We start from the raw sequence: 55073 nt of genomic DNA on the forward strand, positions 1-55073 counted from the left end.
TGATCTGCCTGGGCCTGGTCACCGTCACCGGCCTCGAACCCGCCCTCGCGGTCGGCATGATGCTGCTCGCCGCCTCCCCCGGCGGCACCGTGGCCAACCTCTACAGCCACCTGGCCGGCGGCGACGTCGCGCTCAACATCACCCTGACCGCCGTGAACTCGGTGCTGTCCGCGTTCACGCTGCCGATCGTCGTCAACCTCTCGCTCACGCACTTCATGGGCGACGGCGAGGACATCGGCCTGCAGACCGGCAAGGTCGTCCAGGTCTTCGCGGTGGTCCTGGTCCCCGTCGCCATCGGCATGCTGCTGCGCCGCCTGCGCCCCGCCTTCGCCGAGAGCATGCGCAAGCCGGTGCGGGCCGCCTCGGCGATCATCGTGATCGGCGTCATCGTGGCCGCGATCGTCCAGGAGCGCCACCAGGTCCTCGACGCCCTCGCCGACGTCGGCCTGGTCGCCGCCGCCTTCAGCGTGATCAGCCTCCTGGCCGGCTACTGGATCCCCCGCCTCGCCCGCGTCGAGCGCCGCCAGGCCATCGCGTCGGCCATGGAGATCGGCATCCACAACAGCGCCCTGGCCATCACGATCGCGATCAGCCCCGCCCTCCTGGCCAACCCGCGCATGTCGATCGCGCCGGCCATCTACGCGCTCCTCTCCTTCTTCATCACCGCCGCCTTCGGCTACCTCCTCTCCCGCGCCGCCGCCCGCCCCGGGTCCCCCCTCCCCGCCCCCTGACCGGCCGCCCGTACGGCTCGCGCGGGCGCCTGCCGTACGGGACCAGAGATCGGGGCGTGCGGCGGGAGGCGGATCGGGGCGAGGGGCCGGGTTTTTCAAGAGTCACATAACTCACCCTTAACCGGACCTTAATCGCGTTCCACCGCCTCGCGAGCGGCGGCAGTGTGAGTTCAGCGCCCAGTGGATCTTGACCGTCCCCCCCGGCGCGCAAGACCGCTGGGCGCGACCGGACCGCGCTCGATCTCGAGGAGACGACCTATGAACGTACGCCGGATGGCGCTGGTGACCGCTCTCGTCGGCGGCTCGTCCGTCCTGATCACGGTCGCCACGGCCGGCGGCGCGTACGCCCACGGCTCGATGCAGAACCCGCCCAGCCGTTCCTGGCTCTGCTACCAGGACAGGCCGGAGAGCCCCTCGCTGGCCGCGTGCAAGGCGGCCGTCGCCACCGGTGGCAAGCAGGCGCTCTACGACTGGCACGAGGTCAACATCGCGAACGCCGCGGGACGGCACCGTTCGATCATCCCGGACGGCAGGCTGTGCAGCGCGGGGCGGGACAAGTACAAGGGCCTGGACCTGGCGCGCGCCGACTGGCCGGTGACCCGGCTGCCCGCCTCGGGCCGGCACACCTTCACCTTCCGCGCGACCGCCCCGCACAAGGGCTCGCTCGAGCTGTACGTCACGAAGGACGGCTACGACCCGGCCAAGCCGCTGAAGTGGTCGGACCTGGAGGCCGAGCCGTTCCACGTCGCCACGGAGCCGCGGCTCGCCAACGGCGCGTACGTCATGGAGGCGACGCTGCCGAAGGGCAAGCGCGGGCGGCACCTGATCTACACGATCTGGCAGCGCAGCGACAGCCCGGAGGCGTTCTACGCCTGCTCGGACGTGCGGTTCGGCGAGGGCGGCTCCACCGGCCCGACGGCCCCGCCCGCCCCGACCCCGACCCCGGCCCCCTCCCCCAGCGGCCCCGGCGGCGGCGGGAACGGCGGTGGCCACGACCACGGCGGCGGCCACGGTGACCACGGCGGTGGCCACGGTGGTGGCGGGCACGGTGGTGGCGGGAACGGCGGCGGCCCGGGCGGGGGCAACGGCGGCAGCGGCGGCTCGACCGACGCGGCGGCGGTGCTGAGGAACATCACCGCCGGCGTGGGCGTCCAGCCGGCGAAGGCGCGCCGCGAGGGCCTGGTCACGGTGACGGCCGTCTGCGGCGGCTCCAAGGTCACCAAGGTCGTCTCCCCGGCCTTCGCCAAGCAGACGAACGCCGCCCCGGTCCCGACCACGGCGTGGTTCCCGCCGCTGATGGTGGGCGCCAAGACCCGGGCCGGCAGGTATCCGGTGACCGTCCACTGCGCGAACGGAGGAGTGGCCCGCACCACACTCACCGTGACGGGCTGAGCCCGGCGCGGCGACGGGATCCGGTGACGAGAACGGCCCCGCGCCTCCTCCGGGGAGGGCGCGGGGCCGTTCCGCGTTCGTGGTCGTCCGTGGTCAGGGGTGGTGGGCGGCGCGCTTGACGAGGTGCACGGCGGGGACCGGGGCCGGGCCTGCCGGGGAGTCGTCCGACACCGTGCCGACGGCGATCGCCACCGCGACCAGCCCGGCCGCCATGATCCCGGCGATCGCCTTGAGGATCATCGCGCAGGTCCGCTTCCGCATGGTCTCGTGTGTGTTCCGTTCCGTCCGGGGCGGGCGGCGCACGTAAAGCCCCCACCCTCGCTTCGTACACTATAGACAATAAGTAGGTAAAGCCCCAAAACTAGATAAAACGCCATCACGAGCCCGGCGGCGCGCGACCCGGCGATCGAATATGGTCGGTTCCGATCACCGATCGGGAGGACGCGGACCATGAGCGACCACGACGCCGGCCGCCGCCCGGGATTCGCCGCCGAACGCCGCGAGCGCATCCTGCGCCTGCTGCGCGCGAACGGGTCGATGTCGCTGCGCGAGCTGGCGTCCGCCGTGCACGCGTCCGAGGTCACGGTGCGCCGCGACCTGCGCGCGCTGGCCGCCGACGGGCTCCTGGACCGCCGCCACGGCGGGGCGATGCTGCCGGGCGGGCTCACCCGGGAGGCCCCCTACCGGGAGAAGACCGGGGTCGCCACGGCCGAGAAGGCGGCCATCGCCGAGTACGCCGCCGGGCTGGTCGAGGACGGCGACGCGATCGTCCTCGGCGGCGGCACGACCACGCACGAGCTGGCCCGCCGCCTCACCGGCCGCCGGGACCTCACGGTCGTGACGAACTCGCTCCTGGTCGCCGAGGCCCTGGCGGACGCCCCCGGCGCCGAGGTGGTGATGACCGGCGGCGCGCTGCGCGGCCCCATCCGCGCCCTCGTGGGCGGCGCGGCCGAGCGGTCCCTCGCCGGGACGCACGTCCGGCGGGCCTTCGTGTCGGGGAACGGCGTGAGCGCGGCCCGCGGCCTGTCCACGCCGAACATGGCGGTCGCGGGGGTGGACCGCGCGATGGCCGAGGCGGCGGCCGAGGTGATCGCGCTGGCCGACCACACCAAGGTCGGGGCCGACACCATGTTCCAGACCGTGCCGCCGGATCGGGTGTCCCTGCTGGTCACCGACGCCGCCGCGCCCCCGGCGGAGCTCGCGGCCCTGCGCGCCGCCGGGGTGCGGGTCCACGTCGTGACCCCCTGACCCGGCCGTCCGCGCCCGGCGCCGCCTCGACCCGCCGCCGTCCCCGGCCGGTCAGGCGGAGCGCAACCGCTCGGCGGCCTCCTCGGGCAGGACGTCGTTGATGAACGCGCCCGCGCCCGACTCCACCGAGGCCAGGTACTTCAGCTTGTCCTCGCTCCGCCGGACGGTGAAGACCTGGGCGTACATGTGGGCCGGGTCCGCCGGCGGGCTCTGGTGCCAGCAGGCCATGTACGCCGGGGGCCGCGCGAACAGCCGCTCGAACCGCCCGACCACGTCCGCGTAGAGGCCCATCAGGGTCGCCCGCTCCTCCTCCCCGAGGTCGGGCAGTCCCGCCACGCACCGCCGGGGCGCGATGTGCGCCTCGTACGGCCAGCGGGCGGCCTCCGGGACGTACGCCACGAAGTCCCCCGCGGTCGCGATCACGCGCGGCCCCTCGGCCTCGCGCGCGACGATCGCGCACATCAGGCACTCGCCGTGCGCCTCCCGGTGCCGCCGCAGGTTGTCACGGACGGCGGCGGCGACGGGCGGCACGAACGGGAACGCGTAGATCTGCCCGTGCGGGTGCTGGAGCGTCGCGCCGATGTCGAGCCCGCGGTTCTCGAAGACGAAGACGTACTCCACGCCGGGCAGCGCGGACAGCTCGGCGGTCCGGTCGGCCCAGGCGCGGCCGATCGTGGCCAGCCGCTCGGGGGGCAGGCTCGCCAGGGAGGTGTCGTGGTCGGCGCTGAAGCAGACCACCTCGCACCGGCCGCCGGCGGGCCCGCCGAGCGAGGGGAACCGGTTCTCGAAGCTCACGACGTGGTAGTCGGGGGCCGGGATCTCGGTGGCGTGCCCGGGGCGCGTCGGGCAGAGGGGGCAGTCCCCTGACGACGGCTGGAACGTCCGGTTCTGCCGCCGCGCGGCGATCATGATCTCCTGGCCGAGCAGCGGGTCCCACCGGCGCAGCGTGCCCGCCTCGAACGCGGGCAGGTCGCGCCCGTCCACGCCGTCCCTGACGTGCCCGGGACCGTCGTCGAAGTAGATGATCTCGCGCCCGTCCGCGAGCTTGCCCGATGTCCTGTACGCGGCCCGCACGCCCGTCCGCCCTTCACCGTCCGACTGTCGCACCCATTAGATCAGAACCGATCGATTTCGGTCCACATCGATCAGGCCGCGCCCCGGGCCTTGCCAGGCCCGGCGAGGGCGGGGATGGTCGGCTGAGCGGCCGGGCTCCGGCCGCGCACCCGTCCCCCGGGAGGTCTGATGTCGAAGAAGACCAGCAAGCGGCGGCAGCGGAAGAAGCGCAAGGCCAACCACGGCAAGCGGCCCAACGGGTAGCGGCCCGGCGGGTGGCCGCGGCCCCGGCGGCGGCGTGGCCTCACACAGGCCGGCGCGGCCTCACAGGCCGGCGCGGGCCTTCAGCAGGAACTCGGCGTTCGAGCCGGTCTCCTTCATGCCCGCGAGCAGGCGCTCCATGGCCTGCTGGGGGTCGAGCGGGCTGAGCGCGCGGCGCAGGCCCCACACGATGGAGAGTTCCTCCTGGGTGAGCAGGAGCTCTTCGCGGCGGGTGCCGGAGGCGGTCACGTCCACGGCGGGGAAGACGCGCTTGTCGGCCAGGGCGCGGTTGAGCAGCAGCTCCATGTTGCCGGTGCCCTTCAGCTCCTCGAAGATCACCTCGTCCATCCGGGAGCCGGTCTCGACGAGGGCGGTCGCGAGGATGGTCAGCGAGCCCGCCTCCTCGGTGTTGCGCGCGGCCCCGAGCAGGGCCTTGGGCGGGTGCAGCGCGGTGGAGTCGAGGCCGCCGGACATGATGCGGCCGTTGCCCTTGGTGGAGTTGTTGTAGGCGCGGGCGAGCCGGGTGAGGGAGTCCAGGAGCACGACCACGTCGTGTCCCTGCTCGACCAGCCGCTTGGCCCGCTCGATCGCCAGCTCGGCGACCGCGGTGTGCTCCTCGGGTCGGTGGTCGAACGTGGAGTGGATCACCTCGCCGCGCACCGCCCGGCTGATCTCGGTGACCTCCTCGGGCCGCTCGTCCACGAGCAGCACCATCAGGTGGGCGTCCGGGTGGTTGGCGGCCACGGCGGCGGCGATGGCCTGCAGGACCATGGTCTTGCCGGCCTTGGGCGGAGCCACGATCAGCCCGCGCTGCCCCTTGCCGATCGGCGCGACCAGGTCGATGATCCGGCCGGCGAGGTCGCCGGGGCCGGTCTCCAGCCGCAGCGGCCGGTTCGGGTAGAGCGCCGTGAGCCGCGCGAACTCCGGCCGGGCGCGGGCGTCCTCGGGGGCGAGCCCGTTGACGGTGTCCACGCGGGCGAGCCGGTTCTTGCCGCGCTCCGCGCGCGCCGCCCCCGCGACCACGTCGCCGCGGCGCAGGCCGTACCGGTCGATGTCGCGCTGGCCGACGAGCACGTCGTCGGAGCCGGGCTTGTAGCCCGAGACGCGGAGGAACGCGCTGCCGCCGCGCACGTCCAGCAGCCCGGTCACGGGCGTGGCGGGCGCCTCGTCGGCGTTCTCGCGCTGGCGGGGTACGGCGTGCGCCCGGTTCGTCCGCGCGGTGGTCCGGGCGGATCCCCCGGTGGAGGCGGCGCGGGCGGAAGCGCGGGTCCTGGCGGGCCTGGTGGAGCCCGAGGAGGTGCTGGAACCGGTGGAACCGGAGATGGTGGAAGTGGATTCGGTGATCGTCATGTGATGGCCTTTCGCCGGGTGGATGCCGCGGTCCGCGGGGCCGGGCTCGGGAGCCGGGCGGGCGTCCGGGGCACGGCGGGCGCCGGACGGGCGGGACGCCGTACCGCTGCCCGTGACCTGGGCTGATCGCCGAGGCGGGGCGGGACGCCGGAGGCGGGACGGTCGCGGGGCCCGGAGGTCTCGTCCCCGATGAGAACCGCGTGGATCGCGGAGGGGCGGTGGCCGGGCGGGCGACGGTGTGCCGCGCTGCGGAGGTGATGCGGCGGAACTGGGTGATGCGGATGAAGCGAGAGCGGCCAGAGAGGCATGGGCGTCCAAGGCCCGGAATGCCAGCCACTATCACCATAGCAGATGGGTAATTCTCCCGGAAGGGACCGCCCTCCGGTGTTCTGATGGCGTCATGCGGAACCGGCGGGCGTTCGGGATGCTGGCGGTGATCGTCCTCCTGGGCCAGGCGGCCGTGAACTGCGGCTCCCCGGCCCCGATGACGGCGGGCGCGACCCCGCACGGCTCCCCGTGCGCCACCGCCCCGCCGCACCCCTCCCCGAGCGTCCCGAGCGTCCCGGGCACACCCGGCACACCGGATACGCCGGGCACGCCGGGCACGCCGGGCACGCCGGGAGCGTCCGGGACTCCCCCGGCGAGCGGGCCGGCCCCGGGGCCCACGGGCGAGCCGGAGGGGACCGGCCGGTGGGGGCGGCCGGTGGTCGAGGACGGGTTCGAGCGGCTCGACCGGCGCGTCTGGGGCGTGTACGACGACCCCGGCGGGGAGTACCCCCGCGTGCCCGAGGCCGTGCGCGTGAGCGACGGGGCGCTGCGCCTTTCCGGCGGCTTCTACGGCGGGGCCGACATGTCGGGCGGCGTGGGGATGGAGCACGCCCAGAAGTACGGCCGCTGGGTGGTGCGGCTGCGCGTGGACCGCGGGGCGGGATACTCCGCGGTGGCGCTGCTGTGGCCGGAGGACGAGCGGGAGCCGCACGAGGAGGTGGACTTCGTCGAGACCGCCGACCCGCGGCGGCAGGTCGTCCCGCAGTTCATCCACCGGGGCGGGGGCCGCGCCGACAACCGGATGCGCGCCGACTTCACCACGTGGCGGGTGGTCGCGGTGGACTGGCTGCCGGACCGGATGACGTTCTGGCTGGACGGGCGCGTGGTCTGGGACTACCGGGGCGAGCTGATCCCGCGCAACGGGCCGATGTCGCTGGCGCTCCAGCTCGACAAGGTCTGCGACCGGTGGGCCCCGTGCCGCGACGAGCACACGCCCCCGTTCGTCACGATGCACGTGGATTGGGTGAAGGTGTACCGCGCGCCACGCGGGTAACTGGCTTCTGATGAAATAACCCCCAAACGCTTCTATTTCATCCCAATCGGGGGCACAGCCTTGTCCGACGCCGCGCCGGCGACCCTTGACGCTCCGCTCTCCAAGAGTCCCCTGTGGACCCGCGACTTCCGCCTCTACTTCACCGCGCGCACGGTCTCGATGTTCGGCGACGCGATGATGCACACGGCGCTCACGATGGGCCTGCTCGAAGCCGGGTACGGCCCCGCGGGCGTGGGCTTCGCGCTCGCCGCGTGGACGGCCTCGGTGGCGGTGCTGATCCTGTTCGGCGGGGTGCTCGCGGACAAGTTCACCGCCCGCCGCATGATGATCGGCGCGGACGCGGCCAGGTTCCTGCTCCAGGGGCTCATGGCGGTGCTCTTCCTCGTCGGGACGCCGCCGTTCTGGCAGATCCTCGTGATCATGGCGCTCAGCGGGGCGGCCACGGCGATGTTCCAGCCCGGCGTCGGCAGCACCGTGCCCCAGGTGGCCTCCGACGTGCAGCGGGCCAACGCCACCCTCAAGGTCGCCGAGTCGCTCATGGTCCTCATCGGCCCCGCGGTGGCCGGGCCGCTCGTGGCCGTGGCCGGGGCCGGGGTGGTCTTCGGGCTCGACGCGGCCACGTTCGCGGTGAGCGGCCTGTGCCTGCTCCTGCTGCGCCTGCGCCCCCTGGCCGACGTCGTCCCCGAGGGCTCGATGCTGCGGAACCTGCGCGAGGGCTGGCGGGAGTTCCGCTCGCGCACCTGGCTGTGGTCCGTCATCGTCATCTGGACCTTCATGGGGATCTGCGTGTTCGGCCCGATGCTCCCGCTGGGCGCGACCGTGATCCGCGACGCCCACGGCGCGGCGATGTACGGCGTGGTCATGTCCGCGTACGGCGCGGGCACCATCCTCGGCGGCCTCGTCGGCATGCGCCTGCGGCCCCGCCGTACGCTCCTCGCGGGCGGGTGCGCCATGCTGCTCTACCCCCTGGGCATCCTCATGATCGCCACCGCGGCCCCGCTCGGGATGCTCATCGCCGCCGAGGTGCTCGCGGGAGCCGGCTGGGCGTTCTGGTCGGTCATGTGGGCCACCAGCATCCAGACCAACATCCCCGGCCCGGTCCTGAACCGCATCACCGCCTACGAGGTCAGCGGCTCGATCATGAGCGTCCCGGTCGGCCAGGCGATCGCCGGGCCGGCGATGCTCCTGTTCGGCGGGCCCCACCAGGTCCTGTTCGTCTCGGTCGCCGTGAGCTTCGCCTCCTGCGTCGCCCTCTTCTCCGTCCCCGCCATCCGCCGCCTCCGCCGCGGCCCCGCCTCCTGACCCGCCCTGCCTCCTGACCCGCCCCGCCGCCCCGCCGACCGGTTCCCGGCCGGCCCCGGGTCGCCACCCGGCCCCCGGTCGCGCGGCCGTACCGCCCGCCGGCCCCGCTCCGCGGTCCGCCGCGCCCCGCCCCGCCGTTCGGCCCGCGGGCCGCGGATCGCGGCCCGCCTCTCCGCGGCGGGCGCCGGTCGCGGAATGTGACCGCTCTTGCGGGGGTGGTGAGCGGCCTACATAAACTTCGGGTCATGGACGACGGTGTGGGGCTGCGGGAGCGTAAGAAGCTGCGCACGCGGCGGGCGCTCGTGGAGGCGGCCCTGCGCCTGTTCAGCGAGAAGGGCTACGAGGAGACGACGGTCGCGGAGATCGCGGCGGCTGTGGACGTCTCCACCCGCACGTTCTTCAGCTACTTCGCGAGCAAGGAGGACGTCGTCTTCTTCGACAGCGCCGTGCGCATGCGGGAGGCCATCGCCGTGATGCGCGACCGGCGTCCCGGCGAGGGGCCCATCGACCTGCTGATGCGCGTGGTCAAGGGGGTGGGCGCCGACCACGAGCTGACCGTGGCGCTGACGCCCGTGCGGACCCGGCTCATCATGACGGTGCCCGCCCTCCAGGCGCGGGCGCTGCTGCTGATGTTCGGCACGCAGCGGGTCCTGGCGGCCGAGCTGTGCCGGGCGTACCCCGGGGAGATCGACGACACCGAGGCCGCCGCCATCGTGGGGGCCGTGATCGGGGCGGCCCAGATCGCCACCATGATCAGCCTCGAACGCGGGGACGCCCCCGAGCGCGTGATCGCCGAGGCGCTGCGCGCGATCGACATCGCCGCCGGTGACCTGGGCGCGATCGGCCGCAGGCCCGGGGCCGGTGAGCGCGGCCCCCGGAACGGCGCCCCCCGATAAACCGGTTGCCCCCGGCCGTGACCGGCGCGTAGCGTGACGACCATGCTGCTCTATTCGAACGTCGGCGCCGTCGCGTGCCGGCGGGGCCCGCTCCAGGTCTACCGCCCCCGCACGCTCGCCGCTCCGCACGGCCAGGGCACCCCAGGCGCCTGACGAAGCGCCAGGACATCCGGGGTGCCGTCACAGACGTACCTTCCGGAGGAACCCATCATGGGTCGACGTAGTGGAAACCTTCTCGGCGTGGGCGGGCAGCGCAAGACCCTGTCCCGCGACCAGCTCCGCGGCAAGGCGGGCGGCTCCAAGGGCGGCGGGCGCGACTCCGCCACCCGCAAGCAGGAGCTGCTGCGCAAGATGCGCGAGCTGTCCGGCGAGAACGGCGGCAACGACCAGGGCTCCGGCGGCGGCGAGAGCGCCCCGCAGGACTGACCTACCGGGTGGCCGGGGCACACGCCCCGGCCACTCCCCTTTTCCGATGTGAAGGCGCGGGGGCGCGAAGCGTGACGGCGCGAGGCGTAAGACGCGGGCCGGGCCGCCCTCAGACCGCGCGGCGCTTGCGCCCGCCGGAGTCGCCCTCGTCCTCTCCGTCGTACCGCAGCACGCTCATCTGCCCGTCCGGCTCCATGAACGCCGCCTTCACCTGCGAGACGTCCTCCACGCCGCGCTGGCGCAGCTCGTACCTCAGCTCGTCGCGCGTCATCAGCTCGCGCCGCAGGGCGCGCTGCCGTACCCGCCCCTTCTCGATCAGCAGTTGCGGCTTGGGGCGCATGAGCCGGTGCGCCCAGCTCCAGCGGTACGCCATGGCGTCGAGGACGATCGACCACGCCCCGATGGTGACCACGAGGAGCAGGCCGTCGGCGATGCTCTCGTAGCTCCCCGACATGGCGTTCTGCGCCGCGTCGGCGACCAGCACGATCACCAGCAGGTTGCCCATGTCGAGCTCGCCCACCTCGCGCTTGAACGTCAGCCGCAGCAGGAAGAACAAGGCGAGGTAGACGACCGTGCCCCGGATGACGATCTCCAGCGGCGGGGTGTCGAAGGCGAAGATCTTGTCCCACTCCATGACGCGCTCCCCGGGCGGCCGGGGTCAGAGCCGCCGCTGGAGGGCGCGGTCGATCTCCTCGAACGAGCGTCCCTTGGTCTCCGGCACGAACTTGATCACGAAGAGCAGCGCCAGCAGCGCGATCACGGCGAAGATCCAGAACGTCGGCCCCTGCCCGATCGCGGCCGCCACCGGCAGGAACGCCTGCCCGACGATGAAGTTGGACAGCCAGTTGACCATGGTCGCCAGGCTCGCCGCCTCGCCGCGCACGGACGGCGGGTAGATCTCGCTGTTGAGCAGCCAGAACACCGGTCCGAGGCCGATCGCGAACGACGCGATGTAGACGAGGATGCAGACCAGGGCGATCGTGCTCGCGCCCGAGCCGTGCAGCTTGGTGAACGTCAGCCCCAGCGGGATCAGCGAGATCGTCATGCCGGTCAGCGAGATGATCAGCAGCCTGCGCCGGCCGGCCTTGTCGGTCAGCGGCATCGCCACGAGCGTCATCACGACGTTGATCGAGCCGATGATCACCGAGTAGACGATGGAGTTCGAGGCGTTGAGGCCGGTGTCCTCCATGATCGTGGGCGCGTAGTAGATGATCGTGTTGATGCCCGCGAACTGCTGGAAGGCGGCCAGCGCGAGGCCGATGACGAGCGCGGGCCTGGCGCTCGACCGCAGCAGCCGCCGCCAGGAGACCTTCCCGCCGCCCTGGTCGCCGGAGGTCCGGTAGCTCCGCAGGACGCCGTCCACCCGGTCCGCCGGGACCACCTCGCACAGGACCCGGCGGGCCTGGTCCTCGCGGCCGTTGCGCTGGAGCCAGACCGGGGTCTCGGGCACGAAGAACAGCCCGATGAGCATGAGCGCCGAGACGACGATCCCGACCGCGAACATCGCGCGCCAGTTCTCCGTGCCGGCGAAGACCAGGTCCACGACGTACGACACCACGATGCCGATGGTGATCAGCAACTGGTTGGCCGAGACCAGCGCGCCCCGGATCCTGGCGGGCGCGATCTCGGACAGGTACACCGGCACGATCGCCGACGCGCCGCCGACGCCCAGGCCGAGCACGGCGCGGGCGACCAGCAGCGTCACGTAGTTGGGCGCCAGTGACGCGGCGAGCAGCCCCAGCGTGAACACGACGGCGACGCCGATCAGCAGCGGCCGCCGGCCGACGCGGTCCGCCGTGCGCCCGGCGATCAGCGCGCCCGCCATCGCCGTCAGCAGCAGGATGCTGACGACCAGGCCCTGCTCGAACGCGCCGAGGTGGAAGTCGTGCTTGATGAACAACAGCGCGCCGGAGACGACGCCGGTGTCGTAGCCGAAGAGGAAGCCGCCGAGCGCGCCCACGGCCGCCCAGAAGTACACCTTGCGCCGGTGCGGCCGCTCCTCGTCCTCGTGGTGCGTGACCGGCCTGCCGGAGAACGCCTGCGCCATCAGCGGTCACCCCCGCGCGCCGCGCCGTGCCCCATGCGGTCCCCCCGATTCATCGTGCCCCCCGTTGGTCATGCCGCCGTGCCCCCACGGCCGCCGCGAGCGCCCCCGCGCCCGGTGTACGGCTCCCGGCGCCCCCGCGCCGGCCGTACGGCCCTCAGCGCCCCCTGCGCCAGAGCCAGAGCAGGCCGCCGAGCGCCGCGGCCCCCGCTCCCATGAGGAGCTGCCGTTCGTGTTGCGAGGCCCACACCTGGGGGCTGCGGACGTGGGAGCGGTCGTCGAAGCGCCCGTGCGCCCCGAAGTCGTGCCCGCGGGAGCCGTCGGCGGGCCGCCACAGGTTCGCGGGCTGGTCCGGGTCCACCGGTTCCTTGGTCTGCTGGGACTGGTATCCGGTCCTGGCGAGGTACCGGTCCAGCAGCCCGGCGGCGAACTTGTTGGCGATCAGCGTCGCGGCCGTGCTCTCCCCCACCCAGTACTCCCGGCGCTCGGGGTGGTCGGCCGCGAACGCGACGGCGTGGGCGGCCAGTTCGGGCTGGTAGATCGGCGGCACCGGCTGCGCCTTGCGCGGCAGCCGCGTCAGCACCCAGTCGAACTGCGGCGTGTTCACCGCCGGCATCTGCACCATCGTGGCCTTGACGTTCGTGCCCTGGTGCAGCAGCTCGCACCGCAGCGAGTCGTGGAAGCCCTGGATGGCGTGCTTGGCCGCGCAGTACGCCGCCTGGAGCGGGATGCCCCGGTAGGCCAGCGCCGAGCCCACGTGGACGATCACGCCCCGGTCGCGCGGCAGCATGCGCCGCAGCGCCGCCTGCGTGCCGTACACGTAACCGAGGTAGGTGACCTCCATCGTGCGCCGGAACTCGTCCGGGTGGATCTCGGTGATCGGCGCGAAGACCGAGCTGAACGCGACGTTCACCCACACGTCGATGGGCCCGAGCTCGCGCTCGATCCGGTCGGCCGCCTCGTCCACCCGCTCGTGGTCGGACACGTCCGTCGGCACCGGCAGCGCGCGCCCGCCGGCCCGCTCGACGTCGTCCCTGGCCCCGTCCAGGCCCTCCTCGCCGCGCGCCAGCAGCCCGACGCTCGCCCCCTGCGACGCGAACCTCCGCGCCACCGCCCGTCCGATGCCGCCGCTCGCGCCGGTCACGACCACGACCCGGCCCATGTCGCCCACTCCCGTCCGCTTCCGGTCCCGTCCACCGTCGTACGGCTCGCGCGGCGGCTCGCCCCGCCGCAGGCCGTACCGCGCGATCTACCCGCCAGGGACGCGGCAAACAATCGCGGCCGGGAAGCGGGGCGAGAGCGGCCGGGCGGGCGAAGCGGTCCGGCGGGGGCGGCAGCGGGCGGACGGGGACGGGATCGGGCGGAGCGGGGATCTGCGGGACCGGCCTCAGGTGAAGAAGCGGGCCATGCGGCGATCGTCGGCGTGCGGCTGCCCGTCCTTGACCGGGACGAGGTCGGCGAACACCGAGGCGTCGTCGCGGGAGACGATCAGCGGGTACCACGCGGGGACCGTGGTGGGACGGCAGAAGTGCTTGAACGTCTGCGTGTCGATGAACCGCAGGTGGGTGGGGTCGGCGACGGCGTTGACGTGCTTCCACCAGGGGCACATGACGTGGAGCACGCCGCCGGGGCGCAGGACCCGGTGGCACTCGGCGAGCAGCGGGATGAAGTCGAGCAGGTGCTCCAGCACGTGGACGGCGAAGATCTGGTCCACCGACTCGTCGGCCATCGGGATGCCCGCGCTCAGGTCGGCCACCACGTCCACGCAGGCGGAGGGGCGGCGGTCGAGCCCGATGTTCTCCTCGTACTGCTTCTGGTCGCCGCAGCCGACGTCGATGATCACCGGGTCGCGGCCTCCGACGCGGACCCGGTCCCACACGGCCAGCACGCCGGCCTGCCGGGTGAGCATCTCCCGCAGCAGCGCGAGGTCGGCGGGGTCGGCGACCTCGCCCTCGACGTGCGCGACGGCCCCGTCGAAGCGCACCTTGACGCCGAGGTCCCGTAACCGCGGATCCAGTCGCAGCAGGTCCTCGGCGACCTCCGCGAGATGCTCGTCGATCAGCTTCTGGCGACTCACCATGCCCGGGCCCTCCCGTCGGCGCCTGTCCGTGCACGATCACTACCCGCGCGGGACCTCGGAATCACGGGCGGTGCCCGGTCTGCCACAAGGAGATCCGACTACGGGAGATCTTCGGAAATTCGGTGATGCCTCATGCATTGATCACTTCAGGCGGGCTATGCCCGAGTTACCCCCCTAGATACGCGTCCAGGGGGTTTCATGATCCGGCGAATCGGCGCCGTCGCGATAGTGGTCGGCCTCACCACCACCGCGGCCCTCATGCACGAGCCCGCGGCTCCCGGCGATCCCGGGGCTCGCACCGGAGGCCCGCCGCCCGCCCTCGCGCCCGGGGCTCCGGACTCCGGAGCGCGGTCCGGGCCCTTCCACGGCCGGGGAGTCGCCGCGGGCGTGGCCGGCCCCGCCGGCCTGGCGAGCCTCGCGGGCGCGCGCGGTCCCGGCGGCGTGGCCGTACGCCTGCCGGGCCGCGCCGCCGGCACCGCGGGGACCTCCGGCCCGCGGGCCCGGCGGGGGGCCGCGGAGCTCGGCGCGTGGGCGGCGGCGCGGGCGCGGGCCAGGGAGGCGGTCAGGCGCATCCACCGGGGCCGCCGGACCGTCGAGATCGGGCACCGGGGGGCCGCCGGGTACGCCCCGGAGAACACGCTCGCCGGGATCCGGGCGGCGCGGGCGCGCGGGGCCGACCTGGTCGAGCTGGACGTGCAGCAGACCAGGGACGGGCGGCTGGTGCTCCTGCACGACCGGTCGCTGGCGCGCACGACGGACGTGGAGCGGGTCTTCCCCGGCCGGGCCCCCTGGCGGGTCAGGGACTTCACGCTGGCCGAGATCCGCCGGCTGGACGCGGGCTCGTGGTTCTCCCCGCGGTACCGGGGCGAGCGCGTCCCCACCCTCGGAGAGGCCATGGCGGCGCTGGCGGGCGGCGGGACCGGGATCATGCTGGAGATCAAGAGGCCGCGGTGGCATCCGGGGATCGTCCGGCGGGTCGCGGCGACCGTGGCGCACTGGCACCCGCGCCCGCTGATCGTGCAGAGCTTCAGCATGCGGGCGCTGCGGGAGTTCCGCCGGTTGCGGCCGGACGTCCCCGCGGGGATCAGCGGGAGCCCGGCGCCGGGGCGGTTCCGGGCGCTGGCGCGTGAACTGGAGTACGTGGGCGTGCGCCGCCACGAGGTGACCCCGTCCTACGTCCGCCGCGCCCACCGGGCCGGGCTGCGCGTCATGCTGGCCTACACCGCGCGCACGCCGGACCAGGCCCGGCGCGTCGCCCGGCTGCGGCTGGACGCCCTGATCACGAACCTGCCCGGCCGGGTCCGGATCCGCTGACGACTCCCCCCGCTCCCGCCGTACGGCCACGGGGTACGGCCACGGGGCCCACGACCGGCGGGCGGGCGTTCCGCGCAGGGCGAACGGCCCGGCCGCCACGTGCCGGGCCGGACGCGGTTGACTGGGCGGGACGGGCGAGGAGGGGTGCTCATGGGCGGCGCGCGGCGGGTGGAGTTCGGCGCGGGCGAGGTCACGCTCGTCGGCGACCTGCGGGGACCTGAGGGCGCCGGGCTGCCGGGGCTCGTGCTGACCGGGCCGTTCACCGGGACGCGGGACCAGGTGACCGGCCTGTACGCCGAACGGCTCGCCGCGGCGGGATACGTCACGCTGGCGTTCGACCACCGGAACTGGGGCGAGTCCGGCGGCCTGCCCCGGGGGCACGAGGACCCGGAGGGCAAGCTGGCCGACCTGCGCGCGGCGACGACCTGGCTGCGCGAGCACCCGTCGGTGGACCCGGACCGCGTGGGCGTGGTGGGGATCTGCCTGGGCGGCGGCTACGCGCTGAAGGCCGCGGCCTTCGACCCGAGGCTGCGGGTGTTCGCGGGCATCGCGGGGGCCTACAACTCGCCCTACTCCATGCAGGCCGGCATGGGCCCCGAGGACTACCGGGCGACGCTCGCCGGCCTGGCGGACGCCGAGGGGGTCATGCCCGCCGTCGCGCGCGAGGGCGAGGCGGCGATGCCCGGCGACGAGCCCTACTCCTACTACGGGAGCACCACGTCGCCGCACTGGCGCGACGAGGTGACGCGGGCCTCGATCCGCGAGCTGCTGACCGTGGACCTGATGATCGGGGCGGACTTCCTGTCGCCGACCCCGGCGCTGATCGTGCACGGCATCGTGGACCGGTTCTGCTCGCCCGAGGGGGCCGAGGAGGCGTACAAACGCCTGAGCGAGCCCAAGAAGATCGTCTGGCTGGACGCGACACGGCACGTGGACCTGTACGACGCTGAGCCGTACGTCACGCAGGCGGTCGAGGCCACCGTGGAATTCCTGCGCGAGCATCTGTGAGCCCCGCGCGAGCGGGTAGGGGGAACCCTCCGCGACCAGACGGGAGTCCCCCCATGCAGGGCAAGACGTGCATCGTGACCGGCGCGACCTCGGGGATCGGCAAGGAGATGGCACGCGAGTTCGTCCGCCGCGGCGCGCGGGTCGTCATCGTCTGCCGGAACCCCGACAAGGGCGGCAAGACGCTCGCCGAGATCGGCGGCGGCGAGATGGTCGTCGCCGACCTGTCGGTGCTCTCGGAGACCCGCGCGGCCGCGCACCGCATCCTCGCCGAGCACGACCGGATCGACGTGCTCATGAACAACGCGGGCGTCCACACCCGGGCCGCCGAGACCAGCCGCGAGGGCTTCGACCTCATGGTGGCCACCAACCACCTGTCGCCGTTCCTGTTCACCGACCTCCTGCTGCCGCTGGTACGGCGGGCGGCGGGCCGCGTGGTGGCCACGGCGTCGGAGGCGCACCGCTGGGCCGACCGCCTCGACCTCGACCGCTTCGCCGAGCCGTCGGGCTACGGGCCGCTGGGCGCGACCCGGGTCTACGGGCGCTCCAAGCTGATGAACATCCTGACCACCGAGGAACTGGGCCGCCGCCTGGCGGGCACCGGCGCGACCGCCAACTCCTTCTGCCCCGGCGCGGTCGCCACCGCCCTGTTCCCCGACCCGCTCCTGCTCCGCCTGGCGTCCCTGGCCGCGCGCACCCCGCTGGTGCGCACCCCCGAGGAGGGGGCCCGCATGGGCGTGCGCCTGGCCACCGACCCCAAGCTGGCCCACGTCACAGGGAGGTTCTTCACGTCCACGCCCGCAGCGAGGCTCCTGCCCAGGGCCGGCGGACGAGGCGACGAACGCCTCGCCCGCGCCCTCTGGTCCCGCACCGCGGCCCTGGTGGGCCTCTGACGGACCCCGGGCTCAGGAGTCGAAGCCCAGCCCCAGGGCGTCGAGGGTCTTGAGCCAGGGGTTGCGGCGGCCCTGGGCGGCGTCGGCGCGGGCCAGGGACCAGCGGGTGAGCTGGACGACCGCGGAGCGGGCCGGTTCCGGCGGGAACGGGATGGGCAGGGTGCGGACCATCTTGAGGGACGTGCGCTCGGTGCGCTCCCCCTCCAGCAGGTCGAGCATGACGTTCGCGCCGAACCGGGTCGCCCCGACGCCGAGCCCGGTGTACCCCGCGGCGTACGCCAGGCGCCCGCCGTACGCCGTGCCGAAGAACCCGGAGAAGCGGCTGCAGGTGTCGATCACGCCGCCCCACGCGTGGGTGAACCGCACGTGGGCGAGCGTGGGGAACGTGTCGTAGAAGTGCCCGGCCAGCTTGACGAACGTCTCCTGGCGGTAGTCGTAGCGGGGCCTGACGAGGCCGCCGTTGTAGTAGACCGCGTCGTACCCGCCCCACAGGATCCGGTTGTCGGAGCTGAGCCGGTAGTAGTGGAACTGGTTGGCCGAGTCCCCGACCCCCTGCCGGTTGTGCCAGCCGATCGAGGCGAGCTGGTCCGGGGTGAGCGGCTCGGTCATCATCGCGTAGTCGTACACGGGCACCACGAAGTGCCCGAGCCGGCGCAGCAGCGGCGGGAACGCGCCGGTCCCCAGCGCCACCCGCCGGGCCCGCACGCCGCCGTGCTTCGTGCCCAGCACCAGCGCCGGGCCGTGCCGCCGCAGCGACCGCACCGGCGTGTGCTCGTGGACGCGCACGCCCAGCCGCAGGCAGGCCGCCTTCAGCCCCCACGCCAGCCGCGCGGGGTCGACCAGCGCGACGTCCCCGAGCTCCCACACCCCGCCCAGGTACGTCGGAGAGTCCAGCTCGGCGCGCACGGCGTCGCGGTCGAGCAGCACCACGTCGGCGCCCAGCGCGGCGGCGGCGTCGGCCTCCTCGGCGAGCCCGGCGAGCTGCCACTCCTCGGTGGCGACGTGCAGCTCGCCGGTTCGCTGGAACCCGCACTCGATCCCGTGCCGGGACACCGCGTCCTCGATCTCGTCGAGGTTCTCGCGGCCGAGCCGGAGCAGGGTGTCGATCTCGCCGGGCCACCGCTCCAGGCCGTTCGAGAGCCCGTGGGTGAGGCTGGCCGCGCAGAAGCCGCCGTTGCGGCCCGAGGCGGCCCAGCCGATCCTCCCGCCCTCCAGCAGCACGACGTCCAGCGAGGGGTCGCGCTCCTTGGCCATGAGCGCGGTCCACAGCCCGCTGAACCCGCCGCCCACGACTGCCAGGTCCGCCTCGACCCGCCCGACCAGCGCCGGCTCGGGTTCCGGGGCGGCCGGGGAGTCCAGCCAGTACGGCGTGTGCGCGGCGTCGGCGATCGCCTTGATGGGATCCACGTGTTCCAGGTCCTCCCGATTGGTGCGGTGCGGCGGCGACGGTCCCGGGGCGGGTCAGCCCCGCCGGCGGGCGCCGACCGCGTTGACGACGGCGAGGGCCGCGCCGACCGCGAAGATCAAGGTGCCCATCACGTTGACCTGCGGAGGGATGCCCAGCCGGCTCGCGCTCCACACCCACAGGGGGAACGTCTCGACCGGCCCGTTGACGAAGGTGGAGATGATGAAGTCGTCCACCGACAACGCGAACGCCAGCAGCGCGCCCGCGGTCACCGCGGGCAGGATGCTCGGGAAGGTGACCAGCCGGAACGTCTCCCACCGGCTCGCCCCGAGGTCCTGCGCGGCCTCCTCCAGCGACCGGTCGAGCGTGAGCACGCGCGCCCGCACGGTCACCGCGACGAACGACACCGAGAACATCACGTGCGCGATCACGAGCGTGACGCGGCCGAGCGGGATGCCGGTCATCAGGAACATCGACAGCAGCGACGTGCCCATGATGATCTCCGGGCAGGAGATCGCCGCGAACATGATCAGGTTGGTCAGCCCCTGCCCCCGGAACCGGTACCGGCCCAGGGCCAGCCCGATCATCATGCCCAGCGCCGTCGCGATCACCGCCGTCAGCACCGCGATGACCAGCGAGTTCACGAATCCGGCGCTGAGCCCGGGGATCTCGAACAGCCGGCCGTACCACTGGAGGGTGAACCCCTCCCAGGTGAAGTTGGTCCGGCTCCTGGTGTCGTTGAAGCCGAACAGCACCATGACCGCGATCGGCAGCAGCAGCCAGGCGATCACGATCCAGCCGTAGGCCGTGAGCAGCCGGTCGCCGAGCCGGCGGCGGCCCGGGCGCGCCGGGGACACGGGGGCGGAGGCGGGGGCGGGCCGGTCGATCGCGGGGGCCGTCATCGCGCCGCCACCTCCAGGACGTCCTCGGTGCCCAGCGCCCTGGCGTACGAGAAGATGCCGAGCAGCATGAGCGCCATCAGGATGAACGACAACGAGGCGCCCATGGGGTACTCCGACGCCCGGAACTGGTTGTAGATCACGTTGCCGATCATGGTGTTGTCCACGCCGCCGAGCACCGACGCGTTGACGAAGTCCGAGGCGGCCGGGACGCCGGTCATCAGCACCCCCGCGAAGACCCCCGGCAGCGCCAGCGGGAACACCACGCGCAGGAACGCCTGCGTCCGCGAGGCGTACAGGTCGTAGGCGGCCTCGATCACTCGCGGGTCGATGCGCTCCAGCGCCACGTAGATCGGCAGCACCATGAACGGCAGGAAGTTGTACGTCAGGCCCGCGATCACCGCGAAGTCCGTGGCGAGCACGTGGAACCCCTGCGGCAGCACGCCCGCGTCCTTCAGCGGCCCGAGCAGCACGCCCTCGTCGGTGAGCAGGAACTTCCACGAGATCGTGCGGATGACGAAGGACACGAAGAACGGCAGCAGGATCAGGAACAGGTAGCTGCTCTTGCGCCGTCCCCCCTTGAACGCGATCCAGTACGCCAGGGGGAACCCGATCACGATCGCGGCGGCCGTCGTGGCCAGGCCGTACAGCAGCGACCTGACCAGGGGCTCCCAGTGGAGGGTCACGGCGTCCACGTAGTTCTGCAGCCGGAACGTCTGCCGGAAGCCCTCGACCAGGTTGCCCTCCTGCGTGGACAGGGAGAGCATCGCCAGCAGCGGCACCGCGAAGAAGACCGTCAGCCACAGCCCCCCGGGCAGCACGAGCAGGTACGGCGCGAGCGCCGCGCGGACCCGTCGCACGTCAGCCCTCGACGACCGGGACGAAGACGGAGCGGAACTCCTTCTCCTCGGCGGGGGTCAGGTTGCGGTAGCCGCGGAACCTGGCCAGGTCCTCGGCGGTCGGGAAGACCAGGGGGCTTTGGACCATCTTCTCCAGATGGGCCTTCTCCTCGCCCTTCGCCTCGGCCGCGTGCGCCTTGACGACGTCCTTCAGCCCGTCCCAGGGAGCGATGTACTGGATGTACTCCAGCAGCTCGGCGGCGTTCTGGGGCTGGTAGAGCCAGTCCATGAAGGTGATCGCGTCCACCGGGTTGGCCGCGCCCTTGGGGATGAGCATGTTGTCGGTCCAGATCGTGGCGCCCTCGGCGGGCACGACGAACCGCAGGTCCTTGTTGCCCTTCAGGACCTCCTGGAAGGCGTCGCCCGACCAGGCCATGCACGCCCACACCTCGCCCTTGGCCACGGCGGTGATGTAGTCCTGCTCGTAGTACTTGCGGACGACGCCTTTGTCGCGCTGCTCCTGGAGACGCTCCCCGGCCTTCTTCCAGTCGGCGGGGGTGGACCTCTCCGGGTCCACGCCGCCCAGGAACATGCCGAAGTTACCCAGCTCCTGCGGGTCGGACATCATGCCGACCTTGCCCTTGAGCCGCGGGTCCCACAGGTCGGCGATCTTGGTGATCTCCCAGTCCACGTACTTGGTGTTGTACGCGATCCCGGTGACGCCCGAGGTGTACGGCACCGAGTAGACGTTGCCCTCGTCGTACGACCGCCTCTGGTACTGCGGGCCGGCGTTCTTGAGGAAGTTCGGCAGCTTGGAGTGGTCCAGCGGGGTGAGGTAGCCGAGCGCCTTGAGCTTGCCGAACTCGACGCCGTTGGTGATCACGATGATGTCGTAGCCGATGCTCTGCCCGCTGCGGAGCTGCGGCTCGACCTTGCCGAAGAACGACGGGTTGTCCTCGATGACCTCCTTGTAGGTCACCGTGATCCCGCTCTCCTTGGCGAACCGGTCGAGCAGCGGGTAGCTCTTGCCCTCGGCCTCCATGTAGTAGGCCCAGTTCGCGAAGTCGAGCCTGCCGTTCTTCACCTTGCCCGCCCAGAACCGCTCGACCTCGGACTTCCCGGCCGGCGGGGCCTTCTTGCCCTCGACGCCGCAGGCGGACAGCGCGAGCCCGGCGGCGGCCAGCCCGGTCAGCCGGAACACGTCGCGCCTGCGGGGCCGGGTCAGTCCGCGGAGAAGGGCGGGGTCGGGAGACGTAGCGTCCATGGGTTCAGCTCCCCATCGCGTAGGAGTGCCGCGGCTGCCACGACAGCCAGACCGGGTCGCCCCGCTCGGCCGAGCTGTCGGAGGAGTGCGCGTTCTGCTGGAAGACGGTCACCTCTGCCCCGTTGCCCAGGGTGACCGCGTAACTGTAGGAGGTGCCGAGGTAGACGACCTCGGCCACGGTCCCCCGCACCTTGCTCACGTCCCCGCCGGGTTCCTCCGCGGTGATGACGATCTTCTCGGGGCGCACGGTGAGGTCGATCGTGTCGCCCTCCGCCGGCTTCCCCTCGACCGGCACGAGCACCCGGTCCCCGGGCCCCGGCCGCAGTACGGCGAGGCCGTCCGCGATCCGGTCCACGACCCCGCTGAACAGGTTCGACGTGCCGATGAACCCCGCCACGAACCTGGTGGCGGGACGTTCGTACACCTCGCGCGGCGGTGCGAGCTGCTCCACGAGCCCGTCGTTCATCACCGCGATCCGGTCGCTCATCGTCAGGGCCTCGCCCTGGTCGTGCGTGACGTACACGAACGTGATGCCGACCTCGCGCTGGATGCGCTTGAGCTCGATCTGCATCGCCTGGCGCAGCTTGAGGTCCAGCGCGCCCAGCGGCTCGTCGAGCAGCAGCGCGCGCGGCCGGTTGACCAGCGCGCGGGCCAGCGCGACCCGCTGCTGCTGGCCGCCGGACAGCTCGCGCGGGCGGCGCTTCTCCCGGCCCGCGAGATCGACGATCTCCAGCATCTCGCGGACGCGCCGGTCGAGCTCGTCCCTGTCCACCCCGCGCCGCCGCAGCCCGAACGCGACGTTCTCGTACACGCTCATGTGCGGGAACAGGGCGTAGGACTGGAACACCATGTTCACGTCGCGCTTGGCCGGCGGCACGTCGGTGACGTCCTGGCCGTGCAGGCGGACGACGCCCCGCGTGGGTTCCTCGAACCCGGCGATCATCCGCATGGTGGTGGTCTTGCCGCACCCGGAGGGGCCGAGGAGGGAGAAGAACTCCCCCTCCTCGATCGCGAGGTCCACCCCGCGCACCGCCCGGACCACCTCTCCGTGGCCGGAGTACTCCTTCACGACCCCCGTAAGCTCGATCGCGGGCGTTCCCCCAGCCCGGAGCGCATCTGCCATCTATCAGTCTCCGATGTAGTGCATCACGTGCTTGATCCGGGTGTAGTCCTCAAGGCCGTACATCGACAGGTCCTTGCCGTAGCCCGAGTGGCGGAAGCCGCCGTGGGGCATCTCCGAGACGAACGGGATGTGGGTGTTCACCCAGACCGCCCCGAAGTCCAGGCGCTTGGTCATGCGCATGGCCCGCTTGTGGTCGTTGGTCCACACGCTGGCCGACAGGCCGTACTTCACGTCGTTGGCCCAGCGCACGGCCTCGTCCTCGTCGGAGAACCGCTGCACGGTGATGACCGGGCCGAAGATCTCGTTCTGCACCATCTCGTCGTCCTGCCGCAGCCCGGCCACGACGGTCGGCGCGAACAGGTACCCGCGGTCGCCGATCTGCTCGCCGCCGGCCAGCACCTCGGCGTGGCCGGGGGTGCGCTCGATGAAGCCCTTCACCCGCGCGAGCTGGTTGGCGTTGTTCACCGGCCCGAAGTCGGCGTCCTCGACGTCCAGCCCGCCGACCTTGGTGTTCTTGGCCGCCTCGACGAGCGCGGCGGTGAAGTCGTCGGCGATGCGCGGCCCGGCGAGCACGCGGCAGGCGGCGGTGCAGTCCTGGCCGGCGTTGAAGTAGCCCGCCCCGGCGATCGCCTGCGCGGCGGCCTCGGGGTCGGCGTCGTCGAAGACCACGACCGGGGCCTTGCCGCCCAGCTCCAGGTGGACGCGCTTGAGGTCCTCGGCGGCGGCCTTGGCCACCTCCATGCCGGCGCGGACCGAGCCGGTGATCGCCACCATCTGCGGCGTCGGGTGGCGGACCAGGTTCGCGCCGGTCTCGCGGTCGCCGCAGATCACGTTCAGCACGCCGGGGGGCAGGAACTCCGCGGCGATCTCGGCGAGCAGCAGCGTGGACGCCGGCGTGGTGTCGGACGGCTTCAGCACGACGGTGTTGCCGGCCGCGAGCGCCGGGGCGATCTTCCAGATCGCCATCATCATCGGGTAGTTCCACGGCGTGACCTGCCCGACGACGCCGATCGGCTCCCGGCGGACGCTGGAGGTGTGGTCGGCCATGTACTCGCCGGTGGACTTGCCCTCCAGGATCCGCGCGGCCCCGGCGAAGAAGCGGATGTTGTCCACCATCGGCGGCACTTCTTCGCTCATGGTCAGGGCGACGGGCTTGCCGGTGTTCCGGCACTCCGCGTCCACCAGCTCCTGGGCCCGCGCCTCCACGGCGTCGGCGAACCGGAGCAGCGCGACGCTGCGTTCCTGCGGGGTCGCGTCGCGCCAGCCCTCGAAGGCGGCGGCCGCGGCGGAGTAGGCGGCGTCGATGTCCTCCGGGCCGGAAACCGGCGCCTGGGCGTACGCCTCCCCCGTGCTCGGATCAATGACGTCGGAGGTCCGTCCGCTCTTGGCGTCGACGTACTCCCCGTTCACGAAGTTCTGCAGACGGCTCGTGGTCACCGTTGACCTCCCTTGAGGCGTGCGGGTCACGGCGACTGTGACAGAGCAGCGCAAACCTGGACAAGGGATTTCGTGGCGAAGATATCAAATTGCTACGAAATCGCTTGACATGACGGCAATAACTGACACGATGTCGCAGCAGTGAGACCGGTTAAGCCACGCCGGGCACCACTCCCGGTCAGCCCGGGAAGGATCGGGGCCAGGGCGTCGGGAGGGGAGATGAAGGGGAGCATGAGCACACCCCCGAAGAGCGGCCGCCGCGCCATCGGCGCCACGGCCTACGTCCTCGACGACATCTCCAAGCGGATCATCGAACAGCTCCAGATGGACGGCCGCAAGCCCTACGCCGCCATCGGCAAGGTCGTGGGCCTCAGCGAGGCGGCCGTACGCCAGCGGGTCCAGCGCCTCCTCGACGCGGGCGTCATGCAGATCGTCGCGGTCACCGACCCCCTCACCCTCGGTTTCCCGCGCCAGGCCATGATCGGCATCAAATGCGAGGGCGACCTGGAAACGGTCGGCGACGAACTCGCCGCCATCGACGAGGTCGACTACATCGTCCTCACGGCCGGCTCCTTCGACCTCATAGTCGAGGTCGTCTGCGAAGGCGACAGCCACCTCCTGGAAATCCTCGGCAAAATCCGCGCCATCCCGACCGTCCGCACCACCGAATCCTTCGTCTACCTCAAACTGCGCAAGCAAACCTATTCCTGGGGCACCCGCTGACCCTCTCCCCATCCGGTACGACGGGCGGCCCCCGCCGTACGGCGGGCACGGCACGCGGTCGCCGTACGGCGGGCACGGCACGCGGTCGCCGTACGGCGGGCACGGCACGGGGCCGCCTCGGGCGGCGGGGGACCCGGGAAACGAAAACGCCCCTCCGGAGAGGGGCGTATCGCGCGAAGGCGGGGCTCAGGCCTCGGTCTTCGGCAGGATGCGCTTGACGGCGACGCCCGCCGACACGAGCGTGAACAGCGCGAGGGCGATCCACAGGGCGTTGACGCCCGCGAACGGGGCCGCGGCGAGGCCGCCGAAGCCCGCGGCCACGCCGCCGACCGGGTTGTTGTACATCTACCATTTCCTTTCTCTGCGCCAGGCCGCCTCCCAAAAGGCCTTCGCCTGGACTACCTGCAGGAACACGTCGAACACCATCTCGACGAACAGCAGCGCGGCCACGAGCATGTGCCTCGGGCCACGGGCTCGCACGGTGACGACGCGTTCCACGATGAAGATCACGGTGACCGCGGCCCAGACCGGATGGATCCGGAGGCCGCCGGCGACCGCGATGGACCACACGGTGGTGGTCAGGTACGCGAAGATGACGAGGACTCCGGCGAGCGAGAAGAGCTGACGCCCCCAGTACGGGCGCGTCACCTTCGTCCAGCCGTAGTCCGTGAGGTTCTCCAGCGCGCCGCGCTTCCAGCGCAGCCGCTGCCGGAACAGGTCCCGCCAGGTGAGCATGACCTCGGTCTTGAGCGTGCACCTGGCCGGGGCGAGGATGCGCAGGCCCAGGTGGAGGATCGCCAGCGTGAGCTCGTTGTCCTCGGTGAGCACGCGCACGTCGTAGACGTGGCCCGCGCCCGGCAGCCGGCCGGCGCGCCGGGCCTCGACCACGCGCTGGAGCGTGAGCGCCCGGAACATGGTGGCGGTCCCGGTCAGGACCAGGGCCCTGCCCTTGAGCCTGCGCACGTCGCGGGCGTAGCGGACGTACTCGTTGCGCTGGAACATCCCGACGAGCCCGCCGCCGTCCTTGCCGGTGAACGTGCCGCCGACCGCGGCGTACCGCCCGGCCGCCAGGGTCTCCAGCCCGGCCCGGACGAAGCCGGGGTCCAGCGCCGAGTCCGCGTCCATGACCAGCACCACGTCGTCGGGGCCGAGCGTGCCGAGCAGCCCGTCGAGCACCTGGTTGAGGGCGCCGGCCTTCTTGTGCGCGTTGCCCGCCGTCTCCACGACCTCCACGCCCAGGGACCTGGCGATGTCGGCGGTCGCGTCGGCGCAGTTGTCCGCGATGACGATCACGCGGTCCGGGGCGTGCTCCTGGCCGCGCAGCGAGGCGATGCTGTCGGCGATCTGGCCGGCCTCGTCGTGGGCGGGGATCAGCGCCGTGACCCGCGCCCGCCGGATCGGCAGCGGAGGCAGGTCCGGCCCTTCGGCCTGACCGTGTCGTACGGCGGGGCCGGGCCGGGTGGCGGTCGCAGGGGTCACGTGACGGCTTCCTGGGGGAGGGCGGGCATGGCGAAGCCTCGGACCGGAGTCAGAGGGACCGCGAGGAGGAGCGCCATCGCTCAAGCGGCGAACGCCGACGGCAACCTGCGGGGGACGGTCGCGGACGAGCGGAGACGCAGGTCGGCGACGGGAGAAGCATAGCGCTATTTATCCCTTAGATGCACCTTTGGTGATTTAGATGCATCTTTGGGGAGTTTAATGATCGAAATGACTGTTTGACCGGTTCGCTGGCTATGATCGGCGGGTCAGGACGTTCCCCTCAGCTCACGACAGGCGGTCGCCATGTCCCAGCCCCGGCGGCGCCGTTCCCCCGTCGTCCCAGCCGTGGCCGCCGTGCTCGGCGCGGTGGCGCTCGCCGCGGTGCTGTGGCCGCGCGGCGAGGGCGTCCCGCCCGCCCCCGCGCCCGCGGCCGCCCCGGCAGTGGCCCCCGTCACCGCCCGGCCCGGCCCGGCCGCGCCGGCCGTCGCGTCACCCCCGGTCCCGCCGTCGCCCCCGGTGCGCCTGGAGATCCCCGGCATCGGCATCCGCGCCAAGGTGCTGAGCCTCGGCCTCAACCCCGACGGCACCCTGGAGGTCCCGCCGCTGTCCAAGGCCGAGCAGACCGGCTGGTACAACCGCGGCTCGGCCCCGGGCCTCCCCGGTCCCACCGTCATCGCCGGCCACGTGGACTCGGCCCGCGGCCCCGCCGTCTTCTACCGCCTCGGCGCCCTCAAGCGCGGCGACCGCGCCCGCGTCGTCCGCGCCGACGGCAAGGTCGCCACCTACGAGATCGACGCCATCGAGTCCGTCCCCAAGGACGCCTTCCCCACCGACCGCGTCTACGGCGCGGTCCCCCACCCCGCCCTCCGCCTCATAACCTGCGGCGGCGCCTTCGACCGCGCCACCGGCCACTACGAGAACAACACCATCGCCTACGCCCACCTCCTCTCCCTCCACTGACCCCGCGCATTCCAGGTCCCGGCCTACTCCTCCCCGGACGGGACGGGGATGCCGTTGGCCTCGGCGAAAGCCAGGCAGCGCGCCATGGTGTCCCCGACCACGCCGTAGTAACGGTCGTCCAGCGGGCTCAGCAGCTCATGGGCGTCGTCGGGCAGGTCGCCCAGGCGGTCGTCACGCTCCTCGTCGGACATCGCGGCCGGGTCGATCCCCGCGACGTCCAGCGCCTCGCGGACCAGGGCGAGAAGCCGGTCGTCGCCGGTCAGTCCCAGCGCGTGGAGCGTGCGGGTCATCTGTTCGCACGAGGTGTAGGCCAGCCAGCCGTCGAAGCCGTTCGGGGCGACCATCGCGTCGATCCAGCCGATGTCGGCCACCACGCGCTCAGCGGGCGAGAGGCGGCCGCCCGCCCCCTCCTTCTCGGCGAGGAGGACGACCAGGTCCAGGATTCGGGTCTGGGGGTCTGTCATGCCCAGACTTTACCCAGGTCAGGGGGTGCTTGGGCTCAGGGGAGGGCTTGGCGGAGTTTGCTGGCGTAGGAGGCGGCTTCTTCGGGGTTCTCGTATTTCACTCGGGGCCAGAAGAAGCCGCGGAGGCCGTCGCCCTTGGTGCGGGGGACCACGTGGACGTGGAGGTGGGGGACGCTCTGGCTCACCCGGTTGTTCATGGCGACGAAGGAGCCGCCGGCGGACAGGGCGCGCTCCATCGCGGCGGCCAGGGCGCGGGCCTGGGTGAAGAGCGGGGCCAGGAGGTCGGGGGGCAGGTCGGGGAGGGTCTCCACGTGGGCGCGGGGGATGAGCAGGGTGTGGCCCTTGAAGACCGGGCGGGTGTCGAGGAAGGCCACGGTGGTGTCGTCGGCGTGGACGACGAAGGCGTCCTCCTCACCCGCCGCGATACGGCAGAAGAGGCAGTCAGCGGGGTTCAGGGTGGTCCTCCAGCATCTCGGCTACCTCGGTCATGAAGGCGTCCACGTCGGGCACGGCGTAACCCACGCGGATCACGGTCGTGCTGAACTTGACGCCGCGGACGTCCTCCGCCGTCAGCGGCCGCTCCGCCGTGCCCCGCAGGGTGTCGGCGACGCGGTCGAGGAACTCGTCCACCTCGCGCTCGTCGTACCCCATACCGAGCCGCCGCAACGAGAACTTCACGCCCTCGACCCGCGCGACCCGCCGTTCCACCTGCTCGCGGGCCGCCCCGCCCGCGTTCGCGCCGCGCAGCAGCGGGTCCGGCCGCATCCGGGCCCCCGTCTCCACAGCCGCCGCGGGCCGCGCCACCAGCTCGTCCGTGCGGGGCGTCGCGGCCGCCCACCCCGGCGTCCCCCGCCGCGGGGTCTCGTCCGCGTCCTCCTCCGGGGGCACGGGCCACCGGGGCCCCCGCCCCACCCGCACCTCGTCCCCGGCGTCCGCCGGCGGCACGGGCCATCCGGCCCCGGCCCCCGGCTTCTCCGCCGGCTCCGCCGCGTCGTCCTCGTCCCGCGCGTCCGGGGCCGTCGCGGGCGGGGCCGGTCTCGGCTCGGGTACGGCTCGCGCCCGGCGCTCCCCCGGCTCGTCCCCGGCGTCCGCCGGAGGGAGGTCGCCCATCCTGGGCCGGGCCGCCTGCCGTTCGGCCGCCTCGCGGACCGCGTCGGCCCAGCCGGTGCCCGTGCTCTTGCGCCCGGTCGCCGGCTCCGCCTCGGCCCGGGCCGGTCGCGGCTCCTTCCGGGGCTCCGGCCGCGATCCCGCCGCCTCCCGGTCCTCGGCCTCCTCCGCCCGCGAGGACCAGAAGGAACCCGCGCCGGCCGGGTCCGGGGTCCTCGCGCCGGTACGGCGGTCCGCGCCGCGGCCGGGCATCTCCGTCGCGGCCGGGATGACGTCGGTCATCTCCGCCTCGTCCTCCGCGGGGGCCGCGGGCGCGGGCCGTACGGCGGAGGCGGGGCTCGCCGGGGTGGCGCCGGTGTCCTCGGGGCCGGCCGCGCGGCGGGGCCGCCACGTGTCCTCGTCCCCCTCCCAGGATTCCGGGTGGCGGTGCCGCCAGGCCCCCGCCCCGGTGGGGTCGTCGCTCTCGGCCGGAGGCATGGGCCAGGGGTCGCGGGCGGCGAGCGCGGCCTCGTCCCCGGGCCGGACCCGGGGGTAGGGCGGGTACGGCGGGGCGTCGGTCGGCCCGGCCGAGCCCCGGGTGAGGGCGCGCGGCGGCCGGGGGTACGGCGGCGCGTCCGGGTGGCGGGGACCCGGGGCCGGGGCCGCCTCGATCGCCTGGCGGGCGGCGGGCGGGCGCGCCCCGGGAACCGCCGGATCGGCGGCGCGGGCCTCCAGCGCGACGATGAAGGCCTCCAGCGCGAAGTCCACCGCCATCTCGTTGTATCCGCCCATGCGCACCTTGAAGCGCACGTCGCGTACGTCCTGGGCGGTCACCGCCGGGCCTTCGAGGGGGGCGCGGCCCAGCGTCGCCAGGATCCGGTGGATGAAGCGATCCACCTCGTCCACGTCGTAACCGGGCCGAATCAGCGTGACGCGGGGGAATCGGTGCACCCGTACATTCTGATGTTCACGCGCCCGGCAGGCGAGGGTCTTCACCCCGCCGTGACCAATGATCCACTTCCCGCCCGGCCGGAGGTCCCCGCCGCGTCACGCCGTACGGCGGGAGCGGGCGCGCCTCAGACCCCCGCCGCGACGGGCGGGCCCCCGGCGAGCGGATCCGGTACGGCGGGGCGGGCGCGCAGGCGGCGGACCGGAGCCGTCAGGAGGAGGGCGGCGGACACGGCCACGGTGGCGGCGGCGGAGACGAACAGCAGGTCACGTGGGGAGACCACCGCCGAGACCGGCCCGACGAGGGCCTGCCCGGCGGCGACCCCGGACACCGACCCGGCGATCTCGTACGCGGTGACGCGATTGAGTACGGCGTAGGAGACCTGCGTCTGGACGCTCGTGGACCACATCACCGACCAGAACGCCCACGAGCAGCCGCCCGCGAGGTGCCCGGCCATGAGCAGCGGCAGCGGCGACTCCAGCGCCACGACCAGGGGGATCAGCGCGAAGCCGAACAGCGCCACGCCCCCGGCCGCCAGGGGCCTGGACGGCCGCAGGACCATCGCCGCCAGCCCGCCGGCGACGGTGCCCACGCCGAGGGCGGCCATCGCCCAGCCGTACGCGGCCTCCCCCAGCCGCTCCCCGATCAGCCGCGAGCCGAGCGGGATGGACGGCCCGAAGACCAGCAGCCCGAAGAACACCCAGATGATGATCACCGACCACATCCAGCTCCGGCTCCGGAACTCCCGCCAGCCCTGCCGCGCGTCCGCCAGCAGCGCGGGCCGCACCGCCGCCGCCCGGGCCCGCGGCAGCCGCCGGATCAGCGCCAGGCACACCCCGCTGACCAGGAACGTCGCCGCGTCCAGGGCGTACACCGCGCCCGGCCCGGTGAGCGCCATCAGCGTCCCCGCCACCACGGGCCCGCCCACCTGCGTCGCCGCGTCGGCGATCTTGAGGGTGGCGTTGGCGCGCTGCGGGTCGGCGGCCACGAGCGGGACCATCCCGTTGACGCCCGGCTGGAACATCGCGGCGGCCGTGCCGGACAGCAGGGAGGTCGCGAGCAGGAGCCACAGCGGCGGGGTCCCGGTGAGGAAGGCGGCCGCGAGCACGCCCTGGGCGGCGAAGCGCACCGCGTCCGCGCCCACCATCATGGCCCGCGCCCCGATCCGGTCCGCGAACACCCCGCCCAGCACCACGAAGATCACGAACGGCGCGGTCCACAGCGAGAGCACGTAGCCCACCGCCGCCACGCCGTAGATCTCGCCGACGGCCAGCGCGGCCGCCACCGGCATCATCGCGTCGCCCAGCAGCGAGACCGCCCGCGCGGCGAAGTAGAAGGAGAAGTCCCGGGTCCACAACCGGGAACCGATCACAGGAGCCATTCCCCCGATTGTGGACACACGCCACCTCGCCCACAGGAGCCCGGGATGTCGCCATCGGGTACTTTCGTGCCATGCGGCATCGTGTGGTGGCCCTGATCAGCCCGCCCCAGGAGATGTACCCCGTGACCTGCGCGGCGGCGGTCTTCGGCGACCACGGGAAGGACATCCCCCGGCACTACGACTTCCGCCTGTGCGCCGAGCGCCCCACGTCCGTCCCCACGACGATGGGCGTGGACGTCACCGTGCCGCACGGGCTGGAGGCCCTGGACGACGCGGGCACCGTCCTCATCGCGCACTCCAGCGGCCGGGCGTCCCCGGACGTCCTGCGCGCCGTCGCCGCCGCCCACGCCCGCGGCGCGCGGATCATCGCGGTCTGCTCCGGCGTCCTCGTCCCCGCCGAGCTCGGCCTCCTGGACGGCCGCGACGCCTCCGTCCACTGGGAGCTGACCGAGGAGGTCGCGCGGCGCTTCCCCCGGATCCGCCCCGACGCGTCGGTCCTCTACGTGGACCACGGGGACGTGATCACCGCGGGCGCGTCGTCCACCATGATCGACCTCTGTCTCCACCTGGTGCGGAAGGACCACGGCGCGGCTCTGGCCATGCGCGTCGGACGCCAGATCGCCGCCGCGCCCCACCGCGAGGGCCGCCAGCGCCAGTACCCCGACCTGCCCACCGCGGGACCGGCCGCCGACGCCCTCGGCCCGCTCCTGGAGTGGATCACCGACAACCTGCACCGCCCGCTCACGATCGAGGACATGGCGGCCCGTTCCGGCGTCTCCCCGCGGACGCTCAGCCGGCGCTTCACCGAGCAGCTCGGCGTCTCCCCGGGCCGCTGGCTGCTGGAACGCCGCCTCGCGCACGCCCGCGCCCTCCTGGAGGAGACCGACCTGCCCGTCGAGACGGTCGCCCGCCGCTCCGGCCTGTCCTCCGCCGTCAACCTGCGCCGCCGCTTCCACGCGGCCCTCGACACCACCCCGGCCACCTACCGCCGCGCCTTCCGCTGACCCCCGCCGTACGGCTCCCGCGACCGCGGCGTCACGCCGTACGGCCACCGCACGGCCGCCATGCCGTACGGCGGCGCGCGGCGGGCGGCGTCGGCCGTACACGCACGGACGCCCGCCGGGCCGGGGCCGGGTGAGGGCGGCCAGGCCGGGCGGGCGTCCGGGGGGATCCGGGTCAGCAGGTCATTCGGCGGCGGCGAGCTGGCCGCAGGCGCCGTCGATCTCCCGGCCCCGGGTGTCGCGGACCGTCACCGCGACGCCGTGGGACTCCAGCCGGTGGACGAAGGCGCGCTCGTCCTCGGGACGGGACGCGGTCCACTTGGAGCCCGGGGTCGGGTTCAGCGGGATGAGGTTGACGTGCGCGAGGCGGCCCTTGATCAGGCGGCCCAGCAGGTCGGCCCGCCATTCCTGGTCGTTGATGTCGCGGATCAGGGCGTACTCGATGGAGACGCGGCGGCCGGTCGTGCGGGTGTAGGCCCACACGGCGTCCAGGACCTCGGCGACCTTCCACCGGTTGTTGATCGGGACGAGCGTGTCGCGCAGCTCGTCGTCGGGGGCGTGCAGCGACAGCGCGAGCGTGACCGGCAGGCCCTCGTCGGCCAGCTTGCCGATCGCGGGCACCAGGCCGACCGTCGAGACGGTGACGTTGCGGGCGGACATCCCCAGGCCGGCGGGGGCCGGGTCCACGAGGCGGCGCACGGCCCCGATCACGGCCTTGTAGTTGGCCAGCGGCTCGCCCATGCCCATGAAGACGACGTTGCTCAGCCGCCCGGGGCCGCCCGGCAGCTCGCCGTCGCGCATCGCCCGCGCGCCCGCCACGACCTGCTCGACGATCTCGCCGGTGGACAGGTTGCGGGTCAGGCCCGCCTGGCCGGTGGCGCAGAAGGGGCAGTTCATGCCGCAGCCCGCCTGCGAGGACACGCAGATCGTGGCGCGGTCGGGATAGCGCATGAGCACCGACTCGATGAGCGTGCCGTCGAACGCCCGCCAGAGCGTCTTGCGCGTGGTGCCCGCGTCGGTGGCGATGCTGCGCACCTCGGTCAGCAGCGGCGGCAGCAGTTCCGCGCCGAGCTTGTCGCGCAGCGCCGCCGGCAGGTCGGTCATCTGCTCGGCGCTGGAGTTCAGGCGCGCGAAGTAGTGCCGCGAGAGCTGGTCGGCCCGGAACGGCTTCTCCCCCAGCTCCGCCACGGCCTCGCGCCGCTGCTCGACGGTGAGGTCGGCGAGGTGGCGCTTCGGCTTGGCGCGGCGCGGCGCGACGAAGGTCAGCTCCCCGGGCTGGGTGCGGCGGGGCGCCGGCGGAGCGGCCTCGTCGACGGACTCGGCGGCGGGCACGGAGGAGGACATACAGGCTTCCAATTTCTCAGATAGTGACGCTCGGCGGCGTGGCGATGCCGGTTGCGGCGTGATACGGCGGCACCGGCCTCCCTCTCATCTAAAGTCCAGATCCATGGCGATATTCCGGACAGGCGGGACGGCTCCGGAAGGCACGCACGTCGTGGTGTCGGACATCAGCCCCTACGGCAGCCGCGACCTCGTCGTGGAGTACGACGGAGTCACCTCGGTAGCGTACCTGCGCGACCCGGCGAGCGAGGCCGTGCGCGGGGCGGTCTGGCTGGCGAACCACGTCCCCGCGCCCGCGGCGGTGGACCTGGGCCGCGTCAGCGCCGGGATGGTCCCGCCGATGCCCGCCTCCGCCACCCGCCACCCCTCGGGCCGCCCGCCGCTGAACCCGGCGGAGCTGGGCGTCCTGTGGTTCGAGGAGGGCGACGGCGTGGCCCTGCTCGAACGCGGCGAGCTGCTCGCGGTCATCCCCGGGTGGGGCGACCCCGCGCGGGGCATGCCCGGGTACGCCAGGGACGCGCTGGGCGAGACCCCCCTCGCCTGGCCCCTCGCCGAGGCGCTGGAGGGGCTGGGCCCCCGGGTGGACAAGGCCGGGTCCTACTGGCGGTGGCGGCGCGGCGAGGGCGCGTGGGAGACGTTCCAGCAGTTCATCATGGGTCACCTGGACACCCGCCTGGGCCCGGGAGCCCGCTACTGGGACGCCGGCGGGGACCTGCTGCCCACCGTCGGCATCACCGAGCACCCGCCCGCCCGCGACCGGGCGTACACCATGCTCTCCACGGTCGGGATGAGCTGCCAGCGCATGCCGACCGTCGAGCAGTACGTCGAGGACCCGGGGTCGTACGCCCGGATCGAGCTGGCCATCGCCACGCGCGGGGACAGCAAGCAGGCGGCGCGGTTGTTCCTGTGGCTGGCGCGTTATCCCTGGCACTCGGTCACCTGGCTGGGTCACGGCCACACCGCCAAGTGGTACCACGAGCCGGCGACCTTCCCCCTCGGGCACGCCTGGCAGGGGGTCCTCATGCTGGCGGACGTGCGCCGCCTCCCGGGCCCGGAGGTGCCCGACCTGTCGGGCTTCTCCTTCGGCGGCGACCCCGTCACGTGGCTCTGGCTCATCCCCATCACGGAGGCCGAGCGCCGCATCGCCACCGAGCGCGGCCACGAGGCGCTGCGGGCCCACCTCACCGCCCAGCGCCGCTCCTGGGTCGTCGGCTGACGCCGGGCCGGCCAAGGAGCCGCGGGCTGACGCCGGGAACGCCAGGAGACGTCCGCCGGTGCCGGGCCGGTCAGGAGACGAAGAGCTCCATGAGGAGCCAGGCGGGGACGACCACGGCCAGGAGCGAGTCGAGGCGGTCCATCACGCCGCCGTGGCCGGGGAGCAGGGTGCCCATGTCCTTGATGCCGAGGTCGCGCTTGACCACCGACTCGATCAGGTCGCCGAGCGTCGCGCAGACCACGGCCACGAGACCGAGCAGCGCGCCCTGCCAGATCGCCGCGTCCAGCAGCCACGACAGGAGCCAGGCCCCGACCAGCATGCACGCCAGGGCCGACCCGGCGAAGCCCTCCCAGGTCTTCTTGGGGCTGATCACCGGCGACATCCGGTGCTTGCCGAAGAGGACCCCGGCGGCGTACCCGCCGATGTCGCTCGACACGGTGACCGCGATGAACACGACCACCCGGTGCGCCCCGTCCGGCTCGGCCAGCATGAGCATCACGAAGCCGGCCAGCAGCGGCGCGTAGGCCAGCACGAACACCGAGGCCGTGGCGTCGCGGACGTAGCCGTCGATGCCCCCGGCGAACATCCGCCAGGTCAGCACCGCCAGCACCGTCAGCGCGAACGCCCCGGCCAGCGACACCGGTCCACCGGCGTACGCCCCGACGAGCATCGCCGTGCCCCCGGCCAGCACGGGCCACAGCGGGACCCGGATGTCACGGGCGGCCACGGCCTTGACCAGCTCGAACACGCCGAGCCCGAGGAAGAGCACGACGACGGCCACGAAGATCTGCTTGACCGTGTAGAGCGAGAGGATCACCAGCGCGCCCAGCAGCACGCCGACGCCGATCGCCGCGGGCAGATTCCGCCCGGTACGGCTCGCGCCGGGCTCGGGGCCCGGCGCAGCCGTACGGGATGCCGTTTCGTCTCCGGAACCCGAGCCTCCGGGCTCCGAACCGGAGCCGGAGGGGGACCCGGCAGCCGAGTCGTTCACAGCCGCACTACTTTCCCGCATGTGTCAGGGGGACGATCAGACCGCGAGAAGCTCGGTCTCCTTCTGCTTGAGCAGATCGTCGACCTTGGCCACGTGCTTGTGGGTGAAGTCGTCGAGCTCCTTCTCGGCGCGACGGCCCTCGTCCTCGCCGATGTCGCCGTTCTTGATCGCCTTGTCGATGGCGTCCTTGGCGTGGCGGCGGATGTTGCGGATCGAGATGCGGCTGTCCTCGGCCTTGCCGCGCGCGACCTTGACGAGTTCCTTGCGGCGCTCCTGCGACAGCTCCGGGAACACCACGCGGATGATGTTGCCGTCGTTGCCGGGGTTGACGCCCAGGTCGCTGTCGCGGATGGCGCGCTCGATGGCGCCCAGCGAGCTCTTGTCGAAGGGCTGGATGACGACCATGCGCGGCTCGGGCACGTGGAACGACGCGAGCTGCTGGACGGGCGTCTGGGCGCCGTAGTAATCGACCGTGATCTTGTTGAACATGGCCGGGGTGACCCGGCCGGTGCGGATACCGGCGAAGTCCTCCTTGGCGACCTCGACGGCCTTCTCCATCTTCTCCTCGGCTTCGAGGAGGGTTTCGTCGATCATGTCGGACTCCTAGTTCCCAGCCGGACTGACAAGCGTGCCGATCTTCTCACCCTTGACCGCCCGCACGATGTTCCCGTCTCCCAGCAGGTCGAAGACCACGATGGGCAGGCCGTTGTCCATGCACAGGCTGATCGCGGTGGCGTCCATGACCTTGAGGCCGCGCGTCAGGACCTCGCTGTAGTCCAGCCGGTCGAAGCGTACGGCGTCGGGGTTCTTGCGCGGGTCGGAATCGTAGACCCCGTCGACCTGGGTGCCCTTGAGCAGGGCCTCCGCGCCCACCTCCAGCGCGCGCTGGGCGGCGCAGGTGTCGGTCGAGAAGAACGGGGACCCGAGGCCGGCGCCGAAGATCACGACCCGGCCCTTCTCCAGGTGCCGGATGGCGCGGCGCGGGATGTACGGCTCGGCGACCTGCGTCATCTGGATCGCGGTCTGCACGCGCGTGTCGATCCCGCGCTTCTCCAGGAAGTCCTGGAGCGCGAGGCAGTTGATGACCGTGCCCAGCATGCCCATGTAGTCGGCGCGGCCGCGGTCGATGCCCTGCTCGGACAGCGCGGCGCCGCGGTACATGTTGCCGCCGCCGACGACCACGGCGACCTGCACACCCTCGCGCACGGCCGCGGCGATCGCGTCGGCGAGCGCGCCCACGATGTGGGGGTCGATCCCGAGGGCCTCGTTGCCGGCGAACGCCTCGCCCGACAGCTTCAGCAGCACCCTGCGCCATCGCAGCCCGGCGGGCATGGGTGAGGCCGCCGGCGTGGCGGGGTCGTTGTTCTCCTGCACGGCGGCGGCCTCCTGGTGTAGCTCGTCTTCTACTGCTCGATCTCGGTCCTGGCGCGCCGGGCGCTCGTCCGCGCCCGGCGCCTCATGCCAAGACTAAGCCTGACCCACCTTGTAGCGGGCGAAGGCCTGGACGGTGACGCCGGCCTCCTGGGCGACCTTGGCGATCGTCTTCTTGTTGTCCTTGACGAACGGCTGCTCCAGGACGGTGAAGTCCTTGTAGAAGCCGCCGATCCGGCCCTCGACGATCTTGGCGATGGCCTGCTCGGGCTTGCCCTCGTCGCGGGTCATCTGCTCGAAGAGCGCGCGCTCCTTCTCGACCACGTCGGCCGGGACGTCCTCGCGGCTGAGCCACTTGGGCGCCATCGCGGCGATGTGCTGCGCCAGGTCCTTGCCGATCTCGGCGTTCTCCTTGTCGAGCTGCACGAGCACGCCCACGGTCGGCGGGAGCTGCGGGTCCGACTTGTGCAGGTAGGAGGCGATGTAGCCGCCCTCCAGCAGCGAGAACCGGCGGATCTCGATCTTCTCGCCCAGCGCGGCGTTCGCCTCGTCGAGGTGCTCCTTGACGGACTTGCCCTCGAGCTCGGAGGACAGCAGCGCGTCCACGTCGGCCGGCTTGGTGGCGGCGATGTGGTCGACGACCTTGGCCGCGAGCTCCTGGAACCGCTCGCCCTTGGCGACGAAGTCGGTCTCGCAGTTGAGCTCCAGCAGGGCGCCCAGGGAGGTGCCCTCGAGCTTGGCGGCGACCAGGCCGTTGGAGGCGGTGCGCGCCTCGCGCTTGCCGACGTCCTTGGCGCCCATCAGGCGCAGGATCTCGACGGCCTTGTCGAAGTCGCCCTCGGCCTCGGTGAGCGCCTTCTTACAGTCCATCATCCCGGCGGCGGTCAGCTCACGGAGCCGCTTGACGTCCGCCATGTTGACAGTAGCCATAGTCGTTCCTCGTCGAATCGATCGATCGTGGAGGGGGCGCCCGCGTTCGGCGCCGCACCCGTGTGTTCTTCGTCGCACGTCCCCGCGCCCGCGAGGTCGTGTTCGAGCGGCTCCCTCGGGGGCGCTCGCGGCGTCCGCCGTACGGCTTCCGCGGAGCGTGCCCCCGTCGCCGGCGTTCAACCGCCCCGGATCGTCCCGGGAGGGCGGCCGTGCCGGAGTCGGGAGGTGTTTCCCGTGTTCAGGCGTCGGCCGTACGGCTTGCGCGGGGTCGGACCCGCGCCCGCCGTACGGCCGAAGAGTGCTGCGGCGTGAGCCGCACGCCTTCGATCAGCCTGGGATCAGTGTCGATCAGGCCGGGTCAGGCCGGGTCAGGCGGACTGCTCGCCGGACTCGTCCTGGGCCGGGGCCTCGGTCTGCGCCGGGGCCTCGGTCTCGGCCAGGGCCTCGGAGGAGACCTCGGCGGAGGCGGCCTCGGGCTGCGCGGCGGCCTCGGCCGGGGTGGAGCCCTCGAGCAGCTCGCGCTCCCACTCGGCCAGCGGCTCGTCCGTGCCCACGCCCTCGGGCTTCTCGTCACCGCGGGCGGCGCCGGAGCGGGCCATGAGGCCGTCGGCGACCGCGTCGGCGATCACTCGGGTGAGCAGGCTGACGGAGCGGATCGCGTCGTCGTTGCCCGGGATCGGGTAGTTGACCTCGTCCGGGTCGCAGTTGGTGTCGAGGATCGCCACCACCGGGATGCCCAGCTTGTGGGCCTCGTTGACGGCGATGTGCTCCTTCTTCGTGTCGACGACCCACAGCGCGGAGGGCACGCGGGCCATGTCACGGATGCCGCCGAGGGTGCGCTCGAGCTTGTCCTTCTCGCGGCGGCGCATGAGGAGCTCCTTCTTCGTGAGGCCGGAGCCGGCCACGTCGTCGAAGTCGAGCTCCTCCAGCTCCTTGAGGCGCTGGAGCCGCTTGTGCACGGTGGAGAAGTTGGTGAGCATGCCGCCCAGCCAGCGCTGGTTGACGTAGGGCATCCCGACCCGGGTGGCCTGCTCGGCGATGGCCTCCTGGGCCTGCTTCTTGGTGCCGACGAACAGGATGGTGCCGCCGTGCGCCACGGTCTCCTTGACGAAGTCGTAGGCGCGGTCGATGAACGACAGCGACTTCTGCAGGTCGATGATGTAGATGCCGTTGCGCTCGGTGAAGATGAAGCGCTTCATCTTCGGGTTCCAACGGCGAGTCTGGTGCCCGAAGTGGACGCCGCTCTCAAGCAGCTGTCGCATGGTGACGACGGGGGCCATGTGGTCCTCCTGTTGTGGGCGCGCGGTCGGACGGTCACCCGTCCTCGGCGCGCCGGCCTCGGTTGTCGCGGCGGCCGAACGGCCACCGCCCTGACGCCCTTCCGGCTCCTGCCGGAGACGTTCGTCCCCGGACCGAGGGAGCCTGCCGCCGCCGGTTCCCCGGACGACGATCGGGCGCGCGAAATCGACCCATGACTGGGCCGTCAAGCAAGTGTACCGTTCTCCCGCGACTCGCCCGGTGCACACGCGACCGGGACCCGTGGCACGAACCGTCCCGAGCCGCCTCCCGAGCCGCCTCCCGAGCCGCGCCCCGGGCTTCACCACGGCGTACGCCCCGGAGACCCGGCCGCGGACGCGGGCCGCCGTACGCCTCGGGGCGGGGCCCAGGCCCCGGATCGGGCGGGCCCGTACGCCTCAAGGCGAGGGCCCGCGCCCGCGCCGAACGTGCCGGGCGAGGCGGCTCAGGCGGTACGCCTCGGGCGGGCGGGCTCAGGCCGTACGCCTCGGAGGGGCGGGTCCGTGCCGTACGCCTCGGAAGGGGCGGGCTCGTGCCGTACGCCTCGGGCGGGCGGGGTGGTCAGGTGAGCTCGTGGGCGAGGAGGTCCATCAGGAGGTTGTCGTGCCAGCCCCGGCCGTCCACGTCGCGTTCGTAGGCGCGCATGACGCCCACGGGTCTGAAGCCGACCTTCTCGTAGGCGCGGATCGCGGCGGTGTTGGCGGCGGCGGGGTCGATGGTCAGGCGGTGGTGGCCGCGTTCGGTGATGAGCCAGCGGGCGAGGGCGCGCACGGCGTCGACGCCCAGGGCCTTGCCGCGCCGGGCCGGGTCGAGGAAGACGTCGATGGATGCGTGGCGGTAGTCGTCGTCCTCCTCCTCGAAGTACTGGATCGCGCCCGCGACGTCGCCCTCGTGGACGATCGCGAGCATGTCCCCGAACTCCTCCTGGTGGTGCCACCACCGGGCCACCTCGGGCTCGGCCAGGATGCGGCGCAGTTCCGGGGTGTCCTCCGGCGTGACGGGCCGCAGCAGCACCCGGTCCCCCTGGATCGTGTCCATGCCCCCATTCTCGCGCCGGGGCCGGAGGCCGGCCGCCGGGGCGGGCCGCCGATCACGGGAGGTGGCACGGGGGTGGCTCCCGCCGGGCGACGCCCGCGCGCTGGCGGCCGGAGGGTGGCGGCCCGGCGGGCTGGCGGCCGGAGGGGTGACGGCCCGGAGGAGTGACGGCCGGGGGTGGTGGCCGGGGGTGGTGGCCGGGGGTGGTGGCCGGGGGTGGTGGCCGGGGAGGGGCATGGGGGGCGGTGGCGCTGTGGGCGGCGGGTGGGGTGTCGCGGCAGTGGATCCCGGTTATCCACAGAATGCGATTCGGCGCCTGCGGAAAGTGAGCGGGGAGGGCATTCTCCCGCGTATGCCGCCGCGTTTCCTCCCTCATCTCGCCGCGCTGGCCGCCGCCGCCCTCGCGCTCGTGCTCCCCTCGGCCGCCGTCGCGGCGCCGCCGCGCCCCTCGCCGGGCGCCGCCCCGCGCCCCGAGGCCCCCGGGGCGTCCATCCGCGCCCCAGACCGCACGCCGGACGGCCTCGGGCGGGGCGCGGTGCGGTGGCGCTGGCCGCTGGACGGGCCCCCGCGCGTGGGTCGCCCCTTCGCCCCGCCGCCCCTCCCCTGGCTCCCCGGCCACCGCGGCGTGGACCTCCCGGCGGCCCCGGGCACCCGGGTCCTGGCCCCGGGCCCCGGCCGGGTCGCCTACGCGGGCCCCCTGGCCGGCCGGGGCATCGTCGTCCTCCTCCACCCCGGGGGCCTGCGCACCACCTACCTCCCCCTGACCCCGTCGGTGAGCCCGGGCGACGAGGTCCGCGCGGGCCAGGAGCTGGGCCTCCTGGCCCCCGGCACCCACTGCCCCGGCCCCTGCCTCCACTGGGGCCTCCTCCACGGCCCCACCTACCTGAACCCCCTCCTGCTCCTGGGCCTGGGCCAGGTCCGCCTGCTCCCCCTGCACCTGGCCGACCCCACGCCCACCTCCACCCGGCCGCCCCCCGGTCTCGACCCCGTCGTGCCCCACGCCACGAGAGCCGGACACCCCACGGCAGCGGGACCAAGGCGTCCCACCGCGCCCGGCCCGCCAGGTCTCACCACGTCAGGACCCTGAATCCCACCCCGGCAGGACCACCGCCCACGCCATCGCCATCGCCATCGCCATCGCCATCGCCATCGCCATCGCCAGCAGCGAATCTCGCAGAAAGGACCCCCGGAGCCCATGACCCCCTCACTCCTGGGCGCGGCCGCCGCCGGAAGCGCCGCGAGTCCCCTCCTGATCGCCACGCTCCTCTACCTGGCGAACCGCCTCCGTCACCGCCGCCGGACCCGCCGGGCCCTCACCACCCCCGGCGTAGTGCTCCTGGCCGCCGAACGAGCCCGCCGCCGCCCCCGCCGGCCCCCGGCCCCACCTCCCACCCACGCCGCCTAGCCCCGCCCGCCCCGCCCCCGCAACGCACGCCAGCGGCGGCAGGGGGCGGGGGCGGGCAGGCGGCAGGCGGAGGCGGGGAGGCGGGGCCGGGAGGCCCGGAGGCCGGCAGACCCGGAGGCCGGCAGGCGGGAGGCCGGGAGGCGGGTGGCGGCGGGGCCGGGTCAGGCGGGAGCGAGGGCGCGGGGGCGGGTCAGGCGCGGGGGTGGGCTCGCTGGAAGCTCTGCCGGAGGCGGTCTATCGAGATGTGCGTGTAGAGCTGAGTGGTGGCCAGCGAGGCGTGCCCCAGGAGTTCCTGGACACTGCGGAGGTCGGCGCCGCCCTCCAGGAGATGGGTGGCGGCGGTGTGCCGGAGTCCGTGGGGCGAGAGGTCGGGCAGGCCCTCCACCTGCGAAAGCCGCGCGTGGACGATCCGCCGCACGACGGTGGCGTTGATGCGTTTGCCGCGGGAGCCGAGGAACAGCGCGGCCCCGCTGTGCTCGTTCGCGAGGGCGGGGCGCGCCCGCAGGCACCAGTCCCCCACGGCCCGGAGCGCGGGCGCCCCGACCGGCACCACCCGCTCCTTGCGCCCCTTGCCCAGGACCCGCACGGTGCGCCGATCATGATCGAAGTCGTCGACGTCGAGCCCGCACAGCTCGCTCACCCGGATGCCCGTGGCGTACAGCAACTCCAGGATCGCCAGATCCCGCAGGTCCTCCGGCTCCGCCCGCTTCCCGGCGAGCGCGTCCAGCGCGGCCGCCGCCTCCCCCTGCCGCAGTACGGCCGGCAGCCGCCGCGACGCCTTGGGCGTCCCCAGGAGCAGCCCGACGTCCTTGGCGAGCCACCCCCGCCGATGAGCGAACGCGGTGAAGACCCTCACGGCCGCCGTCCGCCGCGCCAGCGTGGCCCGGGCCTGCCCGGCCGCGTGCGCCTCCGCCAGCCAGTCCCGTGCCACCCCGACGTCCAGCCCCCCGAAATCGGAGACCCCGGCCCTCCGCGCGTACTCCAGCAACCCCCGGACATCCCCCACGTAGGCCCGCACCGTGTGCGCGGCCCGATCCCTCTCAACCCTCAAATACCTCTCGAACTCCCCCAAAGCCCCCGAGAACACATCCCCCAACTCCTCCACGGCCACCTCCACCAAGCACCCACCCCCAACCTATTCACCGCCCCCGCCCGCCGGTGCCGGTGCCGGGGGTGCTGTCGGTCATCGGGGTGGCAGGGGGCGGGGGCAGGATCTTGGGGACGGGACCTCGCGATCGGGTGGGGGTGGTGGGGTCACGGAGGCGGGGTGGGGCGGCGGCGCCAGCCTTGGGGGGTCTGGCGGGCCTGGCCGATGGCGGACAGGTGGCCGAGGTGGGCGAGGGCGTCGGTGAGGGGGAGGCCGGCCGCGATGGCGATGGTGGCGGGGCCGGCGCCGCCTCGGGCGGGCAGGGCGTCCAGGACGCGGCGGGCCTCCGGGGAGAGGGTGTCGAGGGGGAGGGTGGGAGCTCGGCGGACGGGGGCGAGGTCTCCGCCCATCTCGCCGATCAGCTCTATGAGTTCCTCAGGGGTGGTCACGCAGGTGGCGGCGGACTCTCTGAGGAGCCTGTGGCAGCCGGCGGAGAGCTCGGAGGTGACGGGGCCGGGGACGGCGGCCACGTGGCGGCTCAGGTCGGCGGCGTGGGCGGCGGTGTTGAGGGCGCCGCTGCGGATGGCGGCCTCGACCACCAGGGTGCCGCGGCTCAGGGCGGCGATCACGCGGTTGCGGACGAGGAAGCGCGTGCGGGCGGGGCGCGCGCCGGGCGGGGACTCGCTGACCAGGACGCCGTCGGCGCGGATCGCGTCGAACAGGTGGGTGTGGCCCGCCGGGTAGGGGACGTCGACGCCGCAGGCCAGTACGCAGACCGTGGGGGCGCCGCCGGACAGGGCGCCCCGGTGGGCGGCCCCGTCGATGCCGTAGGCGCCGCCGGAGACGACGGTCCAGCCGCGCTCGCTCAGCGTTCCGGCGAAGTCGGCGGCGACCTGGGCGCCGTAGGCGGTGCAGGCGCGCGAGCCCACGATCGCGACCGAGCGCAGGCAGGCGAACCGGAACTCGGCGTCGCCCCGCAGCCAGAGGATCAGCGGCCGGGCGTCACCCAGGTCGTCCAACTGCGTCGGCCATCCCGGATCTCCGGGGACGACGACGCGGGCCCCCGCCCGCTCGGTGGCAGCCAGGTCCCGCCCGGGGTCCACGAGCGGCAGCCGCGCCCGCCAGGACTCCAGCCGGCGTTCCAGGTCGCTTTCCCGGCGCCCGGCCCGCGCCCGCTCCGCCGCGGCGAACTCGCCCGGCCAGCGCCCGGCCCGCACACACGCCAGGGCGCCGGCCGCCCCGTGCGCGGCGACCAACCGGCCCATCACCCGGTCACCCGGCTCCGCGACGCGCGCCAGCGCGATCCGGGCCTCCGTCTCGCCGTTCACGCCCGCCTCCGTCCCGGCCGGCCCGACGCCGCCCGCCCCTCGCGCCGGCCGCCGGAGGGCCCGGCCCCGCCGCCCCGGCCGCCCGGAACAGGACCGTGAACGCCCACGACAGGACCGTGAACGCCCGCAGCGGACGGCCCCGCCGGAGACCTGGCGTCCCGGCACGAACGCGAGGCCGCTGCCGCCTCGGCGCTCCGCCCCGCACAACCCCCACCCCATGGCCCGCCCGGTCCCCCGCCCCATCGGCTGACCGGGCCCCCGCCCGAGGGAGCGCTAACCGGCCAGGCGTGCCTGCCCGGCCGGACAAGCCGGGCTCGCCCGCCCGGCCGTACGAGCCGAGCTCGTCTGCCCAGCCGTACGCGCCGGGCAGGCACGGCCCGGCGGCACGGCGGGCCGCCGCGGTCCGATGCGGGGAAGTCGCGCACCCCAGGTTGGATCACCGCCGGGGAGCCGCGGCCGGAATCGGCAGGCGCGGCCGAAAGCGCGGGGCGGCGTGTTCCCGCTCCCTCGGTCGCTCCCGCTTCGCGTCGGGCCTCCCCGGTGCGGACGGAGGCCGGGCACGCGTGCCGCCGTCCCAGGGCGTGGCCGCGAAGCCGAACGGGCCGTGCCCGGCGGACTGGCCCGCGACTCGGCCGGAGCGCGGCCGGGCCAGAACGGTCGGCGCCGGCCCGGAGGAAGCGGGAAGGGCCGCGCGGGAACGGCGGAACGCGGCCCGGGCGACATCCCGGCAGGCCGACGCCCGCCGGTGGCGGAAACGGCTCTTCCCGCCCGGGGAGGGGTGCCGGGATCATGAGGCCACCCCCAGCCAGAGGGCGTGGGCGGTGTTGGTCTCCGTGGCGGTGGGGCGGGGCTTTCCGGCCAGGTCGGCGAGGGTCCAGGCGACCCGGATGATCCGGTCCAGGCCGCGGGCAGTGAGGGAGCCGCGGTCCAGGGCGGTGTGGAGCGGGGTCAGGGCCTCGGCGGCGGGGGCGTAGTGCCTGCGCAGCTCGGCGGCGGGGACCTCGGCGTTGGTGCGCCACGGGGTGTCGCGCAGGCGGGCCCTGGCGCGGGCCCGCGCGTGGAGGACCCGCTCGGCCACGACCTCGCTGGACTCCAGGAAATGTCGGTCGGCCAGGAGCTCGCGCCGGGTCGAGGGCCGCAGCGTGATCTTGACGTCGATCCGGTCCAGGAGCGGGCCCGACAGGCGGCTCAGGTAGCGCCTGCGCGTGCTGGGGGTGCAGGAGCAGGGGGCGTCGGCGGTGCTGGTGGCGGCGCAGGGGCACGGGTTGGCGGCCAGGACCAGCATGAAGCGGGCGGGGAAGGTGACCGTGCCGGAGGCGCGGCAGACCACGACCTCGCCGGACTCCAGGGGCTGGCGCAGGGAGTCCAGGACGTTGCGCGCGAACTCGGGGGCCTCGTCCATGAAGAGCAGCCCGCGGTGGGCCAGGGAGACCGCCCCGGGGCGGGTGGCGCCGGTGCCGCCGCCGACCAGCGCCGCCACGGACGCCGTGTGGTGCGGGTTGCAGAACGGCGGGTCGGTGACGAACGGCCGGTCGGGCGGGAGGGTGCCCGCGACCGAGTGGATGGCCGTGACCTCCAGCGCGGACTCGTAGTCGAGCCGGGGCAGGAGGGTCGGCAGCCGCTCGGCCAGCATCGTCTTGCCGGTGCCCGGCGGCCCGAGCATCCACAGGTTGTGGCCCCCTGCGGCGCACACCTCAAGGGCCCGGCGGGCCATCGCCTGGCCCGCCACGTCCGCGAGGTCCGGGCGCGCCCCGGCGGGCTCCGGGGCGGCGCGCAGCGTCTCGCGCATGTCCTCGGTGAAGGCGTAGGCGGCCAGGTCGCCGCCGCGCAGCCACACGGTCAGCTCGCCGAGGTTGTCGGCCGGGATCACCGTGAGGCCGGGGACCAGGGCCGCCTCGGGCGCGTTGGCCAGGGGCACGACCACGGTGCCCGCGCCGGCCTCGACCGCGGCCAGGACCGCCGGCAGGACGCCCCGCACGGGCCGGAGCCGCCCGTCGAGCCCCAGCTCGCCGATGAACACCGGCTCCGCCACCCGGTCCGGCTCGACCACGCCGGAGGCGGCGAGGATGGCCACGGCGATGGCCAGATCGAAGGTGCTGCCCGACTTGGGCAGGCTGGCGGGGAACAGGCTGACCGTGATGCGGGTGTCGGGCCAGGGATGGCCGCTGTTGACGATGGCCGACCGCACGCGCTCGCGCGCCTCGCTCAGGGCGGTGTCCGGCAAGCCGATCAGGCTGAGCGCCGGCAGGCCGTTGAGGATGTCGGCCTCGATCTCGACCACGCGGCCGATCACGCCGACCAGGGCGATGCATCGCGTGCGCGCGACGCGCATCTAGATCACCCCCGGCAGGTGCCGCAGGGTCGTGCCGCCCCGGGGGTCGCGCTCGATCGCGATCACGTCGATGCGTATCCGGGCGAAGCCGCCCTCGTGCCCGCGCGCCCACTGCGCCGCCAGCCCGCGTAACCTGCGGGCCTTGGTGTAGGTCACCGACTCGGCGGGCGTGCCGTATCCGCGTCCCGACCGGGTCTTGACCTCCACGACCACGAGCGCGTCGCCCTCGCGGGCCACGATGTCGATCTCACCCGACCGGCATCGCCAGTTGCGCTCGATGATGGAGTAACCGATGCTGCCCAGGAAGTCCGCGGCGACCTTTTCGCCGAACCTTCCCAGCTCGTCCTTGACACCCATGAAGCACCTCCGTCCCGCAAAGGTGCTTCATCCACGCCGTCCCCCGGCGCCCCGAACCCCGTTCTGTGGATGGCGGCAGAACCCCACCCCCACAAAACCGCCCCAACCACCCCTCCCCTGTGGACAACCACCCCCACCCGCAAACGGCGACCGCCACCGCCGTGCCCGCCGTACGGCTACCGCCCCGCCCCCGCGAGCCGCCCGGAAGCCTCACGACGGCTCCACGAGCCCCACGACAACTACGGGAACGCCGCGGCGGCCACTCGGCCCGGCCACAACCGCACGGCGGCCGCCGTACACGGCGGGAGCCGTACGGCGGCCGGGGACGGCTCAGGGGCGGGTGTCCACCTCGCCTTCGGGCTTGCCGGGCGGGGCGTTGACGACGCGGAAGCCGATCTCCTCCCCCTCGTCGTCGCGCTCGATGGCGCCGGCCTGGTGACCGGGGAGGGAGGTGGGAGTGCCCGGGGACGGCACCGGAGAGGGCGTCGGGCCGTCGTCGGTGAGAAGGGGCGACCGCTCCGCCACGCGGCGTTCCTCCGCCGGGCGGTCGGCGCCCAGTTCCTCGCTCACGTCCGTGGCCCGGGTGCCTGAGGGCTCCTCGGGGGACGCGGGCATGGGTTCGCGGCGGAGCTGGTTCGCCTCGGGGTCCTGGGGTGGCACGGCGTCCGGGTCCGCGTTCGCGTACGGATCCGGGTTCCTCGGCGTTTTGGACATACGGCCTCCTCCGTCAGGGGTTTCCGGCGCAAGCCGTACCCCGGAAGCGGAGGCCCTACCAGGACAACGTGTCGGATTCAGCCGGAGAAGCCCGGTTTGTCGCTCGGGACCTCCAGCTCGGTCTTCGCGAGTTCCTCGACGTTGACGTCCTTGAACGTCACCACGCGGACGTTCTTCACGAAGCGGGCGGGGCGGTACATGTCCCAGACCCAGGCGTCGGACATGGTGACCTCGAAGTACACCTCGCCGTTGTCGGCGGAACGCACCTGCACGTCCACCGAGTTCGTCAGGTAGAAACGACGCTCGGTCTCCACGACGTACGAGAACAGGCCGACCACGTCGCGGTACTCGCGATAGAGCTGCAACTCCATCTCGGTCTCGTACTTTTCGAGATCTTCTGCGCTCACGGCCGCACTCGCCTCCTCACCAGGTTCACGCCACTCCTGCCTCTACCTCGATCGCTCCATTGTCGCCCATCGCGGCCCCCCGCACCGCACGAGCCACATTGACGTACGAGAAGCGGTGGTGCGCACACGGGCCCAGGACGCGCAGCGCGTCCTGGTGCGCCGGTGTGTTGTATCCCTTGTGTTCGGCGAACCCGTATCCGGGGAACGTCGAGTCCAGTTCGGTCATCAGCCGGTCACGCGTCACCTTGGCCACGATGGACGCGGCCGCCACGCACGCGGCGACCTGGTCGCCCTTCCACACCGCGAGGGCGGGTGCGGGGAAGCCGCGGACGGGGAAACCGTCGGTGAGCACGTATCCGGGTACAGACGGCAACGCGGCGACGGCGCGCCGCATTCCGGTGACGTTCATGACGTGCAGCCCCTGCCGGTCGATCTCGTCCGGCGGGATGACCACCACGCTCCACGCGGCGGCCCGCGCCACGACCTTGTCGTACAGCCGCTCCCGCGCCATCGGCGTGAGCAGCTTGGAGTCGGCCAGCCCGGGGATCTCCCGGCCCAGCACGACGGCCGCGACGACCAGCGGCCCCGCGCACGCGCCACGGCCCGCCTCGTCCACGCCGGCGACGGGGTCCAGGCCGCGGCGGGCGAGCGCGCGCTCGTAGCCGTAGAGCCCGGCGTCGCGCCGTACGGTGGCGACCGGGGGGCGGAACGAGTGAACCGTCATGACAGGCGAAGCCTACAGCCCGCCGACCCGCGAAGGCGGCCAGATGATCATGAATGCCCTCCCCACGACCTTGTCCACAGGAACCGTCCCATCCCCGTCGAGCCGCTGGTGATACCGCGAATCGGCGGAGTCGTCCCGGTGGTCGCCCATGACCCACAGCCGCCCCGGCGGCACGACCGCGCGGAACGGCGTGGCCGAGGGCCGGTTGCCCGGCTGGATGTACGGCTCCGTCAGCGGCCGCCCGTTGACCATCAGCCGCCCCCGCGCGTCACAGCACTCCACGGTGTCGCCGCCGACCGCGATGACCCGCTTGATGAAGTCCTTGTCGTCCGGACCGAACACGCCGGAGAAGACCACGACGTCCTGCCGGCCGTAGTCGTCGCCGAGCTTGCCGACGAGCACCCGGTCGCCTTCGAGCAGGGTGTCCTCCATCGACGCCGACGGGATCCAGAACACCTGGACCACGAACGCGTTGACGAGGACCGCGCACAGCACCACCACGACCGCGATGGCCGGCACCTCGCGCCAGGACCGGTCGCGATCCTGGCCGCTCGCCGGCTTCGCGGTCACCGCTCAGGCGCCTCCGGCCTCGGAACCGTCCCCGGAGGCGCTTCCCGCGGCTCCGGCGGCCCCTGCCGGGCCCCGGGAGACCTCGGCCCTGGCCGCGCGCCGCGCGCGCCACCGCCGCCTGATCAGCATGAGGGGGACGGCTCCCGCGAAGCCGAGCGCGAGCGGCGTGGCGGGCGTCAGCACCGCCGCGGCCTTCTTCAGCGCGGGCTGGTCGAACGTCTCCGGGATGTCGATCACGCTCGCCCGCGACAGCGGCCACACGATCACGAACGCGCGCCCGATGACGTGGTCCTCGGGGATCGTTCCACCCCCCGGCTCGGTCTTGTGGGCGCGGGAGTCGTTGGACACGCCGCGGTGGTCGCCCATGACCCACAGGCGACCGGGCGGCACCTGGGCCTTGAAGTGCACCTGGGAAGGCAGGTCGTTGGGGAAGAGGTAGGACTCCTCCTTGATCGGCACCCCGTTGACCTTGATGCGCCCGTCGTCGTCGCAGCACTCGACGGTGTCGCCGCCGACGCCGATCACGCGCTTGATGTAGTCCTTCTCGCCGGGCACCACGCCGAAGGCCGTGCCGATCGAGCGGAAGAAGCCCGCGATCGGGTTGGACGGCTCCTCGACCACCATGCCCTCGTCCCACGAGTCGGCGCCGGAGAAGACCACCACGTCACCGCGCTCGATGTCGCGCGTGTGGTAGACGAGCTTGTTGACCAGCACGCGGTCGTTGACCAGGAAGGTGTTCTCCATCGACTCGGACGGGATGTAGAACGCCTGGACCACGAACGTCTTGATCACCAGGGCGAGGCCGAGCGCCACCACGATGAGGATGGGGAGCTCTTTCCAGAAGGAACCCTTCTTGTCCTTCTTGTCCTTCTTGCTCTTGCCGACACCTGCCCTGCCGGTGTCCTGCGCGTCTTCCGCGACCACATCCACCTCGTCATCCAAGCGCCGCTGGGCGGCTCCGTCACCGGCGACCGGCACTTGAGGCCCCTCCCCCTAGGTACTTCTCCCGAGCCTAGATGATTCGAGCGCCGGCGCGTACACGACTCGCGCGCCGTACGGCGGGGCGAACGCGGCGTATCCGGACGGCCCGGGCGGCGAAAACGAGAAACGGCCCGCACCACCGGTGCGGGCCGTCTCCGAGGCTTTTCGCGCGCTTACTTCGCGGCGGGAAGCGCCTCGCGCTTCTCGCGGATGCGGGCGGCCTTGCCGCGCAGCTCGCGCATGTAGTAGAGCTTGGCGCGGCGGACGTCACCGCGGGTCACGACCTCGATCTTCTCGATGACCGGGCTGTGCACCGGGAAGGTGCGCTCGACGCCGACGCCGTAGCTGACCTTGCGGACGGTGAAGGTCTCACGGATGCCACCGCCCTGACGGCGCAGCACGAAGCCCTGGAAGACCTGGACGCGGGACCGGTTGCCTTCAACGACGCGAACGTGCACCTTCAGGGTGTCGCCGGGGCGGAAGTCCGGGACGTCGGTGCGCATCGAGGACTTCTCGAGCTCCTGGATCTGCGTGTGCATGACTGCGGTTCCTCGGTTTCAGTACGGCTGCGCGCGGCACGCGCGGCGCCAGACGCCTCGCGCGGGCTGGGCTTGCTGGGACTGTGGTCGCCGGACGGCTGTTACGGGCAGCGTAAACGGCAACAGCGATTCAGTTTGCCACATCTTCCGCCCGGAAGCGAAATCGGCCGAGGTCAAGGATACGCGAACCACGGCGTGTCGGGACGAACCCCGACCTCAATCGCCGGTCTCGGCGGAGTCGAGGGCGTCCAGGACCCGCCGGTCGCGCTCGTCCAGCGCGCCCATGCCCGCGACCAGTTCGGGCCGGTTGGCGGCCGTACGGCGCAGCGCCTGGTCGCGCCGCCACCGCGCGATGACCCCGTGGTTGCCGCTGAGCAGCACGTCGGGCACGCGCAGGCCGCGCCACTCCGGCGGCTTGGTGTAGACGGGGCCTTCGAGCAGGCTCTCCATCGCCCCGGGCGCGAACGAGTCGTCCACGGCCGACACGGCGTTGCCGAGCACGCCGGGCAGCAGCCGCCCGATCGCCTCGATCATGACGAGCACGGCCGCCTCGCCCCCGGCGAGCACGTAGTCGCCGATGCTCAGCTCCTCCACCGGCATCCGCGTGCGGGCGTGCTCCACGACGCGCCCGTCGATGCCCTCGTAGCGCCCGCACGCGAACACCAGCCAGGGCTCGCGCGCCAGCCGTACGGCGTCGGCCTGGGTGAACGGGCGGCCGGACGGGGTGGGAACGATCAGCGTGGGCACGGTCTCCGCGCCGGGGCCGGGGACCTCTCCGGGCTCCGCGTCCAGGCGCCGGACGTCCCCGGCGATGGCGTCCAGGGCCTCGCCCCAGGGCTCGGGCTTCATGACCATCCCCGGGCCGCCGCCGTACGGGGTGTCGTCCACGGTGCGGTGCACGTCGTGGGTCCAGTCCCGGAGCTGGTGGAGGCGGATGTCGAGGATGCCGCGCGCGCGGGCCTTGCCGATCAGCGAGACGTCCAGCGGGGAGAAGTACTCCGGGAAGATCGAGACGATGTCGATCCGCACGCTCACTCGGCCTCCTCCGGGTCGAGCAGCCCCGGCGGCGGAGTGACGACGAGCCGGCCGCCCTCCACGTCCACCTCGGGCACCAGCGCCTTGACGAACGGGATGTACGCCAGGGGCCCGGAGTCGCGCCGCACGACGAGGAGGTCCTGGCCGTGGTGGAGCACGTCGTCCACCACGCCGATCTGCTCTCCGTCGCCGGTGACCACGGTCAGGCCGAGCAGCTCGTGGTCGTGGAACTCGTCGGGGTCGCCGGTGGGCGGGACCTCCGAGGAGTCGATCACCAGCAGGACGTCGCGCAGGGACTCGGCGGCGTCGCGGTTGAAGTGCTCCTCGAAGCGGAGCAGCGGGGTGCCCCGGTGCCAGCGCAGGCTCTCGACGGTGAGCGGCCCGGCCGAGGCGGGGTCGGTGGCGAGGGTGGTGCCCGGCGCGAACCGCTCCTGCGGATCGTCGGTGCGGACCTCGACGGTCACCTCACCGCGGACACCGTGAGGACGGCCGATCCGGCCCACGACGAGCTGCACGATACCCCTGAACCCCTTCAATCTCGGAAAAAGCTAAAGAATGACCAAAAAGTATGCGAAAACGGATGATCGGCGCCACGTTGCGAACACGTGACGCCGATCCATGGCGTGTGCCGTCCTACCGGGCCTCGTCGAGGTCCAGCAGGTCGACGCGGACGTACTTGCCGCCGGCCAGCGCGCTGATGACAGTGCGCAGGGCCTTGGCAGTGCGGCCGCTGCGGCCGATTACCTTGCCGAGATCGTCGGGGTGGACCCGGACCTCGAGCACGCGCCCGCTGCGGATGCGGCGGGCGCGGACACGGACGTCGTCAGGGTGCTCGACGATGCCCTTGACGAGGTGTTCGAGGGCCTCCTCGAGCACCTCAGGCCTCGCCTTCCGACTTCTCCTCGGCCGGCGCGGCCTCGGGGGTGGTCTCCTCGGCCTTGGCCGGCGCGGCCTCGGCGGCGGCCTCGGCCTTGGGCTCGTCCTTCTTCGGAGCCTTCTTGGCCTTCTTCGGCGTCGTGGCGGCGCCGGTGGCCTCGCCCTCGACGACCTCGCGAGCCGCGGCCTGGTAGATCTCGTGGCGGTCCGGCTTGGGCTCGGCGACCCGCAGGGTGCCCTCGGCACCCGGCTCGCCCTTGAACTTCTGCCAGTCACCGGTGATCTTGAGAAGCACGCGCACCGGGTCGGTCGGCTGCGCGCCGACGCTCAGCCAGTACTGCGCCCGCTCGGAGTTGACCTCGATGTAGCTCGGGTCCTCCTTCGGGTGGTACTTGCCGATCTCCTCGATCGCACGCCCGTCGCGCTTGGTGCGCGAGTCGGCGACGACGATGCGGTACTGCGGGTTACGGATCTTCCCGAGCCGCTTGAGCTTGATCTTGACTGCCACGGGTGTGGTCAACTCCTGCGCGTTTGAACGTGATGGACGGCGTCCGCGCCGAGTGGGGTTCCGGCGAGGAGGCGTCCGAGGGACAGACGCGCCGCCGCGGAGGTGAGAGGGCATCCGGAGCGGTCACGATGTTCCAACGACCCATTGTGCCAGACGGATGCGCATGCGGCCGAATCCCCGCGAAGATCATGGCCGCGCGCGGTGGCCGGGCCGCGCCCCCGGCGGGTCCGTTCCCCCGGACCCCCCTCTCACACCAGGATATTCCGGACGCGACATCCCTAGGAAAGGCCGCGAATGACCACCTCCTGGCACTCCACCCCGGCCGGACGCCCCCGGTTCCGCTCCCTCGGCGTCCCCCTGCCCGGCACGCCGGGGCCGTACAACGCGATCACCGACGTGCCCGGCGTGACCGTGGGGTACACGACGCTCGTCGAAGGAGCCTCGGTGCGGACCGGCGTGACCGCGATCCTGCCCCGCGGCCGCGCCGGGCTGGGCCGCGCCTGCGCGGCCGGCTGGCACTCCCTCAACGGCAACGGCGAGATGACCGGCACGACCTGGCTGAGCGAGACCGGTTCCCTGGCCCCGCCCGTGATGATCACCAACACGTACGCCGTGGGCCCGGTGCACCGGGGCGTGATCGACTGGATCGTGCGGCAGGAGCCGGCCCCGCCCTCGGAGTGGCTGCTGCCGGTGGTGGCGGAGACCTGGGACGGCTGGCTCAGCGACATCCACGGTTCCCACGTGCGGCCCGAGCACGCGGTCGCGGCGCTGGAGTCGGCGGCGGGCGGGCCCGTCGAGGAGGGCTGCGTGGGCGGCGGCACGGGCATGAACTGCTACGGCTTCAAGGGCGGCAGCGGGACCTCCTCCCGGGTCGTGGCTCACGGCGCGGACTCCTACACCGTCGGCGCGTTCGTGCAGGCCAACTTCGGGTCGCGCCGCGAGCTGACGGTGGCGGGCGTCCACGTGGGCCCGGAACTGGCCGACGACAACCCGATGGAGGCCCCGGACGTCGTGGTCCCGCCGGGCGCGGGCTCGATCATCGTGGTGATCGCCACCGACGCGCCGCTCCTGCCCGGCCAGTGCGCGGCCCTGGCCCGGCGCGTGCCCCTGGGCCTCGCCCGCACGGGCACGAGCGGGTCGCACTTCTCCGGCGACATCTTCCTCGCCTTCTCCACGGCCAACGAAGGCGCCCTGAACAGCGCCTTCCCCAAGACCGATGAGGCGGAGTACGAGTCGCTGCGGTTCGTCCCGTGGGGGCGGATGGACCCGTTCTACGAGGCCGTCGTGCGGGCCGTCGAGGAGTCCGTGCTCAACGCGCTCACCGCCGCCGAGACCACCGTGGGCCGCGAGGGCCGCCGCTCCCCCGCCATCCCGCTCGACCGGCTCCGCTCCCTCCTGCCCTCCTGACCCGCGCGACCCCCGGACCCGCGCGACTCCCCTGCCCCGCGACACCCCCTGACCCGCCCCTCCGGTACGGCCCCGCCCGCGCTCCCCGCACGACCCGGCGGGAGCCGTACGGCGGGCGGGCGCCGAGCCGTACGGCGGGGCGCCGAGCCGTACGGCGTGCGCGGACGCGAGCCGTACGGCTGGCTCAGGACATGTCGGCGTTGAACCGGGCGAGGAGGGCGGCGAACGTGGCCAGGTCCTCCTCGGGCCAGGAGGAGAGGCGGTCCTCCAGGCGGTCGCGGAGGGAGGCGTTGGCCT

At 73.3% G+C, this 55073-nt stretch carries 58 protein-coding genes and 1 pseudogene (2 of these 59 running past the window's edge); 18 read left to right on the top strand and 41 right to left on the bottom strand.

Annotated features, from left to right (window positions below; genetic code table 11):
• Both D5H75_RS36935 and D5H75_RS44430 read left to right on the top strand, forming a co-directional pair.
• A protein-coding gene (locus tag D5H75_RS36935) for a bile acid:sodium symporter family protein (RefSeq protein WP_119931255.1) crosses the window boundary here: on the top strand, positions 1–731 show its 3' portion. 160 nt of this gene lie to the left of the window's left edge; only the last 731 of its 891 coding nucleotides appear in the window; the start codon falls outside the window, past its left edge; its stop codon occupies positions 729–731.
• Between the two features lie 258 nt (positions 732–989).
• A complete protein-coding gene (locus tag D5H75_RS44430; protein ID WP_119931256.1) occupies positions 990–2123 on the top strand; it encodes a lytic polysaccharide monooxygenase auxiliary activity family 9 protein in 1134 nt (377 codons plus the stop codon).
• 93 nt (positions 2124–2216) lie between these two features.
• Here D5H75_RS44430 and D5H75_RS42355 read toward each other — a convergent pair whose 3' ends face one another.
• A complete protein-coding gene (locus D5H75_RS42355; protein WP_202638875.1) occupies positions 2217–2384 on the bottom strand; it encodes a hypothetical protein in 168 nt (55 codons plus the stop codon).
• A 189-nt stretch (positions 2385–2573) separates the two neighbouring features.
• Here D5H75_RS42355 and D5H75_RS36945 point away from each other — a divergent pair, with 189 nt between their 5' ends.
• Positions 2574–3371 (top strand): DeoR/GlpR family DNA-binding transcription regulator, encoded by a 798-nt coding sequence (locus D5H75_RS36945; protein ID WP_119931257.1) that lies wholly within the window; start codon positions 2574–2576, stop codon positions 3369–3371.
• A gap of 51 nt (positions 3372–3422) precedes the next feature.
• On the opposite strand, the gene galT is transcribed toward D5H75_RS36945, so the two are convergent.
• The gene (gene galT / locus D5H75_RS36950; RefSeq protein ID WP_242454738.1) at positions 3423–4478 is read right to left on the bottom strand and encodes a galactose-1-phosphate uridylyltransferase; all 1056 of its coding nucleotides are present in this window, start codon (positions 4476–4478) and stop codon (positions 3423–3425) included.
• Between the two features lie 135 nt (positions 4479–4613).
• Here galT and D5H75_RS44720 point away from each other — a divergent pair, with 135 nt between their 5' ends.
• On the top strand, positions 4614–4688 hold the full coding sequence (locus tag D5H75_RS44720) for a 50S ribosomal protein bL37 (RefSeq protein ID WP_422674081.1): 75 nt from the start codon (positions 4614–4616) through the stop codon (positions 4686–4688).
• A gap of 60 nt (positions 4689–4748) precedes the next feature.
• On the opposite strand, the pseudogene rho reads toward D5H75_RS44720, so the two are convergent.
• Positions 4749–5837: pseudogene (rho, locus tag D5H75_RS36955) on the bottom strand (transcription termination factor Rho); the annotation flags it as partial.
• Positions 5838–6435: 598 nt separating this feature from the next.
• Here rho and D5H75_RS36960 point away from each other — a divergent pair.
• From D5H75_RS36960 to D5H75_RS36975, 4 genes are all read left to right on the top strand, one after another.
• Complete coding sequence (locus D5H75_RS36960; protein ID WP_119931260.1) at positions 6436–7356, top strand: glycoside hydrolase family 16 protein; 921 nt, start codon at positions 6436–6438, stop codon at positions 7354–7356.
• 60 nt (positions 7357–7416) lie between these two features.
• Positions 7417–8658 carry an MFS transporter gene (locus D5H75_RS36965; RefSeq protein WP_202638876.1) on the top strand — a complete coding sequence of 414 codons (1242 nt, stop codon included), beginning with the start codon at positions 7417–7419 and terminating at the stop codon, positions 8656–8658.
• 245 nt (positions 8659–8903) lie between these two features.
• Positions 8904–9554 (top strand): TetR/AcrR family transcriptional regulator, encoded by a 651-nt coding sequence (locus D5H75_RS36970; RefSeq protein WP_119931261.1) that lies wholly within the window; start codon positions 8904–8906, stop codon positions 9552–9554.
• A gap of 210 nt (positions 9555–9764) precedes the next feature.
• Complete coding sequence (locus D5H75_RS36975; protein ID WP_119931262.1) at positions 9765–9980, top strand: DUF6243 family protein; 216 nt, start codon at positions 9765–9767, stop codon at positions 9978–9980.
• A 109-nt stretch (positions 9981–10089) separates the two neighbouring features.
• On the opposite strand, the gene D5H75_RS36980 is transcribed toward D5H75_RS36975, so the two are convergent.
• The 4 genes from D5H75_RS36980 to D5H75_RS36995 form a co-directional block, all read right to left on the bottom strand.
• On the bottom strand, positions 10090–10614 hold the full coding sequence (locus tag D5H75_RS36980; protein WP_119931263.1) for a DUF421 domain-containing protein: 525 nt from the start codon (positions 10612–10614) through the stop codon (positions 10090–10092).
• Positions 10615–10638: 24 nt separating this feature from the next.
• Positions 10639–12027 (bottom strand): sugar porter family MFS transporter, encoded by a 1389-nt coding sequence (locus D5H75_RS36985; RefSeq protein WP_119931264.1) that lies wholly within the window; start codon positions 12025–12027, stop codon positions 10639–10641.
• Positions 12028–12181: 154 nt separating this feature from the next.
• Positions 12182–13186 carry an SDR family oxidoreductase gene (locus tag D5H75_RS36990; protein WP_119931315.1) on the bottom strand — a complete coding sequence of 335 codons (1005 nt, stop codon included), beginning with the start codon at positions 13184–13186 and terminating at the stop codon, positions 12182–12184.
• A gap of 225 nt (positions 13187–13411) precedes the next feature.
• A complete protein-coding gene (locus D5H75_RS36995) occupies positions 13412–14104 on the bottom strand; it encodes a methyltransferase domain-containing protein (RefSeq protein WP_119931265.1) in 693 nt (230 codons plus the stop codon).
• A 198-nt stretch (positions 14105–14302) separates the two neighbouring features.
• Between D5H75_RS36995 and D5H75_RS37000 the strand changes: the two genes are divergently transcribed.
• From D5H75_RS37000 to D5H75_RS37010, 3 genes are all read left to right on the top strand, one after another.
• Complete coding sequence (locus tag D5H75_RS37000; RefSeq protein ID WP_202638877.1) at positions 14303–15418, top strand: glycerophosphodiester phosphodiesterase; 1116 nt, start codon at positions 14303–14305, stop codon at positions 15416–15418.
• A 150-nt stretch (positions 15419–15568) separates the two neighbouring features.
• Positions 15569–16426 carry an alpha/beta hydrolase gene (locus D5H75_RS37005; protein ID WP_119931266.1) on the top strand — a complete coding sequence of 286 codons (858 nt, stop codon included), beginning with the start codon at positions 15569–15571 and terminating at the stop codon, positions 16424–16426.
• 53 nt (positions 16427–16479) lie between these two features.
• Complete coding sequence (locus D5H75_RS37010) at positions 16480–17316, top strand: SDR family NAD(P)-dependent oxidoreductase (RefSeq protein WP_119931267.1); 837 nt, start codon at positions 16480–16482, stop codon at positions 17314–17316.
• A 12-nt stretch (positions 17317–17328) separates the two neighbouring features.
• Here D5H75_RS37010 and D5H75_RS37015 read toward each other — a convergent pair whose 3' ends face one another.
• From D5H75_RS37015 to D5H75_RS37040, 6 genes are read right to left on the bottom strand one after another with little or no spacing between them, the layout of a single operon-like run.
• Positions 17329–18723: an NAD(P)/FAD-dependent oxidoreductase gene (locus D5H75_RS37015; protein ID WP_119931268.1), complete on the bottom strand. Its 1395-nt coding sequence runs from the start codon at positions 18721–18723 to the stop codon at positions 17329–17331.
• 54 nt (positions 18724–18777) lie between these two features.
• On the bottom strand, positions 18778–19623 hold the full coding sequence (locus tag D5H75_RS37020) for an ABC transporter permease (RefSeq protein WP_119931269.1): 846 nt from the start codon (positions 19621–19623) through the stop codon (positions 18778–18780).
• Complete coding sequence (locus tag D5H75_RS37025) at positions 19620–20480, bottom strand: ABC transporter permease (protein ID WP_119931270.1); 861 nt, start codon at positions 20478–20480, stop codon at positions 19620–19622. The genes D5H75_RS37020 and D5H75_RS37025 overlap by 4 nt, the downstream gene beginning before the upstream one ends.
• Position 20481: 1 nt before the next feature.
• Positions 20482–21723 carry a polyamine ABC transporter substrate-binding protein gene (locus D5H75_RS37030; RefSeq protein WP_119931271.1) on the bottom strand — a complete coding sequence of 414 codons (1242 nt, stop codon included), beginning with the start codon at positions 21721–21723 and terminating at the stop codon, positions 20482–20484.
• Positions 21724–21727: 4 nt separating this feature from the next.
• On the bottom strand, positions 21728–22846 hold the full coding sequence (locus D5H75_RS37035) for an ABC transporter ATP-binding protein (RefSeq protein ID WP_119931272.1): 1119 nt from the start codon (positions 22844–22846) through the stop codon (positions 21728–21730).
• A 3-nt stretch (positions 22847–22849) separates the two neighbouring features.
• A complete protein-coding gene (locus D5H75_RS37040) occupies positions 22850–24283 on the bottom strand; it encodes a gamma-aminobutyraldehyde dehydrogenase (protein ID WP_119931273.1) in 1434 nt (477 codons plus the stop codon).
• 231 nt (positions 24284–24514) lie between these two features.
• Between D5H75_RS37040 and D5H75_RS37045 the strand changes: the two genes are divergently transcribed.
• The gene (locus D5H75_RS37045; RefSeq protein ID WP_119931317.1) at positions 24515–25006 is read left to right on the top strand and encodes an Lrp/AsnC family transcriptional regulator; all 492 of its coding nucleotides are present in this window, start codon (positions 24515–24517) and stop codon (positions 25004–25006) included.
• 186 nt (positions 25007–25192) lie between these two features.
• Here D5H75_RS37045 and D5H75_RS42360 read toward each other — a convergent pair whose 3' ends face one another.
• A complete protein-coding gene (locus tag D5H75_RS42360) occupies positions 25193–25351 on the bottom strand; it encodes a hypothetical protein (protein ID WP_202638878.1) in 159 nt (52 codons plus the stop codon).
• Positions 25352–26485: a glycosyltransferase family 2 protein gene (locus D5H75_RS37050; protein ID WP_202638879.1), complete on the bottom strand. Its 1134-nt coding sequence runs from the start codon at positions 26483–26485 to the stop codon at positions 25352–25354.
• 303 nt (positions 26486–26788) lie between these two features.
• On the opposite strand from D5H75_RS37050, the gene D5H75_RS37055 reads away from it, so the two are divergent.
• The gene (locus D5H75_RS37055) at positions 26789–27445 is read left to right on the top strand and encodes a class F sortase (RefSeq protein WP_119931274.1); all 657 of its coding nucleotides are present in this window, start codon (positions 26789–26791) and stop codon (positions 27443–27445) included.
• Between the two features lie 23 nt (positions 27446–27468).
• Here D5H75_RS37055 and D5H75_RS37060 read toward each other — a convergent pair whose 3' ends face one another.
• The 4 genes from D5H75_RS37060 to D5H75_RS37075 all read right to left on the bottom strand — a co-directional run bounded on the left by D5H75_RS37060 (position 27469) and on the right by D5H75_RS37075 (position 31325).
• Entirely contained in the window at positions 27469–27909 is a 441-nt protein-coding gene (locus tag D5H75_RS37060) for a DMP19 family protein (RefSeq protein WP_119931275.1), read from the bottom strand.
• 35 nt (positions 27910–27944) lie between these two features.
• Positions 27945–28364, bottom strand: coding sequence for an HIT family protein (locus D5H75_RS37065; RefSeq protein WP_119931276.1), 420 nt, complete (start codon positions 28362–28364; stop codon positions 27945–27947).
• A complete protein-coding gene (locus D5H75_RS37070; protein WP_147425406.1) occupies positions 28351–29946 on the bottom strand; it encodes a DivIVA domain-containing protein in 1596 nt (531 codons plus the stop codon). The genes D5H75_RS37065 and D5H75_RS37070 overlap by 14 nt, the downstream gene beginning before the upstream one ends.
• 125 nt (positions 29947–30071) lie before the next feature.
• The gene (locus D5H75_RS37075; protein WP_119931278.1) at positions 30072–31325 is read right to left on the bottom strand and encodes an MFS transporter; all 1254 of its coding nucleotides are present in this window, start codon (positions 31323–31325) and stop codon (positions 30072–30074) included.
• A 71-nt stretch (positions 31326–31396) separates the two neighbouring features.
• Here D5H75_RS37075 and D5H75_RS37080 point away from each other — a divergent pair, with 71 nt between their 5' ends.
• The gene (locus D5H75_RS37080; RefSeq protein WP_119931279.1) at positions 31397–32329 is read left to right on the top strand and encodes a GlxA family transcriptional regulator; all 933 of its coding nucleotides are present in this window, start codon (positions 31397–31399) and stop codon (positions 32327–32329) included.
• A gap of 180 nt (positions 32330–32509) precedes the next feature.
• Here D5H75_RS37080 and rlmN read toward each other — a convergent pair whose 3' ends face one another.
• Complete coding sequence (gene rlmN, locus D5H75_RS37085) at positions 32510–33670, bottom strand: dual-specificity RNA methyltransferase RlmN (RefSeq protein WP_119931280.1); 1161 nt, start codon at positions 33668–33670, stop codon at positions 32510–32512.
• Positions 33671–33773: 103 nt separating this feature from the next.
• Between rlmN and D5H75_RS37090 the strand changes: the two genes are divergently transcribed.
• Positions 33774–34883 carry a suppressor of fused domain protein gene (locus D5H75_RS37090; RefSeq protein ID WP_119931281.1) on the top strand — a complete coding sequence of 370 codons (1110 nt, stop codon included), beginning with the start codon at positions 33774–33776 and terminating at the stop codon, positions 34881–34883.
• A gap of 70 nt (positions 34884–34953) precedes the next feature.
• On the opposite strand, the gene D5H75_RS37095 is transcribed toward D5H75_RS37090, so the two are convergent.
• The 6 genes from D5H75_RS37095 to D5H75_RS37120 form a co-directional block, all read right to left on the bottom strand.
• A complete protein-coding gene (locus D5H75_RS37095) occupies positions 34954–35874 on the bottom strand; it encodes a phosphatidate cytidylyltransferase (RefSeq protein ID WP_242454739.1) in 921 nt (306 codons plus the stop codon).
• A 36-nt stretch (positions 35875–35910) separates the two neighbouring features.
• Complete coding sequence (frr, locus tag D5H75_RS37100; protein WP_119931283.1) at positions 35911–36468, bottom strand: ribosome recycling factor; 558 nt, start codon at positions 36466–36468, stop codon at positions 35911–35913.
• A gap of 9 nt (positions 36469–36477) precedes the next feature.
• Positions 36478–37206 carry a UMP kinase gene (gene pyrH / locus D5H75_RS37105; protein ID WP_119931319.1) on the bottom strand — a complete coding sequence of 243 codons (729 nt, stop codon included), beginning with the start codon at positions 37204–37206 and terminating at the stop codon, positions 36478–36480.
• A gap of 135 nt (positions 37207–37341) precedes the next feature.
• Complete coding sequence (gene tsf / locus D5H75_RS37110) at positions 37342–38175, bottom strand: translation elongation factor Ts (RefSeq protein ID WP_119931284.1); 834 nt, start codon at positions 38173–38175, stop codon at positions 37342–37344.
• 368 nt (positions 38176–38543) lie between these two features.
• The gene (rpsB, locus tag D5H75_RS37115; protein WP_119931285.1) at positions 38544–39455 is read right to left on the bottom strand and encodes a 30S ribosomal protein S2; all 912 of its coding nucleotides are present in this window, start codon (positions 39453–39455) and stop codon (positions 38544–38546) included.
• Positions 39456–40032: 577 nt separating this feature from the next.
• The gene (locus D5H75_RS37120; protein ID WP_119931286.1) at positions 40033–40509 is read right to left on the bottom strand and encodes a GNAT family N-acetyltransferase; all 477 of its coding nucleotides are present in this window, start codon (positions 40507–40509) and stop codon (positions 40033–40035) included.
• 349 nt (positions 40510–40858) lie between these two features.
• Here D5H75_RS37120 and D5H75_RS37125 point away from each other — a divergent pair, with 349 nt between their 5' ends.
• Both D5H75_RS37125 and D5H75_RS37130 read left to right on the top strand, forming a co-directional pair.
• Complete coding sequence (locus D5H75_RS37125; RefSeq protein ID WP_119931287.1) at positions 40859–41593, top strand: murein hydrolase activator EnvC family protein; 735 nt, start codon at positions 40859–40861, stop codon at positions 41591–41593.
• A 108-nt stretch (positions 41594–41701) separates the two neighbouring features.
• Entirely contained in the window at positions 41702–41911 is a 210-nt protein-coding gene (locus D5H75_RS37130) for a hypothetical protein (RefSeq protein ID WP_119931288.1), read from the top strand.
• A 190-nt stretch (positions 41912–42101) separates the two neighbouring features.
• On the opposite strand, the gene D5H75_RS37135 is transcribed toward D5H75_RS37130, so the two are convergent.
• The 14 genes from D5H75_RS37135 to rpsP all read right to left on the bottom strand — a co-directional run bounded on the left by D5H75_RS37135 (position 42102) and on the right by rpsP (position 53369).
• The gene (locus tag D5H75_RS37135; protein ID WP_422674082.1) at positions 42102–43028 is read right to left on the bottom strand and encodes a tyrosine recombinase XerC; all 927 of its coding nucleotides are present in this window, start codon (positions 43026–43028) and stop codon (positions 42102–42104) included.
• 137 nt (positions 43029–43165) lie between these two features.
• On the bottom strand, positions 43166–44326 hold the full coding sequence (dprA, locus tag D5H75_RS37140; protein WP_242454741.1) for a DNA-processing protein DprA: 1161 nt from the start codon (positions 44324–44326) through the stop codon (positions 43166–43168).
• Positions 44327–45113: 787 nt separating this feature from the next.
• Positions 45114–46658 carry a YifB family Mg chelatase-like AAA ATPase gene (locus D5H75_RS37145; protein ID WP_119931290.1) on the bottom strand — a complete coding sequence of 515 codons (1545 nt, stop codon included), beginning with the start codon at positions 46656–46658 and terminating at the stop codon, positions 45114–45116.
• On the bottom strand, positions 46659–47015 hold the full coding sequence (locus tag D5H75_RS37150) for a YraN family protein (protein ID WP_119931291.1): 357 nt from the start codon (positions 47013–47015) through the stop codon (positions 46659–46661).
• A gap of 330 nt (positions 47016–47345) precedes the next feature.
• The gene (locus D5H75_RS37155) at positions 47346–47729 is read right to left on the bottom strand and encodes a hypothetical protein (RefSeq protein WP_119931292.1); all 384 of its coding nucleotides are present in this window, start codon (positions 47727–47729) and stop codon (positions 47346–47348) included.
• 77 nt (positions 47730–47806) lie between these two features.
• A complete protein-coding gene (locus tag D5H75_RS37160) occupies positions 47807–48136 on the bottom strand; it encodes a DUF2469 domain-containing protein (protein WP_119931293.1) in 330 nt (109 codons plus the stop codon).
• Positions 48137–48161: 25 nt separating this feature from the next.
• Positions 48162–48860, bottom strand: coding sequence for a ribonuclease HII (locus D5H75_RS37165; RefSeq protein ID WP_119931294.1), 699 nt, complete (start codon positions 48858–48860; stop codon positions 48162–48164).
• Between the two features lie 12 nt (positions 48861–48872).
• Entirely contained in the window at positions 48873–49430 is a 558-nt protein-coding gene (lepB, locus tag D5H75_RS37170; RefSeq protein WP_242454742.1) for a signal peptidase I, read from the bottom strand.
• 3 nt (positions 49431–49433) lie between these two features.
• Entirely contained in the window at positions 49434–50360 is a 927-nt protein-coding gene (lepB, locus tag D5H75_RS37175) for a signal peptidase I (RefSeq protein ID WP_119931322.1), read from the bottom strand.
• Positions 50361–50584: 224 nt separating this feature from the next.
• Positions 50585–50950: a 50S ribosomal protein L19 gene (gene rplS, locus D5H75_RS37180; protein WP_119931295.1), complete on the bottom strand. Its 366-nt coding sequence runs from the start codon at positions 50948–50950 to the stop codon at positions 50585–50587.
• A gap of 216 nt (positions 50951–51166) precedes the next feature.
• Positions 51167–51979 (bottom strand): tRNA (guanosine(37)-N1)-methyltransferase TrmD, encoded by an 813-nt coding sequence (trmD, locus tag D5H75_RS37185; RefSeq protein WP_119931323.1) that lies wholly within the window; start codon positions 51977–51979, stop codon positions 51167–51169.
• Positions 51980–51981: 2 nt separating this feature from the next.
• Positions 51982–52500: a ribosome maturation factor RimM gene (gene rimM / locus D5H75_RS37190; RefSeq protein ID WP_119931296.1), complete on the bottom strand. Its 519-nt coding sequence runs from the start codon at positions 52498–52500 to the stop codon at positions 51982–51984.
• Between the two features lie 118 nt (positions 52501–52618).
• The gene (locus D5H75_RS37195; protein WP_119931297.1) at positions 52619–52861 is read right to left on the bottom strand and encodes an RNA-binding protein; all 243 of its coding nucleotides are present in this window, start codon (positions 52859–52861) and stop codon (positions 52619–52621) included.
• Position 52862: 1 nt separating this feature from the next.
• Positions 52863–53369, bottom strand: coding sequence for a 30S ribosomal protein S16 (gene rpsP / locus D5H75_RS37200; protein ID WP_119931298.1), 507 nt, complete (start codon positions 53367–53369; stop codon positions 52863–52865).
• Positions 53370–53663: 294 nt separating this feature from the next.
• Between rpsP and D5H75_RS37205 the strand changes: the two genes are divergently transcribed.
• Positions 53664–54776, top strand: a complete 1113-nt coding sequence (locus tag D5H75_RS37205) for a DmpA family aminopeptidase (protein WP_119931299.1) — start codon at positions 53664–53666, stop codon at positions 54774–54776.
• 184 nt (positions 54777–54960) lie between these two features.
• On the opposite strand, the gene D5H75_RS37210 is transcribed toward D5H75_RS37205, so the two are convergent.
• Positions 54961–55073: the end of a MarR family winged helix-turn-helix transcriptional regulator gene (locus D5H75_RS37210; protein WP_119931300.1), read on the bottom strand. 310 nt of this gene lie beyond the right edge of the window; the window shows 113 of its 423 coding nt (coding positions 311–423); the start codon falls outside the window, past its right edge; the stop codon is at positions 54961–54963.

It is taken from the genome of Bailinhaonella thermotolerans, assembly GCF_003594875.1.
Classification (GTDB): domain Bacteria; phylum Actinomycetota; class Actinomycetes; order Streptosporangiales; family Streptosporangiaceae; genus Bailinhaonella; species Bailinhaonella thermotolerans.

Excerpts from the sequence above, each read along its gene's own strand:
- D5H75_RS44430 (WP_119931256.1), top strand. The coding sequence starts at position 990 with ATGAACGTACGCCGGATGGCGCTGGTGACCGCTCTCGTCGGCGGCTCG.
- D5H75_RS42355 (WP_202638875.1), bottom strand. The coding sequence starts at position 2,384 with ATGCGGAAGCGGACCTGCGCGATGATCCTCAAGGCGATCGCCGGGATC.
- D5H75_RS36945 (WP_119931257.1), top strand. The coding sequence starts at position 2,574 with ATGAGCGACCACGACGCCGGCCGCCGCCCGGGATTCGCCGCCGAACGC.
- D5H75_RS36960 (WP_119931260.1), top strand. The coding sequence starts at position 6,436 with ATGCGGAACCGGCGGGCGTTCGGGATGCTGGCGGTGATCGTCCTCCTG.
- D5H75_RS36970 (WP_119931261.1), top strand. The coding sequence starts at position 8,904 with ATGGACGACGGTGTGGGGCTGCGGGAGCGTAAGAAGCTGCGCACGCGG.
- D5H75_RS36975 (WP_119931262.1), top strand. The coding sequence starts at position 9,765 with ATGGGTCGACGTAGTGGAAACCTTCTCGGCGTGGGCGGGCAGCGCAAG.
- D5H75_RS36980 (WP_119931263.1), bottom strand. The coding sequence starts at position 10,614 with ATGGAGTGGGACAAGATCTTCGCCTTCGACACCCCGCCGCTGGAGATC.
- D5H75_RS36985 (WP_119931264.1), bottom strand. The coding sequence starts at position 12,027 with ATGGCGCAGGCGTTCTCCGGCAGGCCGGTCACGCACCACGAGGACGAG.
- D5H75_RS36990 (WP_119931315.1), bottom strand. The coding sequence starts at position 13,186 with ATGGGCCGGGTCGTGGTCGTGACCGGCGCGAGCGGCGGCATCGGACGG.
- D5H75_RS36995 (WP_119931265.1), bottom strand. The coding sequence starts at position 14,104 with ATGGTGAGTCGCCAGAAGCTGATCGACGAGCATCTCGCGGAGGTCGCC.
- D5H75_RS37000 (WP_202638877.1), top strand. The coding sequence starts at position 14,303 with ATGATCCGGCGAATCGGCGCCGTCGCGATAGTGGTCGGCCTCACCACC.
- D5H75_RS37005 (WP_119931266.1), top strand. The coding sequence starts at position 15,569 with ATGGGCGGCGCGCGGCGGGTGGAGTTCGGCGCGGGCGAGGTCACGCTC.
- D5H75_RS37010 (WP_119931267.1), top strand. The coding sequence starts at position 16,480 with ATGCAGGGCAAGACGTGCATCGTGACCGGCGCGACCTCGGGGATCGGC.
- D5H75_RS37020 (WP_119931269.1), bottom strand. The coding sequence starts at position 19,623 with ATGACGGCCCCCGCGATCGACCGGCCCGCCCCCGCCTCCGCCCCCGTG.
- D5H75_RS37030 (WP_119931271.1), bottom strand. The coding sequence starts at position 21,723 with ATGGACGCTACGTCTCCCGACCCCGCCCTTCTCCGCGGACTGACCCGG.
- D5H75_RS37035 (WP_119931272.1), bottom strand. The coding sequence starts at position 22,846 with ATGGCAGATGCGCTCCGGGCTGGGGGAACGCCCGCGATCGAGCTTACG.
- D5H75_RS37045 (WP_119931317.1), top strand. The coding sequence starts at position 24,515 with ATGAGCACACCCCCGAAGAGCGGCCGCCGCGCCATCGGCGCCACGGCC.
- D5H75_RS42360 (WP_202638878.1), bottom strand. The coding sequence starts at position 25,351 with ATGTACAACAACCCGGTCGGCGGCGTGGCCGCGGGCTTCGGCGGCCTC.
- D5H75_RS37055 (WP_119931274.1), top strand. The coding sequence starts at position 26,789 with ATGTCCCAGCCCCGGCGGCGCCGTTCCCCCGTCGTCCCAGCCGTGGCC.
- D5H75_RS37060 (WP_119931275.1), bottom strand. The coding sequence starts at position 27,909 with ATGACAGACCCCCAGACCCGAATCCTGGACCTGGTCGTCCTCCTCGCC.
- D5H75_RS37075 (WP_119931278.1), bottom strand. The coding sequence starts at position 31,325 with ATGGCTCCTGTGATCGGTTCCCGGTTGTGGACCCGGGACTTCTCCTTC.
- D5H75_RS37080 (WP_119931279.1), top strand. The coding sequence starts at position 31,397 with ATGCGGCATCGTGTGGTGGCCCTGATCAGCCCGCCCCAGGAGATGTAC.
- rlmN (WP_119931280.1), bottom strand. The coding sequence starts at position 33,670 with ATGTCCTCCTCCGTGCCCGCCGCCGAGTCCGTCGACGAGGCCGCTCCG.
- D5H75_RS37090 (WP_119931281.1), top strand. The coding sequence starts at position 33,774 with ATGGCGATATTCCGGACAGGCGGGACGGCTCCGGAAGGCACGCACGTC.
- frr (WP_119931283.1), bottom strand. The coding sequence starts at position 36,468 with ATGATCGACGAAACCCTCCTCGAAGCCGAGGAGAAGATGGAGAAGGCC.
- pyrH (WP_119931319.1), bottom strand. The coding sequence starts at position 37,206 with ATGCCCGCCGGGCTGCGATGGCGCAGGGTGCTGCTGAAGCTGTCGGGC.
- tsf (WP_119931284.1), bottom strand. The coding sequence starts at position 38,175 with ATGGCTACTGTCAACATGGCGGACGTCAAGCGGCTCCGTGAGCTGACC.
- rpsB (WP_119931285.1), bottom strand. The coding sequence starts at position 39,455 with ATGGCCCCCGTCGTCACCATGCGACAGCTGCTTGAGAGCGGCGTCCAC.
- D5H75_RS37120 (WP_119931286.1), bottom strand. The coding sequence starts at position 40,509 with ATGGACACGATCCAGGGGGACCGGGTGCTGCTGCGGCCCGTCACGCCG.
- D5H75_RS37125 (WP_119931287.1), top strand. The coding sequence starts at position 40,859 with ATGCCGCCGCGTTTCCTCCCTCATCTCGCCGCGCTGGCCGCCGCCGCC.
- D5H75_RS37130 (WP_119931288.1), top strand. The coding sequence starts at position 41,702 with ATGACCCCCTCACTCCTGGGCGCGGCCGCCGCCGGAAGCGCCGCGAGT.
- D5H75_RS37145 (WP_119931290.1), bottom strand. The coding sequence starts at position 46,658 with ATGCGCGTCGCGCGCACGCGATGCATCGCCCTGGTCGGCGTGATCGGC.
- D5H75_RS37150 (WP_119931291.1), bottom strand. The coding sequence starts at position 47,015 with ATGGGTGTCAAGGACGAGCTGGGAAGGTTCGGCGAAAAGGTCGCCGCG.
- D5H75_RS37155 (WP_119931292.1), bottom strand. The coding sequence starts at position 47,729 with ATGTCCAAAACGCCGAGGAACCCGGATCCGTACGCGAACGCGGACCCG.
- D5H75_RS37165 (WP_119931294.1), bottom strand. The coding sequence starts at position 48,860 with ATGACGGTTCACTCGTTCCGCCCCCCGGTCGCCACCGTACGGCGCGAC.
- rplS (WP_119931295.1), bottom strand. The coding sequence starts at position 50,950 with ATGCACACGCAGATCCAGGAGCTCGAGAAGTCCTCGATGCGCACCGAC.
- D5H75_RS37205 (WP_119931299.1), top strand. The coding sequence starts at position 53,664 with ATGACCACCTCCTGGCACTCCACCCCGGCCGGACGCCCCCGGTTCCGC.